The 54,643-nt window shown below is 72.3% G+C and carries 53 protein-coding genes and 1 pseudogene (2 of these 54 running past the window's edge); 27 read left to right on the top strand and 27 right to left on the bottom strand.

Features of this window, described 5'->3' with window-relative positions:
- The 3 genes from AB0J46_RS20295 to AB0J46_RS20305 all read left to right on the top strand — a co-directional run.
- Positions 1-382 carry the 3' portion of a sensor histidine kinase gene (locus tag AB0J46_RS20295; protein ID WP_364333837.1) on the top strand. Its footprint begins 1,079 nt before the window's first position, so the window shows 382 of its 1,461 coding nt (coding positions 1,080-1,461); its start codon lies off the left edge, out of view; its stop codon occupies positions 380-382.
- On the top strand, positions 379-1,035 hold the full coding sequence (locus AB0J46_RS20300; RefSeq protein ID WP_358293127.1) for a response regulator transcription factor: 657 nt from the start codon (positions 379-381) through the stop codon (positions 1,033-1,035). Before AB0J46_RS20295 ends, AB0J46_RS20300 begins: the two co-directional genes overlap by 4 nt.
- A 1,217-nt stretch (positions 1,036-2,252) precedes the next feature.
- Positions 2,253-3,614, top strand: coding sequence for a phenylacetate--CoA ligase family protein (locus AB0J46_RS20305; RefSeq protein ID WP_364333841.1), 1,362 nt, complete (start codon positions 2,253-2,255; stop codon positions 3,612-3,614).
- 25 nt (positions 3,615-3,639) lie between these two features.
- On the opposite strand, the gene AB0J46_RS20310 is transcribed toward AB0J46_RS20305, so the two are convergent.
- The 6 genes from AB0J46_RS20310 to AB0J46_RS20335 are packed head-to-tail and all read right to left on the bottom strand — an operon-like array spanning position 3,640 to position 9,473.
- Positions 3,640-5,229, bottom strand: coding sequence for a fused response regulator/phosphatase (locus AB0J46_RS20310; protein ID WP_364333844.1), 1,590 nt, complete (start codon positions 5,227-5,229; stop codon positions 3,640-3,642).
- A complete protein-coding gene (locus tag AB0J46_RS20315; protein WP_364333847.1) occupies positions 5,222-6,904 on the bottom strand; it encodes an ATP-binding protein in 1,683 nt (560 codons plus the stop codon). Before AB0J46_RS20315 ends, AB0J46_RS20310 begins: the two co-directional genes overlap by 8 nt.
- Positions 6,891-7,892, bottom strand: a complete 1,002-nt coding sequence (locus AB0J46_RS20320) for an ATP-binding SpoIIE family protein phosphatase (RefSeq protein ID WP_364333850.1) — start codon at positions 7,890-7,892, stop codon at positions 6,891-6,893. Before AB0J46_RS20320 ends, AB0J46_RS20315 begins: the two co-directional genes overlap by 14 nt.
- Positions 7,880-8,263, bottom strand: coding sequence for an anti-sigma regulatory factor (locus tag AB0J46_RS20325; protein ID WP_364334673.1), 384 nt, complete (start codon positions 8,261-8,263; stop codon positions 7,880-7,882). The genes AB0J46_RS20320 and AB0J46_RS20325 overlap by 13 nt, the downstream gene beginning before the upstream one ends.
- Before the next feature lie 8 nt (positions 8,264-8,271).
- Positions 8,272-8,637, bottom strand: a complete 366-nt coding sequence (locus AB0J46_RS20330; RefSeq protein WP_221762408.1) for an STAS domain-containing protein — start codon at positions 8,635-8,637, stop codon at positions 8,272-8,274.
- Positions 8,637-9,473 (bottom strand): STAS domain-containing protein, encoded by an 837-nt coding sequence (locus AB0J46_RS20335; RefSeq protein ID WP_364333853.1) that lies wholly within the window; start codon positions 9,471-9,473, stop codon positions 8,637-8,639. Before AB0J46_RS20335 ends, AB0J46_RS20330 begins: the two co-directional genes overlap by 1 nt.
- A gap of 255 nt (positions 9,474-9,728) precedes the next feature.
- Here AB0J46_RS20335 and AB0J46_RS20340 point away from each other — a divergent pair, with 255 nt between their 5' ends.
- Positions 9,729-10,379, top strand: coding sequence for a biliverdin-producing heme oxygenase (locus AB0J46_RS20340; protein ID WP_352354231.1), 651 nt, complete (start codon positions 9,729-9,731; stop codon positions 10,377-10,379).
- On the opposite strand, the gene AB0J46_RS20345 is transcribed toward AB0J46_RS20340, so the two are convergent.
- From AB0J46_RS20345 to AB0J46_RS20360, 4 genes are read right to left on the bottom strand one after another with little or no spacing between them, the layout of a single operon-like run.
- Positions 10,363-12,372, bottom strand: coding sequence for an APC family permease (locus AB0J46_RS20345; protein WP_364333856.1), 2,010 nt, complete (start codon positions 12,370-12,372; stop codon positions 10,363-10,365). The two genes, AB0J46_RS20340 and AB0J46_RS20345, sit on opposite strands and share 17 nt — an antisense overlap.
- 22 nt (positions 12,373-12,394) lie before the next feature.
- Entirely contained in the window at positions 12,395-12,772 is a 378-nt protein-coding gene (gene crcB, locus AB0J46_RS20350; RefSeq protein WP_364333859.1) for a fluoride efflux transporter CrcB, read from the bottom strand.
- A complete protein-coding gene (crcB, locus tag AB0J46_RS20355; RefSeq protein ID WP_364333862.1) occupies positions 12,769-13,161 on the bottom strand; it encodes a fluoride efflux transporter CrcB in 393 nt (130 codons plus the stop codon). The genes crcB (AB0J46_RS20350) and crcB (AB0J46_RS20355) overlap by 4 nt, the downstream gene beginning before the upstream one ends.
- Positions 13,161-14,378 carry an ammonium transporter gene (locus AB0J46_RS20360; protein WP_364333865.1) on the bottom strand — a complete coding sequence of 406 codons (1,218 nt, stop codon included), beginning with the start codon at positions 14,376-14,378 and terminating at the stop codon, positions 13,161-13,163. Before AB0J46_RS20360 ends, crcB (AB0J46_RS20355) begins: the two co-directional genes overlap by 1 nt.
- A 225-nt stretch (positions 14,379-14,603) precedes the next feature.
- On the opposite strand from AB0J46_RS20360, the gene AB0J46_RS20365 reads away from it, so the two are divergent.
- The 9 genes and pseudogenes from AB0J46_RS20365 to AB0J46_RS20405 all read left to right on the top strand — a co-directional run bounded on the left by AB0J46_RS20365 (position 14,604) and on the right by AB0J46_RS20405 (position 22,551).
- On the top strand, positions 14,604-15,536 hold the full coding sequence (locus AB0J46_RS20365; protein WP_364333868.1) for an urea transporter: 933 nt from the start codon (positions 14,604-14,606) through the stop codon (positions 15,534-15,536).
- 9 nt (positions 15,537-15,545) lie between these two features.
- Positions 15,546-15,851: an urease subunit gamma gene (locus tag AB0J46_RS20370; protein WP_352330244.1), complete on the top strand. Its 306-nt coding sequence runs from the start codon at positions 15,546-15,548 to the stop codon at positions 15,849-15,851.
- A 31-nt stretch (positions 15,852-15,882) separates the two neighbouring features.
- Positions 15,883-16,188, top strand: a pseudogene (locus AB0J46_RS20375) (urease subunit beta); the annotation flags it as partial.
- Positions 16,189-16,396: 208 nt separating this feature from the next.
- The gene (gene ureC, locus AB0J46_RS20380; RefSeq protein WP_364333871.1) at positions 16,397-18,121 is read left to right on the top strand and encodes an urease subunit alpha; all 1,725 of its coding nucleotides are present in this window, start codon (positions 16,397-16,399) and stop codon (positions 18,119-18,121) included.
- Positions 18,118-18,789: an urease accessory UreF family protein gene (locus tag AB0J46_RS20385; protein ID WP_364333874.1), complete on the top strand. Its 672-nt coding sequence runs from the start codon at positions 18,118-18,120 to the stop codon at positions 18,787-18,789. The genes ureC and AB0J46_RS20385 overlap by 4 nt, the downstream gene beginning before the upstream one ends.
- Before the next feature lie 16 nt (positions 18,790-18,805).
- Positions 18,806-19,489, top strand: coding sequence for an urease accessory protein UreG (gene ureG / locus AB0J46_RS20390; protein WP_364333876.1), 684 nt, complete (start codon positions 18,806-18,808; stop codon positions 19,487-19,489).
- Positions 19,471-20,412 carry an urease accessory protein UreD gene (locus tag AB0J46_RS20395; protein ID WP_364333878.1) on the top strand — a complete coding sequence of 314 codons (942 nt, stop codon included), beginning with the start codon at positions 19,471-19,473 and terminating at the stop codon, positions 20,410-20,412. Before ureG ends, AB0J46_RS20395 begins: the two co-directional genes overlap by 19 nt.
- 76 nt (positions 20,413-20,488) lie before the next feature.
- Positions 20,489-21,088, top strand: a complete 600-nt coding sequence (locus AB0J46_RS20400; RefSeq protein ID WP_352330623.1) for a TetR/AcrR family transcriptional regulator — start codon at positions 20,489-20,491, stop codon at positions 21,086-21,088.
- 56 nt (positions 21,089-21,144) lie between these two features.
- Positions 21,145-22,551 carry an MFS transporter gene (locus AB0J46_RS20405; RefSeq protein WP_364333880.1) on the top strand — a complete coding sequence of 469 codons (1,407 nt, stop codon included), beginning with the start codon at positions 21,145-21,147 and terminating at the stop codon, positions 22,549-22,551.
- Here the strand turns inward: AB0J46_RS20405 and AB0J46_RS20410 are convergent.
- On the bottom strand, positions 22,541-23,770 hold the full coding sequence (locus tag AB0J46_RS20410; RefSeq protein ID WP_364333883.1) for a cytochrome P450: 1,230 nt from the start codon (positions 23,768-23,770) through the stop codon (positions 22,541-22,543). The genes AB0J46_RS20405 and AB0J46_RS20410 overlap by 11 nt on opposite strands.
- A 136-nt stretch (positions 23,771-23,906) precedes the next feature.
- Here AB0J46_RS20410 and AB0J46_RS20415 point away from each other — a divergent pair, with 136 nt between their 5' ends.
- Complete coding sequence (locus tag AB0J46_RS20415; RefSeq protein WP_364333886.1) at positions 23,907-25,286, top strand: FG-GAP and VCBS repeat-containing protein; 1,380 nt, start codon at positions 23,907-23,909, stop codon at positions 25,284-25,286.
- Here AB0J46_RS20415 and AB0J46_RS20420 read toward each other — a convergent pair.
- The 6 genes from AB0J46_RS20420 to AB0J46_RS20445 are packed head-to-tail and all read right to left on the bottom strand — an operon-like array spanning position 25,271 to position 31,095.
- Positions 25,271-26,749 carry a HAMP domain-containing sensor histidine kinase gene (locus tag AB0J46_RS20420; RefSeq protein WP_364333889.1) on the bottom strand — a complete coding sequence of 493 codons (1,479 nt, stop codon included), beginning with the start codon at positions 26,747-26,749 and terminating at the stop codon, positions 25,271-25,273. The genes AB0J46_RS20415 and AB0J46_RS20420 overlap by 16 nt on opposite strands.
- Complete coding sequence (locus tag AB0J46_RS20425; protein WP_358293176.1) at positions 26,746-27,438, bottom strand: response regulator transcription factor; 693 nt, start codon at positions 27,436-27,438, stop codon at positions 26,746-26,748. The genes AB0J46_RS20420 and AB0J46_RS20425 overlap by 4 nt, the downstream gene beginning before the upstream one ends.
- Complete coding sequence (locus AB0J46_RS20430; RefSeq protein WP_364333892.1) at positions 27,435-28,001, bottom strand: DUF5666 domain-containing protein; 567 nt, start codon at positions 27,999-28,001, stop codon at positions 27,435-27,437. Before AB0J46_RS20430 ends, AB0J46_RS20425 begins: the two co-directional genes overlap by 4 nt.
- Before the next feature lie 19 nt (positions 28,002-28,020).
- Positions 28,021-29,268 carry an ABC transporter permease gene (locus tag AB0J46_RS20435; protein WP_364333895.1) on the bottom strand — a complete coding sequence of 416 codons (1,248 nt, stop codon included), beginning with the start codon at positions 29,266-29,268 and terminating at the stop codon, positions 28,021-28,023.
- Positions 29,255-30,010, bottom strand: coding sequence for an ABC transporter ATP-binding protein (locus tag AB0J46_RS20440; RefSeq protein WP_364333898.1), 756 nt, complete (start codon positions 30,008-30,010; stop codon positions 29,255-29,257). The genes AB0J46_RS20435 and AB0J46_RS20440 overlap by 14 nt, the downstream gene beginning before the upstream one ends.
- Positions 30,007-31,095 carry a biotin/lipoyl-binding protein gene (locus AB0J46_RS20445; protein WP_364333901.1) on the bottom strand — a complete coding sequence of 363 codons (1,089 nt, stop codon included), beginning with the start codon at positions 31,093-31,095 and terminating at the stop codon, positions 30,007-30,009. The genes AB0J46_RS20440 and AB0J46_RS20445 overlap by 4 nt, the downstream gene beginning before the upstream one ends.
- A 176-nt stretch (positions 31,096-31,271) precedes the next feature.
- On the opposite strand from AB0J46_RS20445, the gene AB0J46_RS20450 reads away from it, so the two are divergent.
- The gene (locus AB0J46_RS20450) at positions 31,272-33,158 is read left to right on the top strand and encodes an efflux RND transporter periplasmic adaptor subunit (RefSeq protein WP_364333904.1); all 1,887 of its coding nucleotides are present in this window, start codon (positions 31,272-31,274) and stop codon (positions 33,156-33,158) included.
- Positions 33,159-33,241: 83 nt separating this feature from the next.
- Here AB0J46_RS20450 and AB0J46_RS20455 read toward each other — a convergent pair whose 3' ends face one another.
- The 3 genes from AB0J46_RS20455 to AB0J46_RS20465 all read right to left on the bottom strand — a co-directional run bounded on the left by AB0J46_RS20455 (position 33,242) and on the right by AB0J46_RS20465 (position 36,312).
- Positions 33,242-34,786, bottom strand: coding sequence for an alkaline phosphatase D family protein (locus AB0J46_RS20455; RefSeq protein ID WP_358293190.1), 1,545 nt, complete (start codon positions 34,784-34,786; stop codon positions 33,242-33,244).
- Between the two features lie 117 nt (positions 34,787-34,903).
- Positions 34,904-35,494 carry an HAD family phosphatase gene (locus tag AB0J46_RS20460; protein WP_364333907.1) on the bottom strand — a complete coding sequence of 197 codons (591 nt, stop codon included), beginning with the start codon at positions 35,492-35,494 and terminating at the stop codon, positions 34,904-34,906.
- Positions 35,491-36,312 carry a hypothetical protein gene (locus AB0J46_RS20465; protein ID WP_358293194.1) on the bottom strand — a complete coding sequence of 274 codons (822 nt, stop codon included), beginning with the start codon at positions 36,310-36,312 and terminating at the stop codon, positions 35,491-35,493. Before AB0J46_RS20465 ends, AB0J46_RS20460 begins: the two co-directional genes overlap by 4 nt.
- A gap of 155 nt (positions 36,313-36,467) precedes the next feature.
- Here AB0J46_RS20465 and AB0J46_RS20470 point away from each other — a divergent pair, with 155 nt between their 5' ends.
- Positions 36,468-36,734: a helix-turn-helix transcriptional regulator gene (locus AB0J46_RS20470; RefSeq protein ID WP_364333910.1), complete on the top strand. Its 267-nt coding sequence runs from the start codon at positions 36,468-36,470 to the stop codon at positions 36,732-36,734.
- Between the two features lie 20 nt (positions 36,735-36,754).
- Here the strand turns inward: AB0J46_RS20470 and AB0J46_RS20475 are convergent, their stop codons facing one another.
- Entirely contained in the window at positions 36,755-37,534 is a 780-nt protein-coding gene (locus tag AB0J46_RS20475; RefSeq protein WP_364333913.1) for a hypothetical protein, read from the bottom strand.
- Positions 37,535-37,679: 145 nt separating this feature from the next.
- Here AB0J46_RS20475 and arfB point away from each other — a divergent pair, with 145 nt between their 5' ends.
- Positions 37,680-38,090: an alternative ribosome rescue aminoacyl-tRNA hydrolase ArfB gene (gene arfB / locus AB0J46_RS20480; RefSeq protein ID WP_364333916.1), complete on the top strand. Its 411-nt coding sequence runs from the start codon at positions 37,680-37,682 to the stop codon at positions 38,088-38,090.
- 12 nt (positions 38,091-38,102) lie between these two features.
- On the opposite strand, the gene AB0J46_RS20485 is transcribed toward arfB, so the two are convergent.
- From AB0J46_RS20485 to AB0J46_RS20505, 5 genes are all read right to left on the bottom strand, one after another.
- Positions 38,103-38,636 (bottom strand): NAD(P)H-dependent oxidoreductase, encoded by a 534-nt coding sequence (locus AB0J46_RS20485; RefSeq protein ID WP_352327446.1) that lies wholly within the window; start codon positions 38,634-38,636, stop codon positions 38,103-38,105.
- 96 nt (positions 38,637-38,732) lie between these two features.
- Complete coding sequence (locus tag AB0J46_RS20490) at positions 38,733-40,700, bottom strand: AarF/UbiB family protein (protein ID WP_364333919.1); 1,968 nt, start codon at positions 40,698-40,700, stop codon at positions 38,733-38,735.
- A 53-nt stretch (positions 40,701-40,753) separates the two neighbouring features.
- Entirely contained in the window at positions 40,754-41,677 is a 924-nt protein-coding gene (locus AB0J46_RS20495; protein WP_364333922.1) for an acyl-ACP desaturase, read from the bottom strand.
- 85 nt (positions 41,678-41,762) lie between these two features.
- The gene (locus tag AB0J46_RS20500) at positions 41,763-41,945 is read right to left on the bottom strand and encodes a hypothetical protein (protein ID WP_364333925.1); all 183 of its coding nucleotides are present in this window, start codon (positions 41,943-41,945) and stop codon (positions 41,763-41,765) included.
- 163 nt (positions 41,946-42,108) lie between these two features.
- Positions 42,109-42,849 carry an HAD-IIA family hydrolase gene (locus tag AB0J46_RS20505; protein ID WP_364334674.1) on the bottom strand — a complete coding sequence of 247 codons (741 nt, stop codon included), beginning with the start codon at positions 42,847-42,849 and terminating at the stop codon, positions 42,109-42,111.
- A 100-nt stretch (positions 42,850-42,949) separates the two neighbouring features.
- On the opposite strand from AB0J46_RS20505, the gene AB0J46_RS20510 reads away from it, so the two are divergent.
- From AB0J46_RS20510 to AB0J46_RS20545, 8 genes are all read left to right on the top strand, one after another.
- Positions 42,950-44,143 carry a M20 family metallopeptidase gene (locus tag AB0J46_RS20510; RefSeq protein WP_364333928.1) on the top strand — a complete coding sequence of 398 codons (1,194 nt, stop codon included), beginning with the start codon at positions 42,950-42,952 and terminating at the stop codon, positions 44,141-44,143.
- A complete protein-coding gene (locus tag AB0J46_RS20515; RefSeq protein WP_364333931.1) occupies positions 44,143-45,108 on the top strand; it encodes a zinc-dependent alcohol dehydrogenase family protein in 966 nt (321 codons plus the stop codon). The genes AB0J46_RS20510 and AB0J46_RS20515 overlap by 1 nt, the downstream gene beginning before the upstream one ends.
- A gap of 170 nt (positions 45,109-45,278) precedes the next feature.
- A complete protein-coding gene (locus AB0J46_RS20520) occupies positions 45,279-47,111 on the top strand; it encodes an ABC transporter substrate-binding protein (RefSeq protein WP_364333934.1) in 1,833 nt (610 codons plus the stop codon).
- Between the two features lie 3 nt (positions 47,112-47,114).
- Positions 47,115-48,122, top strand: a complete 1,008-nt coding sequence (locus AB0J46_RS20525) for an ABC transporter permease (protein WP_364333937.1) — start codon at positions 47,115-47,117, stop codon at positions 48,120-48,122.
- Positions 48,119-49,024, top strand: coding sequence for an ABC transporter permease (locus AB0J46_RS20530; protein WP_364333940.1), 906 nt, complete (start codon positions 48,119-48,121; stop codon positions 49,022-49,024). The genes AB0J46_RS20525 and AB0J46_RS20530 overlap by 4 nt, the downstream gene beginning before the upstream one ends.
- 3 nt (positions 49,025-49,027) lie before the next feature.
- Positions 49,028-50,014, top strand: a complete 987-nt coding sequence (locus AB0J46_RS20535) for an ABC transporter ATP-binding protein (RefSeq protein WP_364333943.1) — start codon at positions 49,028-49,030, stop codon at positions 50,012-50,014.
- Positions 50,011-51,021, top strand: a complete 1,011-nt coding sequence (locus AB0J46_RS20540; protein WP_352354161.1) for an ABC transporter ATP-binding protein — start codon at positions 50,011-50,013, stop codon at positions 51,019-51,021. Before AB0J46_RS20535 ends, AB0J46_RS20540 begins: the two co-directional genes overlap by 4 nt.
- The gene (locus tag AB0J46_RS20545; protein ID WP_364333946.1) at positions 51,021-51,875 is read left to right on the top strand and encodes a GNAT family N-acetyltransferase; all 855 of its coding nucleotides are present in this window, start codon (positions 51,021-51,023) and stop codon (positions 51,873-51,875) included. The genes AB0J46_RS20540 and AB0J46_RS20545 overlap by 1 nt, the downstream gene beginning before the upstream one ends.
- Before the next feature lie 2 nt (positions 51,876-51,877).
- On the opposite strand, the gene AB0J46_RS20550 is transcribed toward AB0J46_RS20545, so the two are convergent.
- The gene (locus AB0J46_RS20550; RefSeq protein WP_364333949.1) at positions 51,878-52,990 is read right to left on the bottom strand and encodes a DUF1343 domain-containing protein; all 1,113 of its coding nucleotides are present in this window, start codon (positions 52,988-52,990) and stop codon (positions 51,878-51,880) included.
- Between the two features lie 57 nt (positions 52,991-53,047).
- On the opposite strand from AB0J46_RS20550, the gene murQ reads away from it, so the two are divergent.
- Positions 53,048-53,947 carry an N-acetylmuramic acid 6-phosphate etherase gene (gene murQ, locus AB0J46_RS20555; protein ID WP_364333952.1) on the top strand — a complete coding sequence of 300 codons (900 nt, stop codon included), beginning with the start codon at positions 53,048-53,050 and terminating at the stop codon, positions 53,945-53,947.
- 55 nt (positions 53,948-54,002) lie between these two features.
- Positions 54,003-54,643: the 5' portion of a serine hydrolase domain-containing protein gene (locus tag AB0J46_RS20560; RefSeq protein ID WP_364333955.1), read on the top strand. Its footprint extends 454 nt past the window's final position; only the first 641 of its 1,095 coding nucleotides appear in the window; the start codon lies at positions 54,003-54,005; its stop codon lies beyond the right edge, outside the window.

A 54,643-nucleotide genomic window follows, 5' to 3' on the forward strand; every position in this document is an offset into this window, starting at 1 on the left:
GGTCGACCGGCGGCGGCCGATCGGGCGGCTGTCGCCCGCGGTGGGGTTGTCGGCGTACCGGATCGTGCAGGAGTCGCTCAGCAACGCGATGCGGCACGCGCCGGGGTCGAGGGTCACCGTGGAGATCACCGCCGATGCCGGCACGCTGCGCCTGCGCGTCGCCAACGGTCCCGGCCGCTCCCCCGCGGCGGCGCCCGGCGCGGGCCAGGGGCTGGTGGGCATGCGGGAACGCGCGGCGCTGCTGGGCGGCACGCTCGACGCCGGGCCCACGCGCGGCGGCGGTTACCAGGTGAGCGCCGCGTTGCCGACGGAACCGCCGGTCGAGTCGTCAAGCGGGCCGGCCGTAGGGCTGCCGGTCGAGGAGAGGGAGGGCGCCGCGTGATCCGCGTGCTGATCGCCGACGACCAGGGGATGGTCCGCACGGGGTTCACCGTGTTCCTGAGCGGCCAGCCGGACATCGAGGTCGTGGGCGAGGCGGCCGACGGCCGTGAGGCCGTGACGCGGGCCGTCGCGCTGAGTCCCGACGTGGTGCTGATGGACGTGCGCATGCCGGTCATGAACGGGCTGGAGGCGACCCGGGAGGTGCTGGCGGCGTGCCCGGCGTCGAAGGTGCTCATCCTGACCACGTTCGACCTCGACGACTACGTCTACGAGGCGCTCCGGGCGGGGGCCAGCGGGTTCCTGCTCAAGGACGCCTCGGCGGCCCAGCTCGCCGAGGCCGTCCGCGTGGTCGCCGCCGGCGACGCGCTCATCGCGCCGGCCATCACCAAGCGGCTGATCCACGAGTTCGCCCGGCTGGGCGGGCCCCGTCCGCCGTCGGGGAGGCGTCCGGAGGAGCTGACCGAACGCGAGACGGAGGTGCTCATCCTGGTCGCCCAGGCCATGTCCAACCAGGAGATCGCCCAGAAGCTGTTCGTGGCCGAGCAGACGGTCAAGACCCATGTGGGCCGCGTGCTGACCAAACTGGGGCTGCGCGACCGCGCCCAGGCCATCGTCTTCGCCTACGAAACCGGCCTCGTCCGCCCCGGCGAGTAACCCGTCCCCCGAACACGGGGTACGGCGGCCCCCAGCGCTGGAACACGGCCGGACACGAGGCCGGGGCGGCACCGAGCGCCACAGCACGCCACCACAAGAGCCCAACGTACGGGGACGGCGCCGCCAAGAGCACGGCGAGCGGCGATACAGCGGCGACCCGGTCCGCAGGCGGAGGGAGACGGCGGGACGAGGGATACCCCCGGGGCTGACGCAGCCGAGAAGGCGGAGTGAGCCGGAGGGACCTGGCGACACCGCGCTCACGAGAACGGGCATACAACGGTAGGACGGCGACCGGGTCACCAGCCCCAGGGGACGGCGAGCGCAGCGGAGCGCGGGACGAGCGACGCCACGGGACGACGTAGCCGAGGGGCACAACCCCGGAAACGCCTGAACACCACACCCACGCACACAGGGCGTACGACGGCGCGGCAGCGACCAGGCAGGCGGCGAGGGACGGCAACCCGGGGACGGCATCGAGACGCCAGCAGAAGGGCACAGAGAGCCCGCAAGCACCTGGACGCCACGCTCACCTGGACGAAAAGGACGGCGGTGCGGCGGAGACCAGGTCGGCAGTCACGGCAAGCGCCCATGGGTACGGCGCCCACGGGAACAGCAGGCGTAAGGGACCGCAGGCGTTGGAAACGGCAGGCGTCGGGCGACAGACGTTGGCGACCGCAGACGTTGGCGACCGCAGACGTTAGGGACCGCAGGCGTTGGGGCGGCAGGCGTTGGGGCGGCAGGCGTTGGAGACGGCGCGGCCAGCGGCTCAGCGGGGTCAGGGACGCCAGCGGGTGGGGCAGGTCTACGGGCCACCAGGGCGTCCGCACGAGACACCAGGCAGTCCGCACGAGACACCAGGCAGTCCGCACGAGACACCAGGCAGTCCACACGGGACACCAGGCAGTCCACGGGACAACAGCGGGACTGGGAACACCAGCGGGGCAGGGATGTCAGCAGGACAGGAGCGTCAGCGGTGGTGCGGGTAGGGCGCGGTGGGACGGAGCGTTTGGTGCGCTCATGAGACGGGGCAGTTCGTGCATGAGACGGGGCGTTTTGTTGGGCGTTGGTGGGGTGCGTGGAGGTGGGCTGCGTGGGGAGGGGTGGCGGGGGTGGGGGTGGTGTCACCATGGGGGCTGGAGACGATCGATTCTTGGAGGGAGGAGGCGTGGGGGCTGGTTGGGAGCCGAGGGTTCCGGGCGGTCGGCCGCGCGTGCCCCATGGATCCCCTTGAGCTCTTCCATCAGGTGGCCGCCACCGTGCCCGCCTACCGTTCGTTCCTGGCCGAGCACGGCGTCGAGCCGGCGAGTGTCACCAGTCTGGAGCGCTTCAGCCGGCTGCCGATGACGTCCAAGGACACCTACATCCGCCGTCACCCGCTCCCCGACCTCTGCCGGGACGGCGTGATCGGGGACATGATCGCCGTGTCCTCGGGCTCGACGGGGACGCCGTCGTTCTGGCCGCGCTCGGTGGCGGACGAGCGGGTGATCGCCGCCCGCTTCGAGGAGGTCTTCCGGGACGCCTTCGGGGCCCGCGAACGCCGTACGCTGGCCGTGGTCTGTTTCGCTTTGGGCACCTGGGTGGGCGGCCTGTTCACCATCGAGTGCTGTCGTCACCTGGCCGAACGCGGCTACCCGATCACCGTCGTCGCGCCGGGCACCGACCGCAGGGAGATCGCGCGGGTGCTGCCGGAGCTGGCGCCGCACTTCGACCAGGTGGTCCTGCTGGGCTATCCGCCGTTCCTGAAGAACGTCATCGACACCGAGCCGCTCCCCTGGGCCGACTGGAACGTCAAGCTGGTCACGGCGGGCGAGGTGTTCAGCGAGGAGTGGCGCACGCTGGTGGCCGAGCGGGCCGGGATCGCCGACCCGGTGCGCGGGATCGCCTCGCTGTACGGCACCGCGGACGCCGGGGTGCTCGGCAACGAGACGCCGCTATCGGTCGAGCTGCGCCGGTTCCTGTCCGGCCGCCCGGACACGGCCAGGGAGCTGTTCGGGGAGTCCCGGCTGCCGACCCTGGTGCAGTACGACCCGCGGGTGCGCTTCTTCGAGGAGCACGAGGGCACGCTGCTGTTCTCCGGCGACAACGGCGTGCCGCTGATCCGGTACCACATCGCCGACGAGGGCGGCGTGATCCCGTACGAGCGCATGCTGGAGTTCGCCGGGCGGCACGGCTTCCGGTCGGACGTCGCCGGCCCGCGGCATCCGTTCGTCTACGTGTTCGGCCGCAGCCATTTCACGCTGTCGTACTACGGCGCGAACGTCTACCCGGAGAACATCGCGGTGGGGCTGGAGCAGCCGGAGGTCAGCGGGTCGGTGACGGGCAAGTTCGTGATGGAGGCGGCCGAGGACGCCGACCACGACCGGCACCTGACGGTCACGGTGGAGCTGATGCCCGGTGAGAAGCCCGCCGACGAGGTCGCCCAGGCGGTGGGCGCCTCGATCCTGGCCCAGCTCCTGCGGCTGAACAGCGAGTTCGCGAACTATGTGCCGGTGGCGCAGCAGATGCCGTTCATCCGGTTGCGCGAGGCCGGGGACCCGGAGTACTTCCCGCCCGGAGCCAAGCACCGGTACACCCGCTGAGGGGTTCAGGCCCAAGTACGGCCGTTCAGGCGCCGGCGGAGTCCGCGTCGAGGGTGCGGCGGACGACGACGAGCGCCACGTCGTCCTCGCGCGCCCCGAACGCCGCCAGCATGCGCTCGGCGAACTCCTCCAGGTCGTCCTCGACGGTCTCGGCGAGCTGCCTGGCCTTCTCCATGCTGTCGTCGAGCAGGATGTGCCGGTCCTCCAGCAGGCCGTCGGTGAACAGCATCATCGTGCCGCCGGGCGGCAGCTTGAGCCGGTCCACCTGGTACCGCTCGGGCACCGCGCCGAGCAGCAGGTTGCCCAGCGTGTGGTACGAGCTGCCGGGCCCGGCGAACAGCGGCGGCATGTGCCCGGCGTTGGCCAGCTCGATCTCGCCGGTGGCCGGGTCGATGAGCATCAGGCACACGGTGGCGGTCAGGCCCCGGTGGTAGCGCCGCATCATCTGGTTGAGCAGGTCGAGGGAGGCGCTCAGGTCGACCTGGGCGATGAGCGAGGCGCGCAGGGCGTGGCGCACCTCGGCCATGACGGTCGCGGCGTGCAGGGAGTGGCCCTCCACGTCGCCGACGGCGACCAGCACGCGTCCGTCGACCTGCAGCACCTCGTAGAAGTCGCCGCCGACCTCGACGTTGTCCACGGCGGGCTGGTAGCGCAGCGCGACCTGCAGGCCCGGCACCTCGGGGATGCGGCTGGGCAGCAGGCTGCGCTGCAGGGTCAGCGCGATGTCGTGCTCCTCGGTGTAGGCGCGCAGCGCGCCCAGCGCCAGGGCCAGCTCCTGGCCGAGCTGGCGCAGCAGGTTCACCTCGTCGGCGTCGAGCGGCGAGACGGCCTCGACGCCCAGGTAGACCGGCGACGGCGAGTTCTTGGTGCGGCAGAGCACGCCGGTGGTGGAGTCCTCGGCGCGCACGTCGGGCAGCAGGCCCTCCCACTCGCTGGTGGCCAGGGTGAACACCCGGGCCCTGGTGGCGTCCTTCAGCGTCCGCTCGGACAGGCGTTCCAGCACGTCGGGGGCGGCGGGCTGGACACTGGCCGGCTCGCCGGGACGGGCGCGGAAGCGCCGGACCCGCCCGTCGGGCAGCATGGCGAGCGTGCCGCTGTAGCGGCCGAGCACCTCGGCGGTGCCCTCGACGGCCACGGTCAGCAGCTCGTCGAACGTCTCGGCCTCGTTCATCCGCAACGTCACCTCGGCGAGCTTGGCCAGGCGCTCGGCCATCAGCTCGGCCCGCCAGCGTGCCCGGTAGTAGCGCAGCATGGCCTCGACGGTCGCGGCGAACTCGGTGGGCTCGATGGGCTCGCTCAGGTAGGCGTCGGCGCCGCGTTCCAGCCCCTCGGTGCGGTCGGCTGGGGTGATCGCGTTGGCCGACACCTGGATGACGGGGATGGAGGCGGTGGCCGGGTTGGCCTTGATCAGCTCGCAGACCTCGTAGCCGCCGATGTCGGGCAGTCGGACGTCGAGGACGACCAGGTCGACCTGGTTGGCGGCGAGCAGGCCGAGGGCCTCCTCGCCGCCCCTGGCCTCCAGCACCTGGTGGCCCGACCGTCGTAGCCAGCTCGACAGGATGTAGCGCTTGGTGGGGGTGTCGTCCACCACCAGCACGCGTGCGGACTCAGGCATTCTGGTCCTCTCCAGCACCGCCGTTCTCGCCCTGGCGGGCGCTGCGGATGGCCTGCAGGAGTTGTTCCCTGCGCAGCCCGTGCTTGGACAGTACCGGCCGGTTGCCGGGAGCGTGTTGCGGAGCGATGGTCACGATGACGACCGGGATGTCGCTCAGCCGCTCGTCCTCGGCCATCTGGTGCAGCAGCACGTGGCCGTCCACGCGGGGCATGAGCAGGTCGACCAGGATGACGTCGGGCGGGGAGGCGGCCATGACCTCCAGCGCGGCGGCGCCGTCGGCGGCCTCGTCCACGTGCACGGTGAAGCCGTAGAGCATGCGGCGGGCGCTGGCGCGGAAGACCTCGTCGTCGTCGGCGATCAGCACGCGCTGGACCTCGGGCGTGCCGCTCTGGTGCGGCAGCCGCAGGGTGGCGGTGGTGCCCTCGCCCGGCGTGCTGGTGAGATCCAGCGTGCCGCCCAGGGCCTCGGTGAGCCTGCGCGCGTACGGCAGGCCGAGGCCGGTGCCCCTGGCCCTGACCTGCAGCGAGCCGGGAACCTGGTAGAAGTCCTCGAACACGCGCCTCAAGTGTTCCTCCGAGATGCCGATGCCGGTGTCCGTGACCGTGATGACGATCTCGCTCTTGGCTTCGTCGGCATGCGCGGCCAGCACTACCTGCCCGCTTTGAGTGAATTTGAGCGCGTTCGAGAGCAAATTGCGCAGAATTCTGATCAGCATGCTCTCGTCGGCGTACAGCTCGGTGGCCTCCGGCGTGATCTCGTGGCTCAGCGTCACGCCGGCGCGCTCGCTGGTCGGCCGCATCGTGACGTGCAGCTGCCCGGCCATCCGCGCCAGGTTGACCAGCGTGGGCTGCGGGTCCAGGCGGCCGGACTCGGCCTTGGCCATGTCGAGCAGCTCGCTGACGAGTTCGAGCAGCGTCTGCGCCGAGTCGCCGATCAGCCCGATCTGGTGGGCCTGCTCCTCGGTCAGCGGCTCGCCGCCCTGGCCGGTCAGCAGCCGGACCAGGCCGATGACGGAGTTCAGCGGGGTGCGCAGCTCGTGGCTGACGGTGGCCCAGAACCGGTTGCGCGCGTCGATGGTCTCGCGGAGCTGGGCGGACTTCTCGTCCAGCTCGGCGTACAGGGCGACGACTCCCCTGTTGGTCTCCTCCAGCTCGGCCGAGAGCTGGTTGTACATGGCCAGCACGCCGGTGTTGGTCTCCTGCAGCTCGGAGTTGAGCCGCAGCACGTCCTCCAGGGTCTCGGCCAGCTCCCTGTTCTGCTCGCGCAGCTCCTCCAGCGCGCTGATCGGCGCCAGCTTGGCGAGGTCGGCGCGGATGGCCTCCAGCGGGAGGGCGGTCGCCCGTGGCCGCAGCCGCTTGGTGAGCGTGACGTGGCCGTCGCCGAGGGCGATGTCGTCGACGAGCCGGCCGGCCAGCGTCACGCCTTCGGAGCGGTCCAAACCGGATGGCCTGGTGTGACGGATGGTGATCGCGAGCACGTCGCGGCCGAGGGTGATCATGGCGGCGGCGCCCTTGCCGAAGGCCTCCCTGCCCACCTCGCTGAGGGCGGTGGCGACCCGGATCTGGTCCTGGGACTCCAGCCCGACCAGCTCGGCCGCGGCCCGGCCGAGGCGGCGCAGGACGAAGACGTCCTGGTCGGTCTCGAGCCTGACCCTGACGAGCTCAGTCGCCGCCATTGCCGGGCCTCACCGTCACCACGCAGGCGTCGTCACGCCTGCTGCCCGCCTCGCGCAGCAGGCCCGCGGCGATGACCGCGGGGGTGCGCGCGAACAGCCCCGGCACGTTCCCGGGGTCCCATCGGTCGGTCAGGCCGTCGGAGTGCATCACGACGGTGGCGTACGGGGGGATCTTGTACTCGTACTGGCGGAGCGTGCGTCCCTGGTGACCGGCGATGCCGGGCAGCGAGATCATGCCCTGCCGGCCGCCGGCGTCGGCGACCCAGCCGGAGACGTTGCCCAGCCCGGCGTAGGTGACGGTGTCCCGGCCGACCCGGGCGACCGCGACGGCGCCGCCGCGGGTCCCGCTCAGCCCGCGGTGCAGGTGTTCCAGGATCGACAGCGGCTCCTGGTCCTGGACCTGCGCGAACAGCTCGACGGCGGTCTGCGCGGCGATGGCGGCGATGTGGCCGTGGCCGAGGCCGTCGCACAGCAGCACCGTGGTGCTCTCGCCGTTCTCGGCGATGGCGTAGCCGTCACCGCAGCTCACCTCGTCGCCGATCGGCCGGGTCAGGCCGCTGGCGCGCAGCGGAGGGCCGGGCGTGCCCTCGGCGGTGAAATGCATGACGAGCACAGTGCCCATGCCGGGCACCGAGTGAACGTCGTATCCGGTGGCGATGCGGGCTATGGCCCCCATGCCGATGCCGAGCGTGCCGGAGGTGGAGTAGCCGTCGCGCAGGGCGCGGGCCACGTCGGCCATGCCGGGGCCCTTGTCCACCGCGACGAGTTCCACGCCGGCCGGGGCCTCGGGGTGCGGCCGTACCAGGACGACGCCCTCCACGGCGTGCTTGACCAGGTTGGAGACGGCCTCGCTGACGGCCACGGCCGTCTGCCCGGTGCGGGTGGTGTCGAAGCCGGCCGCCTCGGCCAGCTCGACCGCCCGCCGCCGGACGGCGCCGACGGCACTCGGGTCCTCGGCGCGCACCCAGGCCGGGTTCACCTCGCCCACTTGGTCACCGTCACGGTCGTGCCCTTCCCGGGGGCGGAGATCAGGTCGAACTCGTCGACCAGCCGGCGGGAGCCGCCGAGGCCGAGGCCCATGCCGCCACCGGTGGTGAACCCGTCGGTGAGCGCCTTGTCCAGGTCGGGGATGCCGGGGCCCTCGTCGCTGAAGACCAGCTTCAGGCCCCGTTTCCTGCCGTTGTCGACGAGGTCGATGCGCACGTCACCGCCGCCGGCGTAGACGAGCGCGTTGCGGGCCAGCTCACTGGCCGCCGTGACGATCTTGGTCTGGTCCACGAGGGATAGCCCGGCCTCGATCGCGAGGGTCCGCACGATCTGCCGGACCATCACGACGTCCGCGCTGCCCGCGATCGTCATCGTCTCGGTCACGTGGCGGCGCCCCTGACGTGGTCGAGGAGCGCCACTCCCTTCTCCAGGTTCAGTGCCGTGCGCACGCCGCCCAGCGACAGGCCGAGCTCGACCAGGGTGATCGCCACCGCGGGACGCATGCCGACGACCACGGTCTGGGCGTCCAGCATGCGGCACATGGTGGCGATGGTGGCCAGCATGCGGCCGATGAAGGAGTCCACGATCTCGACCGCGGTGATGTCGATGATCACGCCTCTGGCCCCGGTGGCGACGACCCGCTCGGCCAGGTCCTCCTGGAGGGCCAGCACGCTCTGGTCCTCCAGGTCGATCTGGATGGAGACGATCAGGATGTCGCCGAGCTTGAGTACGGGCACCCGGTCCATCAGGCGCCCTCCGCCCGGACGGCGATGCGGGCGTGCTTCGACTGCGTCACCTGCACGCCGCTGCGCTTGAAGGCGTGGGCGAGGGCGTCGGCCAGCGACGCCTTGGTGACGATGTCGCCGAACTCGATGCCGAGCGTGACGATGGTGTGCGCGATCTGCGGGCGGATGCCGGAGATGACGCATTCGGCGCCCATCAGCCTGGCGGCCACCACGGTCTTGAGGAGGTGCTGGGCCACCTGGGTGTCCACGGCAGGCACGCCGGTGATGTCGATCACAGCGTGCTCGGCGCCGGTGTCGACCAGGGTCTGCAGCAGCTTCTCCATCACGACCTGGGTCCTGGCGGAGTCGAGGGTGCCGATCAGCGGCACGGCGACGATGCCCTCCCAGAGCTTGACCACCGGGGTGGACAGTTCGAGCAGCTGCTCGGCCTGGTCCAGGATGATCTTCTCGCGGGCGTCGGAGAAGGTCTCGAAGGTGAGCAGGCCGAGGTCGTCGATGAGCCGGGAGAACCAGATGAAGCCGCGCAGGGCCTCGGGCTCGCCGTCGGACTCGACGACCTCGTACAGGGCCTCCTTGAGACCGAAGACGGCGCGGGCGGTGTCGGCGGGCGCGTGGCCCGCGCGGGCGCGGGTGCGGGAGAGCTCGGCGAGCAGGCCCCGGACGTCGGCGAGGTCTCCCATCCCCTGATCGAGCGCGGACCGCAGGGCCCGGTAAATGTCGAGGAGCTCTCCCGACGGGGCCTTGGCGAGCTGCACCCAGCGGGTGAGGATCTGCTCCTCGTGCTCACGGAGCAGCTCTTCGATGCGTCGCCTGGCGACGTCGGCTTGGACGGTCAAGGATCACTCCTGGGTTGGCTAGCGAGTGACGGTGTCACCGTATGTTAGAGCGATTTTTCCAGGTAGCGGACCGTTTGACGCCCGCCACTGTGCGCGATGGGCGGCTCCGCCAGGCATGCCCCCTTGAGCCCCGCCTTCCTGGGTAGATGAACGGCGGAGGCGAGTTTTGCTGACATGCTGTCGCCATCACCTTGACGGAGCCTCCGAGGGTTGTGACACTGTGTCAGAAACATTTGCGCGAGTTGGGGAAGTGCTGTGACGACGTCGTTCTCCGAGACCTTGAGGGCCGCCACCTGGGGCGACCACGAGTCGGCCGAGTCCGAGGGCTACCTCGCCGAGCTGATGAGCGGCCGGTTGACCGAGCACGAGTACGGCGAGATGGTCGCCCAGCACTACTTCGCCTACCTCGCCCTCGACGGCGTCTCCAAGGAGCTGGCCGCCCACCCGGTCGCCGGCCGCTTCGTCTTCCCCGAGCTGTACCGCGAGCCCGCCCTGGAACGCGACCTGGCCACCATCTACGGCCCCGCCTGGCGCGAGCGCGTGGCCCCCTCCAAGGCCACCCGGACCCTCCAGGCCCGCATCCACCAGATGACCGACTGGCCAGGCGGCTACGTCGCCCATCACTACACCCGCTACCTCGGCGACCTGTCGGGCGGCCAGTTCATCCGCATGGAACTGCAGAAGATCTTCGGCTACCGGGCCGGCGGCGGCGTCGACTTCTACATCTTCGACGAGGTGGGCAGCCTGCCGCGGTTCAAGACCGAGTACCGGGCCCGGCTCGACGCCCTCGGCGCGGAGCTCGACGAGCGCGAGCGGCAGCGGATCATCGGCGAGGTGCGGCTGGCCTACCAGCTCAACACCGAGGTCCTGGCCGAGCTCATGCACGTCGTCAGGGCCGCGGCGTAGCCGCCTGCGCGGGGTCGTCGCCGCCGTCCGGCGCCTGGGCCAGGACGGCCAGGCGCGTGGGCAGCCGCGGCGGGCGCTCGGCCCGGCCCTCGCCCGAGGCCAGCCGGTAGGGCACCAGGGTGACCATGACCCCGGGGAGCAGCAGCAGCCGGTCCCGCAGCCGGGCGGTCAGCCGGTTGTGCAGGGCCGGCTCCCACCAGCGGCCGGTGACGTAGTCGACGATGTAGACGGTCACGATCTGGTCGGGGTGCAGGGCCAGCCAGTCGCGTACGTGCCGCAGGATCGGGCCCACGGCGGTCCGGTAGGGCGCCTCGATCATCCTCAGCGGCACGGAGGAGGGCGCGTAGTGCTCCCACCCCTCGCGCAGCTCGCGGGTCGCCTCCTCGTCGGTGCACACGTGCACGGCCTCCAGCCCGGCCGGGCGGGTGGCCGCGGCGTAGGCGACCGCCTGGAGCGCGGGGCTGCCCAGCCGGGAGACCAGCACCATGGCGTGGGCGCCGCCCGGCAGCTCGACGGGCGTGTCCGGCGTGGTGGCCGCCCGTACCTGGTCGTAGTGCCGCCTGATGCCCTTCATGAGCGCGAACAGCCCCGGGATGGCCAGGCAGACCAGCCAGGCGCCGTTCGCGAACTTGGTGACCAGCACGATCACCAGGACGGCGGCGGTCACCGTCGCGCCGGTCGCGTTGACGGCCTGGCGCCGCCGCACGCCGGGCGAGCGCGGGCCGGTCCGCTGCCAGTGCCGCACCATGCCGGCCTGGCTCAGCGTGAAGGAGATGAAGACGCCGATGATGTAGAGCTGGATGAGCCGGGAGCTGTTGGCGTCGAAGACGACGAGCAGCACGGCCGCGGCCGTCGCAAGCAGCAGGATGCCGTTGCTGAAGACCAGCCGGTCGCCGCGCTTGTGCAGCTGGTTGGACAGGTAGGAGTCGGCGGACAGGATCGAGGCCAGCATGGGGAAGCCGTTGTAGGCGGTGTTGGCCGCCATGATCAGGATCGCCGCGGTGCTGGCCTGGAGGAAGGCGTACAGGACGCCGCGGCCGAGTACGGCGTCGCCGATCTGGGCCAGGGCGGTGGGCTCGACGTACCCGGCGGGCATCCCGGCGAGCCGGCCGGGGTGGTCGGGGTCGGTCATCCGGACGTGGGTGAGCAGGGCCAGCACGGTGATGCCGGAGAACATGGTGACCGACAGCACGCCCATGATCGCCAGGGTGTTCGCCGCGTTCCTGCTCTTGGGCCGGCGGAAGGCGGGCACGCCGTTGCTGACCGCCTCCACCCCGGTCAGCGCCGTGCAGCCGGAGGCGAACGCGCGCAGCACCAGGAAGACGGCGACGAAGCCGACGGGCTGGTAGAGCGGCTCGATGGTGAAGCCGCTGCTGACCGCCCGGGGATGCTCGCCGGTCAGCAGCCGCCAGGCGGCGACCAGGAACATCAGGTAGACCGCGGCGATGAAGGCGTAGGTGGGCACCGCGAACCCGCGGCCGGACTCGCGGGTGCCGCGCAGGTTGACCAGGGTGAGCAGCGCGACGCAGGCCACGCTCAGCGGCGCCGACCAGCGGTCCAGGCCGGGCGCGTAGGAGGTGATGGCGTCCACCCCGGCGGCGACGGAGACGGCGACGGTCAGCACGTAGTCGACCAGCAGCGCGCTGGCGGCGACCAGGCTGGCGTTGACGCCCAGGTTCTCCCGGCTGACGACGTACGCGCCGCCGCCGCCCGGGTAGGCGTAGCAGGTCTGCCGGTAGGACACGATGATGATCACCAGCATGGCCACGATGGCCAGGGCGATCCAGCCGGTCACGTGCAGCAGGGCGAGGCCGCCCAGGGTGAGGGCCATGATGATCTGCTCGGTCGCGTACGCCACCGACGAGATCGGGTCGCTGCAGAAGACCGGCAGCGCCAGCCGCTTGGGCAGGAGCTGACGTTCCAGGTGCTTGGTGCGCAGCGGCCGGCCGACCAGGGCCCGCTTGGCCCGCTCCCACGGGGAGGCGGTGGTCATGGGCGTTCCCGCCTCCTTCCGGTCAGCCGGCGATCGCCCTGCCGAGCAGGTAGCCGAGGCTGACGACGGCCAGGCCGAGCACCAGGTTCATGGCGATGTTGGCCAGCGCCCGGCCGGTGGACCCGGCGGCCAGCATCTTCCAGGTGTCGGCGCTGAAGGTGCTGAACGTGGTGAGCGCGCCGCAGAACCCGGTGCCGACCAGCGACAACACGGCCGGCGGCAGGGCGCCGCGGGAGGCGACGCCCATCAGGACGCCGAGCACGGCCGAGCCGATGACGTTGACGGCCAGCGTGCCCCAGGGCATCGCCTTGCCGGCCGCCCGGGTGACGCCGGCGTCCACGAGGTAGCGGGCCGGCGCGCCGATCAGGCCGCCGACGAAGACGACCAGGGCGAGGATCATCGACGGCCGCCCAGCCGCAGGCCCGCCCACACGGCCAGCAGGCCCAGGACGACGCTGAGCACGAGGTAGAGCACCGCCCAGCCGGCCGCGCCGCCGACGGTGAGCTCGCGGACGCCGTCCACCAGGTGCGAGAAGGTGGTGAAGCCGCCCAGGAAGCCGGTGCCGAGCAGCGCCTTGACCGGCATGCGGTGCAGCGGGTGGCGGGTCAGCTCGCCGGTGAGCAGGCCCAGCAGCAGGCAGCCGAGGACGTTGACCACCAGCGTGGGCCAGGGCAGCGGGTGGTCGGCGCCCATCAGAGTCTGGGTGAGCAGGTGACGGGCGACCGCGCCGACGCCGCCGCCCACCCCGATCAGGACGAGCGCGCGGGCCGGATGGCGGGTGGCGGCCATCAGTCCTCCGTCCCGAGCTGGGCGTCGGTGCCGGCGAGCTGCTCGGCCTCGGTCTCGCGCATCCGGCAGAGCCGGTCCACGACGCGGCCGATGAGGTAGGTGACGACGAAGGAGTAGAGGCCGACGACGATGATCGCGGCGAGCTGCTTGAGCAGCACCTCGATCGGGCCGCCGTACAGCAGGCCCTTGGTCCTGGTGGCGCTGACGCCGGTCGCGAGCAGGCCGATGAGGGCCGTGCCGACGATGCCGCCCGCGCCGTGCACGCCGACGACGTCGAGGGTGTCGTCGTAGCCGAGGACGAGCTTCCAGGTGACCGCGTACGACACCACGACGGCGGCCACGATGCCGATGACCAGGGCGCCCTCGGCGTTGACGAAGGCGCAGGCGGGCGTGATGGCCACCAGCCCGGCCAGCGCGCCGGTGGCCGAGCCGAGCCGGGTGAAGTGCCGGTACCGCGACCACTCCAGGACGAGCCAGGTCAGCATCCCGGCGGCCCCGGCGATCATGGTGGTCAGGAAGGCGTTGACCGCGATGCCGCCGTCGGCCATGGCCGAGCCGGCGTTGAAGCCGAACCAGCCGAACCACAGCAGGCCCAGGCCGAGCATGACGAACGGGATGTTGCTCGGCCGGGGCGGCTCCTTCCTGCGGAAACGCACGCCGGGGCCGAGCGCGAGGGCCAGGGCCAGGCCGGCCATGCCGGAGTTCAGCTCGACCACCAGGCCGCCGGCGAAGTCGAGCACGCCCCACCGGCTGATCCAGCCCTGCCGGTCGAACACCCAGTGCGCGATCGGGAAGTACACCAGCGTCACCCAGACGACGGAGAACACGATCCACGGCCCGAGCCGGGTCCGGCCGGCGACCGAGCCGCTGATCAGGGCCACCGTGATGATGGCGAAGGTGAGCTGGAACAGCGCGAAGGCGTAGGTGGGGACGCGGCCGTGCAGCATCGTGGGCGTGATGTCGGCGAAGCGCAGGTCGCCGAAGCCGATCACGCCGGCGCCGCCGACGTCGGGGCCGAAGACCAGCCCGTAGCCGTAGCCGAACCACAGGATCGTGACCAGGGCGATCGAGACGAAGCTCATGAACAGCATGCTGAGCACGTTCTGGGCGCGGACCATGCCGCCGTAGAAGAAGGCCAGTCCGGGCGTCATGAGCAGCACCATGGCGGCGCTCACGAGCACCCAGGCCGAATCGCCGGTGTTGAGCCCTGGCGGCATCGTTCGGCCTCCCTTCCTGTCCCCAGACAGAGATGATCGGGGGAACCGGAGGCAAAACTCCCTGGTAAAGCGCCTTTGCCGGGCATGTGCATTGTTGAGGCGCTCTTAGTCCTCGACGGCTTTCGCAAAGAATGTCCATCCGACCGCCGCCGCCGCGTGGCCCGCCGCCCGCAGGGGAATGTTGCCGCTCGTCGACCCCGGTACCGGCGAGAGAGGCAGGCGGACATGCGCGCCGAGATGCCCGACCTGCCGCTCGCCACGCTCCGCGGCGTCAGCCAGGTGGACCTGCAGAACAACCTGGGGACCGCGATCTGCTTCGTCGTCGCGCTGCTCGCCGCCGGCTGGCGCTTCGCGCTGTTCGGCCTGGTCGGCGCCGCCGTGGGCACGCTCACGGCCTGGTTCCTCGGCGCGGCCAGGGAGAGCGTGACCGCGGGGCTCGAAGGGTTCAACGGCACGCTGATCGGCGTCGCGCTGGTGCTGTACTTCCAGGCCCGGTGGATCACGCTGCTGCTGGTCGTCGTCGGCGCGATCATGGGCAGCGTCCTGACGTCGGCGCTCAGGACGCTGCTCGGGCCGCACGACCTGCCGGGGCTCACGGCGCCGTTCTGCGCGGTGGCCACGATCATGGTGGTCGGCGGCCCGGCCTACGAGCGGGTCTGGCGCCGGCACGTCCTGGCGGCGCCGCCGTCGGCGACGTCCCCGGGGACCACGGTGACGTTCTCCGAACTGTGGCAGGGGCTGCTGAACGGCGTCGGCCAGGTGTTCTTCCAGGGCAAGTGGTACGTCGGCCTGATCTTCCTGATCGGCCTGGCGTTCGCCGGGTGGCGGGTGGCGGGGGCGGCGCTGGCCGCCAGCGCCGTCGGGATCCTGGTGGCCGTGCTGCTCGGCGCGCCCGCGGCCGACATCGGCGCCGGCCTGTACGGCTACAACGCGGTGCTCACCGGCATCGCGCTGTGCTGCGCGTTCGTCGTGCCGACCGTCCTCGGCCTGCTGTACGCCCTGGCCGGCGTGGTGTCGGCGACCGTGCTGACGGCGTTCGTCGGCCACCTGTTCGCGCCGGTCGGCGGGCACACCCTGACCTGGCCGTTCGTCCTGGTCACCTGGACCTTCCTGGCGGCGGTCCCGGCGTTCTCCGGCGTCCGGCGCGCTTCCACCTAAGGAGAGCTCATGAACCTCGCACCGCGCGAGATCGACAAGCTGCTGATCTATGTCGTCGCCGACCTGGCCGCCAAGCGCCGCGAGCGCGGCGTGAAGCTGAACTACAGCGAGGCGGTGGCGCTGATCAGCGTCGCGGTCCTGGAGGCCGCCAGGGACGGCAGGACGGTGGCCGAGTGCATGGAGCTCGGCAAGCAGGTGCTCGGCGCCGGGGACGTCATGCCCGGGGTGCGCGAAATGCTCAAGCTGATGCAGGTCGAGGCGTCGTTCAAGGACGGCTCCAAGCTCGTTTCCTGCCACGACCCCATCGGCGGCTGACACCGCCGCGACCAGAAAGGAGCGGTTCGCCATGACGGACACGGACCGGATCATGTACGGGGACGAGCCGATCGAGATCAACGCCGGTCGCGCCACGGTCACCCTGACCGTGCGCAACACCGGCGACCGGGCCATCCAGGTCGGCTCGCACTTCCACTTCTTCGAGGCGAACCGGGCGCTCAGCTTCGACCGCGAGAAGGCGTACGGCATGCATCTCGACATCCCGGCCGGCACCGCCGTACGCATCGAGCCGGGCGACACCCACCAGGTCACCCTGGTCGAGTTCGCCGGCGGCATGCGCGTCGTCGGCTTCGCCGGCCTGGTGGACGGCGGCCTGCGGGCCAGGGACAGCCGCACCCGCGCCCTGCGCCGCCTGGCCGAGCTCGGGTACGCCGACCAGCCGGAGCCGGGGGCCACGGTCCGCGCGCCGGGCGAGGAGCCTCCGGCGCGCAAGGCGCCCGCCAAGAAGGCCGCCCCCAAGGAACCCGCCGCCAAGGAACCGGCGGCCAAGAAGCCGGCCGCCAGGAAGAAGAAGGCCTGAGCCGATGAGCACCATGAACCGCAAGCAGTACGTCGCCATGTTCGGCCCGACCGTGGGCGACCGGGTCCGGCTGGCCGACACCAACCTGGTGATCGAGATCGAGAAGGACCACACGGCCGGCTTCTACGGCGACGAGGCCGTCTACGGCGGCGGCAAGACCGCCCGCGACGGCATGGCGGCCGACCCCGGCTCCCAGAACGCCACGATCGCGCTCGACCTGGTGATCACCAACGCGGTCGTGCTGGACCCGGTGCTCGGCGTCGTCAAGGGCGACATCGGCATCAAGGACGGGCGGATCGTCGGGATCGGCAAGGCGGGCAACCCGCACACCCAGAACGGCGTGGACCGCCGGCTGGTGATCGGCGCCGGGACGGAGGTGCTGGCGGGCGAGAACATGATCGCCACGCCGGGGGCGATCGACCCGCACGTGCACCTGATCGCGCCGCAGCAGGCCGAGGCCGCGCTCACCAACGGCGTCACGACGCTGATCGGCGGCGGCACCGGCCCCACCGACGGCACCCGCGGCACCACCTGCACGCCCGGCCCGTGGAACATCGGCCGTATGTTGCAGGCCGTCGAGGCGCTGCCGGTCAACATCGGCATCATGGCCAAGGGCAACGCCAGCCTGCCGGCCGCGCTGGCCGAGCAGATCGAGGCCGGGGCGTGCGCGCTGAAGGTGCACGAGGACTGGGGCTCCACCCCGGCGGTGGTGGACTGCGCGCTGCGCATCGCCGACGAGTACGACGTCCAGGTGGCGCTGCACGCCGACAGCCTCAACGAGGCCGGCTACCTGGAGGACACGATCAGCGCCATCGACGGCCGGGCGATCCACACCTTCCACACCGAGGGCGCGGGCGGCGGTCACGCGCCGGACATGATCCGCATCGCCGGCGAGCCGAACGCGCTGCCGTCCTCGACGAACCCGACGCTGCCGTACACCATCAACTCGGCCGACGAACTGCTGGACATGGTGATGGTCTGCCACCACCTCAACCACGACATCCCCGAGGACGTCTCCTTCGCCGACAGCCGGGTGCGGGTGGAGACCATCGCGGCCGAGACCGTGCTGCAGGACATGGGCGTGATCAGCATGTTCTCCTCCGACTCCCAGGCGATGGGCCGGATCGGGGAGACCTTCACCCGCGCCTTCCAGACCGCCCACCACTGCAAGGACCAGCGCGGCCGGCTGCCGGAGGACTCCGAGCGCAACGACAACGCGCGGGTGCTGCGCTACCTGGCCAAGCTGACCATCAACCCGGCCCGGACGACCGGCATCGCCGAGCACGTCGGCTCGCTGGAGGACGGCAAGCTGGCCGACGTGGTGCTGTGGCCGTTCACGTCGTTCGCGGCCAAGCCGGCGCTGGTGGTCAAGGGCGGCCTGATCAACTGGTCGCAGATGGGCGACCCGAACGCGTCGCTGCCCACGCCGCAGCCGGTCTACTACCGGCCGATGTTCGGCGCGATGGGGATGGCGCAGCGCAAGAGCAACGTGACGTTCCTGCCGGACGCCGCCATCGCCGCCGGGGTGCCGGAGCGGCTCGGCCTGCAACGGCTGATCGCCAAGGTGCGCCACACCAGGACGGTGGACAAGCGGCACATGATCCGCAACAACGCGCTGCCGAGGATCACCGTGGACCCCGAGACGTACAAGGTCACGGTGGACGGCGAGCACGCGACCATCGCGCCGGCCCGCGAGCTGCCGCTGAACCACCTGTTCTTCCTGGCATGAGCCTGCTCGCCCAGCTCCAGCTCACCGACTCGGCCTTCCCGGGCGGCCTCTACACGCTCTCGCACGGGCTGGAGGCGTACGCGCAGGCCGGCCCGGTGGACGTCGCCGCGCTGCTGGAGGACCTGCTGCTGCACGCGGCAGGGCCGGGCGACGCCACCGCCCTGGTCCTGACCCACCGGGCGGTGACGGCCGGTGACTGGGACGCGGTGACCGAGGTGGACCGGCGGCTGCACGCCGTCAAGCTCGGCCGGGAGATCCGGGCCGCCGCCACCAGGACCGGCAACCAGGTCCTGCGCACGGCCGCCCTGGTCTTCGCGACGCCGGCGCTGGCCCGCCTGTCGGAGCTGGTGGAGGCCAGGGTCACGCCGGGCAACCACGCCGTCGTGCTGGGCACGGCCCACGCCGGGCTGGGCGTCCGGGAGGCCGACGCGGTGACCGGCGACCTGTACGCGTTCGCCGCGAGCTGGGTCAGCGCCGCCGTACGGCTGCGCCTGCTGGACTTCCGCCAGGCCCAGGCCACCCTGTACGGCGCGGCCGGCGCGATCGGGCGGGCCGCCGAACAGGCCCTGGCCGCCCGCGGCCCGCTGGACCTGCACGCCGCCACGCCGCTCGCGGACACGATGAGCGCCGCCCACGAACGGGCCGAGGCCCGGCTGTTCACCACCTGAGAAGGGAAGCGTCCCGATGCATCACCACCACCCGCACCCGCACCCCGCCGTGAACGTGCCCGCGGGCACCGCCATGGACCGCGTCTTCAAGATCGGCGTCGGCGGCCCGGTCGGCTCCGGCAAGACCGCCCTCATCGAGGCGTTGGTGCCCGTGCTGCTCGACCGGGGACGCAGCGTGGCCGTCGTCACCAACGACATCTACACCCAGGAGGACGCCCAGCACGTCCGGCGCACCCTGGACGGCGTGCTGGCCCCCGAGCGGGTCGTGGGCGTCGAGACCGGCTCCTGCCCGCACACCGCCGTGCGCGACGACCCGACGATGAACCTGGCCGCCGGGGCCGAGCTGCTGGAGCGCTTCCCCGACATCGACACGCTGCTGTTCGAGAGCGGCGGCGACAACCTGACCCTCACCTTCAGCCCCGTCCTGGCCGACGTCTACGTCTTCGTCCTGGACACCGGCGAGGGGGACAAGATGCCGCGCAAGCGGGGCCCCGGCATCACCGACTCCGACCTGCTGGTCATCAACAAGATCGACATCGCGCCGTACGTGCGGGCCGACCTGGAGGTCATGGCGCGCGACGCCGACCGGGTCCGCGACGGGCGGCCGGTCGTGCTCACCGACGCCCTGCGCGGCACCGGTGTGACCGAGGTGGCCGACTTCGTCCTCAGCGGGGCGCCGGCGTGCTCGCCGGCCCGGTAGACCGGCTGGCCGCCGGCCACTACACGATCGACTCGGTCCCGGCGGACGTGGCCCGGCACGCCGGCGTGCCCGACACCCTGCCGGTCGGCAGCCCCGGCAAGGTCGGCGTGCTGGAGCTGGCGTTCGAGCGGCGGGGCGGGCGCACCGAGCTGACCGGCCACTTCCAGAAGGCGCCGCTGCAGATCATGCGGCCGCACTACTACGACCCGGCCCGGCCCGACCTGCCGTACGTGATGGTGATGTCCACCGGCGGCGGCGTGCTCCAGGGCGACCGTCACCGGCTCGACGTCACCTGCGGGGCGGGCGCGTCCGTGCACGTCACCACGCAGGCGGCCACCAAGCTCTACCGGATGGAGCAGGACTACGCCACCCAGCTCGTCACGCTCACCGCCGGGCCGGACGGCTACCTGGAGTACCTGCCGGACCCGGTGATCCCCTTCGCCGGGTCCCGGTTCTACCAGCGCACCCTGGTGAGGGCGGGGCCCGGGGCCACGGTGATCCTCGGGGAGACCGTGCTGGCCGGGCGGCTGGCCCGCGGCGAGCGGCACGCCTACACCGCGTACTGCAACGACCTGGACGTCCGCGACGCCGGCGGCGGGCTGCTGTTCGCCGACCCGCTCAGGCTCGTGCCCGAGCGCGCCCCGGTCACCGGCCCGGCGATGTTCGGCGAGCACGGCGTGCTGTCCACCCTGTACGTGATCACCTCCGCGGTGCCCGCGGCCGAGCTGGCCGGCGCGCTGCACGAGGTGGCGGCGGGCAGCGGGCTGCCCGGCGGGGCCAGCACGCTGCCGAACGGGGCGGGCGCGTGGGCCAGGCTGCTCGGGCCGGAGTCGCCGCCCGTCCTCGCCGCCCTGGAACGCCTGTGGGACCTCGCCCGGCGCGCCGTCACCGGCCATCCGGCCCCGGACCGGCGCAAACCCTGAGCCCGGCGCGCGCCGGCGCGGGGATCCCGGGAGCGGTCAGGGGTGCGCCGGCGGCGATCCGGCCTACCATGGGCCTATGCCCCGCATCTCGGCCGCCACGATCGGCGAGCATCGCGCCCAGACGCGCGACCGCATCCTGCAGGCCGTCTCGCGGCTGTCCAGGGCCCAGGGCATCGACGCCATCTCCCTGACGGACGTGGCCCACGAGGCCGGCATCACCCGCACGGTCCTGTACAACTACTTCCCCGACAAGGCCGCGCTGCTGCTGGCCTTCACCGAGCGCGTCACCAGCTACTTCATCGAGAGCTACGAGCGGGAGCTGCCCGAGCACGCCTCGCCCGCCGACCGGTTGCGGGCCTTCGTCCGGCTGCAGCTCGCGGGGCTGCTCGCCCACCCCCACCCGGGCGCGGCCGACCTCGGCGCGGCGCTCGGGCCCGACGCCTACCAGCAGCTCGCCGAGCACGTCGCGCCCATGCAGCGGGTGCTGGTGGAGATCCTCGACGACGGCGTGCGGGCGGGCGACTTCCAGGTGCCCGAGGTGGGCGCGACGGCGCGGATGGTGCTGGCCGTCATCGGGGCCGAGCGGGTGCCGCTGATCAGCGGCGAGGTCACGGTCGAGACTGCCGAGCAGGCCGTGTCCGGTTTCGTGCTCCGTGCTCTCGGCGCACGCCCGTAGGGGCCGAACGCCGGGGTGGCCGCCGGAGGCCGCCGGCACGGTGACAAGATTGTCGGATGGGACAGAACGGTCACATCCAGGTGAAGTCGGCGCGCGGGCGGTGGATCCTCGGCGCGACCGTGCTCGGCTCCGGGCTGGCCCTGCTCGACAGCACCGTGGTCAACGTCGCGCTGCCGTTCCTCGGCAAGGAGCTGCACGCGGCCATGGACGGCCTGCAGTGGACCGTCAACGCCTACACCCTCACCCTGGCGGGCCTGATCCTGCTGGGCGGGTCGCTCGGTGACCGCTACGGGCGGCGCAAGATCTTCCTCATCGGGACGGTGTGGTTCGCCGTGGCCTCGGCGCTGTGCGGCCTGTCGCCGAACATCGAGTTCCTGGTGGGAGCGCGCGCGTTGCAGGGCGTCGGCGGCGCGCTGCTCACCCCGGGGTCGCTGGCCATCATCCAGGCGTCGTTCGTCAGGCAGGACCGGCCGCGGGCCGTCGGCGTCTGGTCCGGGCTCGGCGGCGTGGCCAGCGCGATCGGGCCGCTGCTGGGCGGCTGGCTGGTGCAGACGGCGGGCTGGCGGTGGGCGTTCCTGATCAACCTGCCGTTCGCGCTGGTCGTGGTGCTGGTGACGCTGCGACACGTGCCGGAGAGCCGCGACGAGCAGGCGGCCGGGCGGTTCGACGTCCTGGGCTCGCTGCTGGCCGCGCTGGCGCTGGCCGGGATCACGTACGGGCTGATCGAGAAGGGCGCGCCGGTGCCGCTGATCGTGGGGGCGCTGCTCGGGGCGGCGTTCGTGGTGACCGAGCGGCGCAGGTCGCCGCAGGCGCTGGTGCCGGTCGCCATCTTCAGGAACCACGTCTTCACGGCGGTCAACGTCGTCACGCTCATCATGTACGCCGCCATGGGCGTGGTGTTCTTCCTGCTGGTGATCCAGCTCCAGGTGGTCTCCGGGTTCTCGCCGATCGCGGCCGGGCTGTCGATGTTGCCGACCACGATCCTGATGATGCTGCTGTCGTCGCGGGCCGGGGAGACGGCCCGGCGGCTCGGGCCGCGCTGGCCGATGACGATCGGGATCCTGCTGGCGGGGGCCGGGTTCGTGCTGATGAGCATGATCGGCCCGCACGCCTCCTACCCGCTGCTGGTGCTGCCCGCGGTGACCGTCTTCGGGCTCGGCCTGTCGGCGGCCGTCGCGCCGCTGACCGCGACGGTGCTGGCCACGGCCGACGAGCGTTACGCCGGCACGGCCAGCGGCGTCAACAACGCCGTGGCCCGCACCGGGAGCCTGCTGGCGGTGGCCGCCGTGCCGCCGCTGGTCGGCCTGGTGGGCGACGCGTTCGAGAACCCGCCGGTGTTCGACGCCGGGTTCCGGGCGGCCATGCTGATCAGCGCCGCCATGATGGCGGTCGCCGCGGCCGTCACGTTCTTCACCATCAGGACGAACGTGCTGGCCGGGGAGCCGGAGACGGCTAGTACGTGAACGCCTGACTGCGCACGCTGTTGTCGAAGTTGGACAGCAGCAGGTCGGGCTCGCCCACCGAGCGCACGCCGGGCAGCCGGGTCAGCAGCTCCCGGAACATCGTGCGCATCTCCTGCCTGGCCAAATTGGCGCCGAGGCAGAAGTGCGGGCCGGGCCCGCCGAACCCGACGTGGGGCTTGGTGTCGCGGGTGATGTCGAAGGTGTCGGGGTCGGGGAAGACCGACTCGTCGCGGTTGGCCGAGCCGTAGAACAGCACGACCTTGTCGCCCTGCTTCAGCTCCAGCCCGCGCAGCGTGCAGTCCTCGGTGACCGTGCGGCGGAACTGCATGATGGGCGAGACGTAGCGGACCATCTCCTCGATCGCGCCGTTGATGTGGGCGTCGAAGTCGGAGGTCAGCAGCTCGCGCTGGGCCGGGTTCTCGGTGAGCAGCCGGATGCCGTGGGCCATGGTGTTGCGGGCGGTCTCGTTGCCCGCCACCAGCAGCAGCGAGAAGAACGAGCCCAGCTCCTTGTCGGTCAGCTTCTCGCCGTCGGGGTTGGCGTTGACCAGGAGCGAGACCAGGTCGCCCTTGGGCTCGGCGACGCGCTCGTGGCCGAGCTTGATGACCATGCGCTGCAGGGCCAGCAGGGCCAGCATGTTCTGGCCGGCCATCTGGACGCTGCGGGCCAGGCTGGGACGCACGCCGGTGTAGGCGGTGGAGATGTCGACGTGCTGGTGGACCTTGGCGCGCAGCTCCTGCGGGATGTCGAGCATGTCGCAGATGACGTGGATGGGAAGCTTGGCGGCCACCTGCGTGACGAAGTCGCGCGGGCCCTCCTTGACGACGTCGTCGACGATGCGGGCGCAGGCGGCCTCGATGTCGCCCTGGAGCCCCGCCAGCATCCTGGGGCTGAACGAGCGCGTCACGATGCGGCGCAGGCGGGCATGGCGGGGGTCGTCCATGTTCACCATGGACTCGCCGAACACCTGCTTGACCCAGCCCGGCGGCTCGGGGTTGGTCACGGCGGGCTCGCTGGAGAAGATCTTGGCGTTGCGGCTGGCCTCGACCACGTCCGCGTGCCGGACGAGGGCGTAGAAGCCCTTGCCGGAGCGGAGGAAGGGCACCTTCTTCTCCGGGAAGAACACCGGGTGCTCCAGTTGCCGGAGCCGGGCGAATGCCTCATTCCGCTCTTTGAGCGGTTTGCGCCAGAAGTCCAGATCAGCGAGGTCGATGTCCACCCGTCTATCCTGGCACGCTCCCACGCCCCGGCGGACGGGCCGAAAGTCCCTTCCGAAGCGGATGTGCATCGTGTCCTCCTGGGCCGTTCTCGTGGCGTTAAGTCCGGGTTCGACCTGGACGGAGATGACTGTCGGTATGAACGCGTTGCTCGCCGTCTGCCTGGTCGCTCCCCTCGTGTCCGGTGCCGCACCCGCCGCCACGCCCGGGTGCGGCGGGCATCCCCTCGACTTCGACGGCGACGGCCGCGCCGACATCGCCGTCGCCGCTCCCTACGACGACTCCAGGGCCGGTTCGGTGACCGTCATGTACGGCTCGGGGCGAACCGTCAAGCTCACCCAGCCCGGCGCGGAACCGGGGGACGCCTTCGGCTCGGCGCTGGCCGTCGGCGACTTCGACGGCGACCGCTGCGCCGACCTGGCGGTCGGGGTCTCGGAGGAGTTCGCCGGAAAGCGGCTCCCCGGCGCGGACGGCAACGGCGTCGTGCAGATCTTCGACGGCTCCCCCGCCGGGCTGGTCGCCGGCGAGGAGCTGGCCCCGGCCCGGCGGGGCAGCGACCGGTTCGGCGCGGCGCTGGCGGCCGGCGACTTCGACGGCGACGGCCGCGACGAGCTGGCCGTGGGCTCCCCGAGCCACGCCTCGGGCGGCGCGGTCACCGTCTACGGGATGAAGGGCCGCAAGGCGTACCAGATCACCCAGAAGACGTCGTGGGTTCGGCAGTCGGCGAACGTCACCGACCAGTGGGGCGCGGCGCTGGCGGCCGGCGACTTCGACGGCGACGGCCGCGACGAGCTGGCCGTCGGCGCGCCCGCCGACAGCGTGCTCCTGGACGGCCAGGGATCGGTGACCGTGCTCGACCCGCGCGCCCGCCGGGCCCGGCTGCTCACGCAGAACTCGCCGGGGATCGCCGGCGCGTCGGAGAAGTGGGACGCCTTCGGCGCGGCCCTGGCCACCGGCGACTTCAACGGCGACGGCCGCGACGACCTGGCGATCGGCGTCCCCGGCGAGGGCCTCAGCGCGAACCAGCGCGCCATGGACTACGGCGACGGCACCGTGGACGTCCTGTACGGCTCGCGCGCCGGCCTGCGCACCCACGGCAGCGAGGCGTGGTCGCAACGCTCGCTGAAGGGCGAGCCGCGCTACTACGACCGGTTCGGCGCGGCGCTGGCCGCCGGGGACTTCACCGGCGACGGCAGGGACGAGCTGGCCATCGGCGTGCCCGGCGAGCACGCCGTCCAGGTGCTCCAGGGACGCGCGTCGGGCGGCCTGACCCGGAAGGGGAACCTGCTGGTCAAGGGCAAGGGACGCGACTTCGGCGCCGCGCTGGCCGCGCTGCCCGGCGGGGGCGGCCGCTACCGCGCGCTGACCGCCGGCCGCCCCCTGGACGGGCTCCTGGTCGCCGCCCCCGACCAGGGCCTGGTCATGTACGCCCCCGGCGTCCGCGAGACGGGCCTGCGCCTGGGCCGCCTCCGCCAGGTCTCCCAGGGCGCCGGCCTGTACGGCTACACCTTCGGCTGACCCCGCCCCGGGCTCCCAGCGGGTGGCAGCAGCACGCGGAACAGGGCCCCCTTGCCCGGCTCCCCCTCGGCCATGATGACGCCGCCATGCGCCTCGACCAGCGTCGCCGCGATCGACAGGCCGAGCCCGGCCCCGCCCACCCCGCGCGCCGGATCGGCCCGGTAGAACCGCTCGAACACCCGCTCGGCCACCTCCGGCGGGAACCCCGGCCCCTCGTCGGCCACCTCCACCACGGCCCGCTCGCCGTCCACCCCGACGCGCACCTCGAACGGCGTCCCGGGCGGCGTGTGCTGCAGCGCGTTGCTCACCAGGTTCCCGACCACCTGGCCGAGCCGCGACTCGTCGCCGGTCACCAGCACCTCGCCCTCGCCGCCGTCCAGGCGGACCAGCTCGATCCGCCGGTCGGGGGCGAGCGTCTGGGCGTCGATCACGGCGGTCGCGGCCAGGCTGAGCAGGTCCACCGGCCGTCGTGCCAGCTCCCGCCGCTGGTCCAGCCTGGCCAGCAGCAGCATGTCCTCCACCAGCAGGCCCATGCGCGCGGCCTGCCCCTCGATCCGGCTCAGCAGCCGCACGGCCTCGGCCAGGTCCTTCTCCTTCCCCAGCCGGAACAGCTCGGCGAACCCCCTGATCGAGGTGAGCGGCGTGCGCAGCTCGTGCGAGGCGTCGGCCATGAACCGGCGCATGACCTCCTCCGAACGCCGCGCCGCCGTCGCCGACTCGCGCGCCGACTCGGCCGCCGCCTCCCGCTCGCGCACCGCCGACTCGATCTGGGCGAGCATGCCGTTGAGCGAGCGGCCCAGCTTGCCGACCTCGGTGGTGCCGGCCCACATCGGCACCCGGCGCGACAGGTCGCCGCCCGCGATGTCCTTGGCGGTGCGGCCGATCTCGCGCAGCGGGCGCAGGCTCCGCCGTACCAGCCAGTAGCAGGCGACGCCCAGGACGGCCAGCGTGCCGCCGCCGGCGAAGGCCACGATGAGGGCGAGCCTGGCCACCGTGCCCTCGACGTCGCCGAGGCTGATGGCGATCACCCGGCTGTCGCCGTCGCGGGCCGGGACGGCGACCACCCGCCAGTCGGGCCCGCCGGACGCGCGGGACTCGACGGTGAACGGCCGCCCGCCGCGCGCGGCGACGTCCGCGCCGGTCAGGCGGGGCAGCTTGGGCGTGTGCTCCTCCGTGGACTCGCTCATCACCCGTACGGTGGCGCCGCCCGCGTCCACCAGCACCGAGTGGAACAGCCCGAAGAACCGCTGCGGCTGCCGCCCGGCCGGCCGCGCCTCGGGCGGCGGCGGCAGGTCGCGCGGCGCGGCGGCCGCCACCAGTTGCCGGTCCACCCGCTCGACCAGGTATCCGCGCAGCAGCCGCACGGCGAACAGGCCGGTCACCGTGATGGCGAGGGTGACCAGCAGCAGCGTGGCCGAGACCAGGCGCAGCCAGAGCGGGGCGCGGGCGAGGTGCTTCCTCATATGCGCGGCGGGCGCAGGATGTAGCCGACCCCGCGCAGCGTGTGCAGGTACTTCCGGTCGCCGGTGTCGATCTTGCGCCGCAGGTACGACACGTACGACTCGACCAGGCCCACGTCGGTGCGCCAGTCGCCGTTCCAGACGTGGTCGAGGATCTGCGTCTTGGACAGCACCCGGCCGACGTTCAGCATGAAGTAGCGCAGCAGCCGGAACTCCGTCGGCGACAGCCGCACCGGGACGCCGTCGCGCCACACCTCGTGGCTCTCCTCGTCCAGCTCCAGGTCGGCGACGCTCAGCCGGTGGGGCGGCGGCGCGCCCCTGCGGGTCCTGCGCAGCACCGCCCGGATCCGCGCGATGACCTCCTCCAGGCTGAACGGCTTGGTCACGTAGTCCTCGCCGAGGCCGAGACCGGTGATCCGGTCCTCCGGCGTGTCCTTGGCGGTCACGAACAGCACCGGGACCCGGCGGCCGCGGGACCGCAGCCTTCCCGCGACCGCCAGGCCGTCGATGTCGGGCAGCATCACGTCGAGCATCACCAGGTCGGGCGTGCTCTCCTCGGCCACCCGCAGCGCCTCCCGCCCGTCGGCGGCGGTCAGCACCTCGAACCCGGCCATGCGCAGGCTGGCCGAGAACAGCTCCCTGATGTTGGGCTCGTCGTCGACCACCAGCAGCCTGGCCTCGGGCTGGTTCATCGCGGGCCCCCTCCCGGCGTGCCCTGGGCGCCCTGGGTGCCCTGGGTGATGGCGGTCGCGGTGACCGAGCCGTCGCCGGACTGCTGCCCGCGCACCACGACGGTGGTGCCGGCGGCCAGGTCGGCGACCTTGCCGGGCCTGGAGATCTGGACCGTGGTCTGGTCGCTGGTGGTGACCGTCACCGTGGCGCCGTCCATGGTCCTGACGTAGATCTTGTCGCCGTCGACCTTCTCGACGGTGCCGGCCGTGCCGCCGCCCATGCGCTGCCCGAACCCGCCGTTCTGGGTGCCGTTCTGGGTGCCGTTGCCGCGCTGGCCGTAGCCGCCGCCGGGGGACTGGCCGTCCGTACGCCGGAGCTGCGCGGCGGCCGGCGCGGCGTCGGACGTGCCGGACAGCTTGCCCGCCTGGATCCCGATGAGCACGCCCGCCACCAGCACCACCCCGGCGGCCAGCCCGAGCGTCAGCTTCGAGACGCCGCCGCGCGGCCGGACGGCGAGCTCCTCCCCCAGGTCGTCGGGGAAGGGCGAGGAGTCGAGCCGGTCCATGTCTTTCTCCTTACTCATGCCGCCTACTCGTGCCGCCTCACTCATGCCGCAGGGCCTGGATCGGCCGGAGCTTGGCCGCCCTGTTGGCGGGATAACTGCCGAAGAACAGCCCGATCCCCACCGACACGCCCAGCGCCAGCGCGACGGACGACGGCACGAGGACCGGCTCGATGCCGGCCACGGTGAACCGGGTGCCGACGAAGGCCACCAGCACCCCGAGCAGCCCGCCGACCAGGCTGAGCAGGGTGGCCTCCATCAGGAACTGGCCCAGGATCGCGCCGCGCGGCGCGCCGATCGCCTTGCGGATGCCGATCTCCCGGGTCCGCTCGGTCACGGTGACCAGCATGATGTTGGTGATGCCGATCCCGCCCACCAGCAGCGAGATCGCCGCCACCGCCCCGAGCAGCACGGTGAACGTGCCGGTGGCCTCGCTCACCGTCTCCTGCAGGGTGGCCTGGTTGAGTATCCGGTAGTCGGGGTTGCCGTCGGTGATGCCGTGCCGCTGGTTGAGGACGGCGCTCACCTCCGACTGCGCCGCCGTGGTGGCCTCGGCCCCGGTGGCCTGCACGACGATCGAGTCCAGCGAGCCGAACCCGCTCAGGCTCTGCTGCACGGCGGGCAGCGGCGCCACGGCCACGTCGTCGGCGTCCTGCATGCCGGTGGAGCCGCTCTCCTTGAGCACCCCCACCACCGTGAACGGCACCCCGGACACGCTGACCTGCCGGCCGATCGGGTCCACCGCGCCGAACAGCTCCGCCACCACCGTCCGGCCGAGCACCACGACCTTCCTGGCGGCCAGCACGTCGTCGTTGAAGAAGTACGTGCCCTTGGCCACCGGCTTGTTCATGGCCTCGAAGTAGCTGGGGTAGGTGCCGACGAACTGCGCGATCGTGTGGCTGGCGGCGCCGTACGCGGCGGTGGCGGAGTTGGCGCCGACCACCGGCGAGACGGACCTGACCGACGGCGCGAGCGTCCGGTCGGTGAGCGCCCTGGCGTCGGCCAGGCTGAGCTGCCTGGCCTGCGTGCGCGGCCCGATGTTGCCGCCGCCGCCCGCCGCGCGCCCGCCGAAACCGCCCCCGCCCGAGAAGGACGGGGAGATCGTCAGCGTGTTCGCGCCGAGGCGCTGGATGTTCTTCTGGATGCTCTGCGAGGAGCCCTCGCCGACCGCCACCAGCAGGATGACCGCGGCGACGCCGATGAGGATGCCCAGTGTGGTCAGGGCGCTGCGCATCTTGTTGGCCAGCAGGCCGCGCAGCGCGAAGCGGAGGATCTCAAGCTGGTTCACTGGCCGCCGTCCTCGGGGGTGGTCCGTCGACCGGCGCCTGGCGGCGGTCCTCCACGATCTCGCCGTCCACCAGCCGGATCACCCGTTTGGCGTGCGCGGCCACGTCGTCCTCGTGGGTGATGAGCACGATCGTGCGTCCGGACGCGCTGAGCCGGTCGAGGATCCGCAGCACGTCGCGGGTGGAGGCGGTGTCCAGGTTGCCGGTGGGCTCGTCGGCCAGCAGCAGCGCGGGCGCGGTGACCAGCGCCCTGGCCACGGCCACGCGCTGCTGCTGACCGCCGGAGAGCTGGTTCGGCTCGTGCCGCACGCGGTCGGTCAGCCCGACCTGCTCCAGCGCGGCCAGGGCGCGCGAGCGCCGCTCGGCCGGGCCGACGCCGCCGTACACCAGCGGCAGCTCGACGTTGGCCAGCGCGCTCATGCGCGGGATCAGGTTGAAGGACTGGAAGACGAACCCCACCCTGCGGTTGCGCAGGATCGCGAGCTGGTGCTCGGCCAGCCGTCCCACGTCCGCGCCGTCGATCTGGTACGTGCCGGAGGTGGGCACGTCGAGGCAGCCGAGGATGTTCATCAGGGTGGACTTGCCGGAGCCGGAGGCGCCCATGACGGCGACGTAGTCGCCGCGCTCGACGTCCAGGCTGACGCCGCGCAGGGCGTGGACCTTGGCGTCGCCCTCGCCGTACTCCTTGACCAGGTCCTTCACCCGCAGGACCGGGGCCGCCGTCGCGGTGGCGGGGGCCGTCATCGCCCGCCGCCCGGCATGCCGCCGCCGCCCGGGAACCCGCCGCCGAACCCGCCGCGCTGGCTGGTGCTCTGCGTGCCGATCACGGGCGGCACGAGCTGGTCGCCCTCGGACACCCCGGACTTGATCTCGGTGAGCGCCGTGCCCCGGACGCCGACCTCGACCGGGGTCCGGACCTGGCGGCCGTCCCTGAGCAGGGTGACCGTGGTCTGGCCGCCGCTGGTGGAGACCGCGGTGGAGGGGACGGTGACGACGTTCTCCGCCCTGCCGACGACGACCTCGACGGTGGCGGTCTGGCCCAGCCTGACCTTCGCGGGGACCTTGGTGAAGGTGACCGTGACCGGGTACTGGACGACGTTGTTGCTGGTGGAGGCGACCGGCTGGATCTGCGTGACCTTGCCGTCGGCGGTCACCCCCGGCAGGGCGTCGAAGGTGACGGTGGCGTTCTGTCCCTGTTCGAGCTTGCCGACGTCGGACTCGGTGAAGGTGCCCACGAGCTGGAGCCGTCCGGTGTCGGCCAGGTCGACGAACCCGCCCGTCCCTGTGCTGTTCCCACTGCCGCTGCTCTGCGACTGGCCCTGGGACTGGCTCTGGCTTCCGCCCGAGCCGGAGGCGGTGCCGCCGACGGATCCGTTGACCGCCGTGACCGTGCCCTTGAACGGGGCCCGCAGGACGGTGGCCGCGACCGTGCGCTCGGCCTCGCGGTAGGCGTTGCGCGCCTTGACGTAGGAGGCGTAGAGCGCGGCCGTGCCGGTGCCGTCGTCGGCCGCGCTCTGGTACGTGGCCTTGGCCGCCGACAGGCTCTCCTGCGCGGCGGAGTCGTCAAGCCTGGCCAGGATGTCGCCCTTGTCGACCTTGTCCCCCGCCTTGACGTAGATCCGCTCGACCGTGCCGCCCGTGCCGAACGACAGGGACCTGGTCCTGGCGCTGGCCACCGCGCCCGACGCGGACACCGACGCGGACACCGAGCCGCGGCTCGCGGTCACCGTGCGCACGGCCGTCTCGCCGGCCGCGCGGTCCGTGCCGAGCTGGACGTAGGCGAGCGTGGCCCCGCCCAGCAGGAGCACGCCCAGCGCTCCGTTGGTCATCAGCGCTCTGCGCCTTGTCGACACCTTCACAGCCGGTGACCCTTGCACACCAGCCTGCGCCACAGCCGTGACGGAGCTGAACGTTCGCTGACAACCCGGGCCTGGGCGGGGTCACACAGCGAACTCTCAGGCTGCTCGCAGGCTGCCGTGAAGCTGGTCGGCCAGGATGGGCGGCCATGAGACCGACTTTCGCGCTGGGCGGGCTCGCCCTGGCCGTGCTCGTCGCCGGGTCGGGCCTGGCGCTGGCACTCCGCGACGACGACCCGCCCGCCGTCCGGGCACGGCTCGCCGCCGCCCAGCGGGGCCCGGTCACGGCCCTGGTCAGCGCCGCCGGCAACACCGTGGACGGTGCCCGCCGGGACCTGGCGTTCGGCTCGTCCGGCCCGGTGACCAAGGTGTACGTCAAGGTCGGGACCAAGGTGACCAAGGGCCAGGTGCTGGCCAGGATCGACGGGCGAGGGGCCCGCGAGGCGTACGCAGCCGCCAAGGCCGACCTCTCCGCCGCCCAACAATCCCTCACCACCACCGAAACCAGCTCCACCGGGACCACCGGCCCCGCCGGAACAACCGGCACCGGCTCCACCGGGAGCACCGGTTCGCCGCTCTCCGCCGGGTCGCCGAACGCCGCCAACTGCCCCACCCCGTCGGCCTCCTCGAAGCCCACGCCGCCGGTCACTTCGAACCCCACCCCGACCACCGGTGGCACCGGCCCCGCCACCTCCCCCGCCCCGCACACCGGCGCCGCTGCCACTCCCGACAGCGCCGCCACCCCTGGGGGCGCAGCTGTCCCGGGGGCGACGGGCGGCCCTGGCACGGCCAGCGGCGGAGGTTCGGCGGGCGAGGGCGTCTTCGGCCCGACCACCCCGCCCACGTCCACCCCGCCCACCACCGCCCCGCCTGCCGACGTCCCACCTGCGGACGTCCCCGCCACCAAGGCGAGCAAGACCGCCACGCCCTCCTCCACGCGGACCTCCGGTGCGTCCCCGGCTCACAGCCGACCCGCAACCGCGACCCCCACGCCCACCCCCACCAGGACGCCCACCCCCACTCACGAGCCCTCCGAGCCCCAGCCCACGGTGACGGTCACCGCGACCGCCACGGTGACGGCGACGGTGACCGTGACGGCAGCCCCGCCCGGAGGCGGCACCCCCGGAGGTGGCCACACCTCCACCCCCGGCACACCGTCCAACCCCGGCGAACCGTCCACGCCGGGCGGCCCATCCACCGCCGAACCCACCGCCACGGCCAGGCCCTCGACCACCGCGCCCCCGCCCGCGACCGCCAGGCCCACCTCCAAGCCGCACGCGACGACATCCGCCCGTCCCACCGGCTCCTGCTCCCCCGGCACGACCTCCCGAGGCACCACCACCAGGACCGCCACCACCCCCAAGGACGGCACCGCCAGGGGCGGGATCACCGAGGGCCAGGCCGCCGCGAACGTCGACCGCGCCGAAGCCGCCCTTGAGGAGGCCGCCGACGCCGTGCGCGCCACCCGCATCGTGGCCCCCACCTCGGGGACCGTCCTGTCGGTGGCGGGCCGGGTCGGCGACACGGCCGGCATCGGCACCTTCATCAGCCTCGGCAACCTGAACGAGCTCCAGGTCCAGGCCATGGTCACCGAGTCCGACGTCAACCGGCTCAAGCTCGGCCAGCAGGCCGCCATCACCCTCGCCACCCGTCCCGGCGAGCGCCACGGCGGCACGGTCACCGCGATCGCCCCGACCGCCACCGTCGAAGACCGGCTGGTCCGCTACTCCGTCACCCTGGCCTTCGACGAGCCGCCCGGCGGGCTCATGCTCGGCCAGACCGCCACGGTGTCGGTGACCACCGCCGAGGCCAAGGACGCGATCTACGTCCCGGCCGCCGCCGTCCGCAGCCGTTCCGACGGCGCCCAGGTGGTCACCGTGCGCTCGGGCGGGCACGACGCCGCGAAGGTGGTCGCCACCGGCGTCCGCGGCGACCAGTACGTCCAGATCACCTCAGGTCTGGACGAACGGGACCAGGTCGTCATGTCCGGCACCACCACCGGTGAGTTCCCCGACGCGACCTGGCCGGGCGCCTGACCACCCGCCCCGGCTCCCAGCCGCCCCTCAGCCCGCTCCCAGCGAACCTTCAGCCGACGAAGACCACAGTCCCCGCCGGGCCCTCAGCCATGGCGGGGTGCGGCCCGGCCGGCGGCTGAGCGGGGCGGTTCGGCCGGGATCGTGAGGCGGTGGGCGGTGCGGGCCCGCGCGCCGCGGCGGGAGATGTAGTCGAGCGTGCGGAAGTCCACCGACAGCTCGTCCCGGGTCAGCCGGGCCATGAGGTAGCCGCGCCGCTGGTCGATGTAGGAGATGTGCGGGTTCTCCTGCAGGGCCTCGGCGATCCACGTGCGGTCCCGGTAGCCGTCGCCGTCGCTGGCGATCGACGACGTCACCAGCTCCCTGGCCACCACCGGCGAGTCCGGGTCGTCGAAGTCGGTCTTGAGGTCGGCCAGGTGGTGCATGTGCGCGTCCCCGGTCAGGACGACGGGGTTCGAGGTGCCCGACAGCGACCCGAGCAGGCGGGTGCGCTCGGCGGCGTAGCCGTCCCAGGAGTCGAGGTTCACCTCGCGGCCCGGCCCGATCCTGTAGTCGCGCTGGGCCATCAGGATCTGCTGGCCCAGCAGGTTCCACCGGGCTCCGGACCCGCTCAGCCCCTCCTCCAGCCACCGCCACTGGGCGGACCCGAGCAGCGTGCGCCCGTCGGACAGCCGTTCGTCGCAGCCGGCCCGCACCCCGTCCAGGCACGCCTGGTCGTCGCGGAACTGGCGGGTGTCCAGCAGGTGGAAGCGGGCCAGCGTCCCCCAGGAGACGCGCCGGTTGATGCGCAGCACCGCTCCCTGGAGGCTGGCGCGGCGCAGCGGCATGTTCTCGTAGTACGCGCGGAAGGCGTCGGCGCGGCGGCGGGCGAAGCCGGGCGCGCCGGTGCTGGAGACGGGGCCGGCCCAGTTGTTCTCCACCTCGTGGTCGTCGAAGGCCACCAGCCAGGGCGCGACCGCGTGCGCGGCCTGCAGGTCGTGGTCGCTCTTGTACTGGGCGTGCCGCAGCCGGTAGTCGGCGAGGGTGGCGCACTTGCCCGGCGTGTGCGTGCGCACCCGTCCGGCCAGGGCGGTGTAGCCGCTGGGGCCGTACTCGTACATGTAGTCGCCGAGGAAGACGACGAGGTCGGGCTCCTGCTCGGCCAGGCGGCGGTAGGCGGTGTAGTAGCCGTGCTCGTAGTGCGCGCAGGCGGCCACGGCGAAGGTGAGCGGGCTCTCCCCGGCGGGCGTCGTCCGGGTGCGGGCGGCGGGCGAGAGCCTGCCCTGGCTCCTGAACCGGTAGAAGTAGTCGCGGCCGGGCTCCAGCCCGTCCAGCTCGACGTGCACGCTGTGGGCGTCGCGCGGCCGGGCGGTCGCGGTGCCCGACCGCACGACCGAGGAGAACCGTTCGTCGGTGGCGACCTGCCAGTCGACCTCGACGTCGCGGGCGGGCATGCCGCCGCGGCCGTCGCCGCCGAGCGGGTCGACGGCCAGCCTGGTCCACAGGACGAAGCCGTCGGCGGAGGGGTCGCCGGAGGCCACGCCGAGCGTGAACGGGTCGGATCTGAGTGTCGTGGCGGAGGCGGGCGAGGTGACGGCGCGGGGCGCGACGAGGCCGGCTGCCGCCGCTGTCAGGAACGTTCTGCGGTCCACGCTCCAGGTATGTCCGCCCGCGCTGACCCCGTCGTGGCCCCGTCATGACAGCGGAGTCAAGCGTGGGTGAACAGCGCCGGTCGCCCGGCGGGTGGCCGGCGCAGAGCCGGCGGGAGGTCAGCGGGGCAGCTCGCGCAGGGACTTGCGGAGCGCGGCGGCGCTGGTGAACAGCACGCCGGTCATGCCCGCACGCTCGGCGCCCTCGACGTTCTCGGCCCGGTCGTCGATGAAGACGATCTCGGACGGGTCGGCGCCCAGCTCGCGGGCGACCTCGTCGAAGATCTCCCGGTCGGGTTTGACCAGGCCCATCCTGCCGCTGTAGAAGCGGTGGCCGATGGCCGCGATCCAGGGCAGCTCGTCGAGGCCGTCGGCGATGCAGACGGGCGCGTTGGACAGCAGCGCCACGCCGTCGCCCGCGTCGAGGATCTCACCGAGGACGGCGACCGTGCCCTCGTCGGGGTAGGCCCAGCTCGCGACGTCCATGGCCACCAGGCGGGCGACCTCGGACGGGGTGGCGGCCCGGCCCAGCACGGCCGACCAGTAGCCGACGGGGCTCAGGCTCGCCCGGTCGAACTCCAGGCGGTGCTCCCAGTAGCGGCGCAGGAACGCCTCGGGCTCCGCGCCGACGGCCCGCGCCATGGCCTCGGCGTCGGCCGCGGGCTGCGGCAGGGACAGGACGTTGCCGTAGTCGAACACAATCCACGTCATGCAAGGAATGGTCGCAGATGCGGGTCGAGCGCCGGGCAGCCCAGGTATTTCTCGGCCGTGTGGAAGTCGATCCAGTCGAGGTTGACCAGTTCCTCGACGTCCACGCCGGTGAAGCTGGCGCGCAGGGCGGGCGGGATGGCGGCGATGTCGTCCTTGTCGGCGATGTTCACCCAGCGGGCGACGTTCTTGGGGCGTTCGCCGAGGCCGTTGACGGGAGCGGGCAGGAGACGTTCGAAGACGACGTTGCGCATGCCGAGCGGGCTGCCGAGCGTCAGCAGCAGGTCGACGGGCAGGTCGGGGTTGGCCCACAGGGCCTCGTAGGCCACGACGCTGCCGAGCGAGTGGGCGATCACCACCCGCGGGCGGTTCCTGCGGATGGCGTCGGCCACGGCCAGCCGGCACCTCTCGCGCCGCTCCTGGTCGGTGAGGTAGACCGCGACCTCGGGCGCGAACAGCTTGGCGAACGCCGCCGACCTGCTGTCGAGCTTGCCGAGCAGCCATCCGGTGAACGACTTGAGCGCGCCCGTGACGTGCTCGCCGAGCCCGAGGTCCTTGGCCCATTCGACGAGCACCTGCTGGGTGGCGGCCTCGACGCGGGCCGCCGCCTGCGGGGAGCTCTCTCCGGGCTTGGGGTCGCGCAGCAGGTGGGAGAAGTAGGCGACCTCGCTGAAGTAGGCGGCCGTCTCACCGCCGAGCGCCGCGTGCAGGTAGCGGTCCCACTTGAGCCGCATGGCCGCGGCGGCCCCGGTGGCCGACCCGCCGGCCTCCAGGTAGTAGTTGTACTTGCCGATCCCGTGCACGCCCACGATGGCCGTCACAGCGCCTCCCCCTGACCGCTCGATCTTTCCGCGGATATTGGCATACGCCGCCCGCCCCCGCCCGTCAAGAGCCGTCCGGGTTTAGCCTTGCCTAAAGGTTTAGGTAGAGCTAAAGTGGAGTCACGAGGACGGACAGCGTCGAGAGCGAGACCGACATGGCCTTTCGCCGGAACCCCCGTGACGAGGTGGGCGGTCTCGCCCAGGAGGTCGTCGACGAGATCACGTGGTACATGCGGGAGCACAAGATCACCCGCGCTGATCTGGCCACGTCGCTGGGCGTCTCGCCCGGCCGGGTGAGCCAGATACTCTCCGGCGACGAGAACCTGACGCTGCGCACGCTCGGCGCGGTCGTCGACGCGCTCGGCGCCCGCCTGGAGCTCACGCTCGGCGACGCCGAGGACTCCCCCGCCGCCCTGACCTGAGCGCCGGCCGCCACGCCCGGTCAGCGGGCGCGGGCGATGCGCTCGCCGCCGCGGGCCCGTGACGGCGGCACGTATCCCGGCAGCGAGCGGTAGCCGGCCCGGTAGGCCGCGGCCAGCAGGCGCAGCACGTCGTTCTCCGCGTCGTGCCGCAGCACGCCGTGCAGCCGGTCGAGGTTGCCGAGGTAGCGCTCGTACCTGGGGGTCCTGGTGTGGCGGGAGAGGGTGAGCGCGGTGGCCACCTTCGAGCGGGCGGCGCCGTCCTCGATCAGCGCGGCCACGTCCAGCCTGCGTTCGACGGCGTCCAGGCGGGCGTGCACCCGTTCGCGCCGCCGGTCGTCGGCCGTCAGGCGGTCGCGGATGCGCTCGTGGTAGCGGGCCGCGGCCAGGCTCAGCTCGTAGACGTTCCAGGACGGGTCCACCCGCTTCTCGCACCACACGCGCTCGTCCTCGGCCATCGCCTGGTCGAGCCGGGCCAGCAGCGACACCAGCCAGAACGTGGCCGCCTCCCGGGCCAGCGAGCGCCGCTCGTCCTGCCTGGCGCGCATCTGGCCGAGCCACAGGCCGCTCGGCGCGGCCGCGCCCAGGACGGTGGCCAGCGAGTCGCTCAGCAGCGCGTGCCCGGCCAGCGCGACGCCGGCGGACAGACCACCGGTGAGCAGGCTGATGGCGACCGCGAGCCGCCGCCCGGCGGGCCCGAAGGGCCGCCCTTTCCCCTGGCACCTCAGCAGCAGGAAGACGACGGCGGAGACCACGGCGAGCCCAACGGTCAGCGCCGCCTGCGCGACCCACTTCGGGTCCATGGAATGAGCCCTTCCCGCGAAATGTTCTCTCCATATTCGCAGCGAGGACAGCGATTGAAAATGCCGTTGCGGACGGCATATGTCGCTCATATACGGTGACACTCATCTGAGCAAGGCGCATTCATCCGGAACAGGAGCCACCACCATGCCCGGCCCGCTGGTCGTCAACGACTCGATCGTCATCCCCGACGCCGAGCTCGTCTGGCGTTTCTCCCGTTCCTCAGGTCCGGGCGGCCAGGGCGTCAACACCACCGACAGCCGGGTGGAGCTGATCTTCGACGTGGCCGCGAGCACCGCGATCCCGCCCGCGCTCAAGGCCCGCGCGCTCGACCGTCTGGGCGCCGGCACGATCACCGTCGTGGCCTCGGAGTACCGGTCCCAGCTGCGCAACAGGGAGGCCGCCGGTCACCGGCTGGCCCAGCGCGTCCGGGAGGCCGTCGCGCCGCCGCCCAAGCGCCGCCGCCCGACCAAGCCCAGCCGCGGGGCCGTCGAGCGCCGCATCGCGGGCAAGAAGCACCGTTCCGACGTCAAGCGCCTGCGCCGCGACCCCCACTGAGCCCGCACAGGATCAGAGCGAGAACGCCGGCTCCCTGACCCCCGCCGGGCAGAGCTGCCCGATCACCGCGCGCACCTGGCCGCGCAGCACGGGGTCGGTGAGGTGGCCGTCGTCGTCGAAGTGCGGGCAGGCCGGCGAGATGACCAGCTCGGCGCCCATCACGACCGCGTCCGCGCCCTGGAGCTGCTTGTAGAGCTCCGCCTGCGCCCACATCGCGCCGCACGCCCGTGCGCTGGCGCTCATCACCGCCACGTGCTTGCCGGACAGCACGTCACCGGCCGAGAGCCACTCCAGCGTGTACGTCAGCTCCGGCGGCAGCAGGCTGTGCTCGGGAGCCGTCAGCAGCACCGCGTCCGCCCCGGCTACCAGCCCGAGCAGCTCCCGGGCCGCCACCGGCACCTTGCCCGGCTGGTACGGCGGGACGTCGCCCATCCCCGTCCAGATCTCGAACCGTACGCCTTCCGGCAGTTCGCCGCCCGCTGCGTCCAGCAATCTGTTGATGAAAGACCCCGCGTGGAGACTGGCGGCGATCCCGATGATTTTCACCTACTGCTCCCCAGGCGTTCCGGTGTCACCTGGAAACTTCCCGATGCCTCGGATGTCCAAGACCAGCCCGAGGTCAAAAGCAGCTCAGTCTTCACCTCAGCGCCGGTGACGCTCCTGGTCAGGCGGGCGTCGGAAGATCAGCGCGAGCACCCGCAGCACCATGATCGAGGCGATCACCAGCAGGTTGTAGCCGAGGAGCTGGTACAGGCTCGTGGTGCCGACCACGACGGGGCCGCCCTCGATGCCGAGCAGCAGCACCGCCATGAGCCCGGCCGTGGCGCCGAGCACGGCGAGCAGCACCTGGTGGACCAGCCCGGTGACGTAGCGGCGGTCGCGGTCGTCGGCCAGCAGCCGGACGTTCAGGCTGAACCTGCCGTGCTCGGCGGCGCTGGCGATGCGCTCGACCCGCCGCGGCAGGCGGCGCAGCATCGGCAGCAGCGCGGCCAGCTCCTGGCCCACGGCCTCCTTGACGGACTCCGGCCCGGCCCGCTCGGCCAGGTAACGCCCGGCGAACGCGCGGGCCTCGCCGATCAGGTTGAAGCCGGGCGACAGGCGCACGAGCGTGCCCTCCAGCGTGGCCAGGGCCCGGAAGACGGCGGCCACCTCGGGCGGGATGGACAGCCCGTACTCCGAGACGATCTTGAACAGGTCGGTGAACATCTGCACGCTGTCCATGCCGGGCCCGAGGTGCCTGGCCATGAACTGGCCGAGCGCCCGCTCCAGCGCCGCCTCGTCGATCTCCTCCGGCCGCGGGACGACCTCCAGCAGCGCGTCGGTGACGCCGAGCGGGTCCTGCCGGTTCATCGCGAGCAGGAAACGCTGCAGGGCCGAGCGGACGGAGCCGTCCAGGCGGCCGACCGAGCCGAAGTCGAGCAGGCCGAGCGTGCCGTCGTCGAGCAGCATGAGGTTGCCCGGGTGGGGGTCGGCGTGGAAGACGCCCTCGACGAGGATCTGCCTGAGCAGGCAGTCGAGCAGGTCGCGGGCCAGCGCGGGCCCCTGGCCGGGGGCGGCCGCGGTGACCGGCCCGCCCGACAGGCGCCGCATGACCAGCACCTGCTCGGTGCAGAGGGCGGGGAACGGCTCGGGGTAGGTGACGCCGCCGCTGCCGGAGGCGGCCACGGCGGCCATGTTGGCGGCCTCGACGCGGAAGTCCAGCTCCTCGCGGATGGCGACGGCGAACCCCTCGGCCAGGTCGCGCAGCCCCAGCGAACGCCCCCACCGGGTTCTGGACTCCAGCGTGGCGGCCAGCCGGCGGACGATGTCGAGGTCCTGGGCCACCACGCCCTCGATGCCCGGCCTGCGCACCTTGACCACGACGTCCTCGCCGGTGTGCAGGCGGGCGGTGTGGGCCTGGCCGATGGAGGCGGCGGCCAGCGGCGTCCGGTCGAAGGCGGCGAACACCTCCTCGACCGGCCCGCCCAGCTCGGCGGCGAGCACCGGCTCGATGCGCTCCCACGGCGCGGGGGCGACGTGGTCCTGCAGACGGCCCAGCTCGTCGATGAACTCGGCCGGCAGCAGGTCGCGCCGGGTGGACAGCACCTGGCCGAGCTTGACGAAGGTGACGCCGCCGTCGTCGAGCGCCTGGCGCAGCGACCTGGCCAGGCGCACCTTGCCCGACCTGTCCTCCAGGCTCTCGCCACGGCCCCGCAGGTAGGGGCCGAGGCCGTGCCGGAAGGCGATCCTGGTGATCTGCGAGTAGCGCCGGGCCCGGCGGATCCGGCCGCGCAGCGAGCGCAGCACCTCCAGCGGCCCCGGCACCGAGCCCGGCGGGACCAGCGCCTCGGCGAGCACCAGGATCACCATGGGGATGAGCACCATGCACATGGCGATCAGGAGCAGCAGCCCGAGCGCGCCCGCGTCGGGCGTGGTCTCCGGGTTGACCGGCCCGAAGGAGGCGATCACCGGCGTCAGCATCGGCTGGGCCAGGCCCCAGGCCACCATCGCGGCCAGGAAGGTGCGTAACGCGCCGAACCTGACCCCGAGCAGGCGTTGGGCCGCCGTCGCCAGCAGCAGGATCATCACCAGGATGGCGAGCGAGACGAACAGCGTGCCCAGGAACTCCATGAGGAGGGATCATGCCACGGCCGCGCGGGCGGCGGCCCGGCGGCGGCCCGGCGTCAGCCCTTGGCGGCGGCGCGGGCGCGGCGCTCGTCGCGGCGCTCGACGAACCTGGCGGCCGTGACCTCGGTCCTGGCCAGGAACGCCGACAGCTCCTCGCGGGCCCGCTCGCCCTCGGCGTCGAGCCCGGTCTTGTCGAAGACCGCCCACTGGCGCAGCACCGGCATGAGCACGTCGTCAAGGTGCAGGCGCAGGTCGTAGATGCCCTCGTGGGCGATGATCATGGCCTTGCGGGCGAAGCCCTCCATGCCCGTGCCGGGCATCTGGAAGGTGGTGACGACGTCGGTCACCGCGCGCATGGTCTGGTTGGGGTCGAGCTCGAAGGCCGCCTTGAGCAGGTTGCGGTAGAAGAGCATGTGCAGGTTCTCGTCGGCGGCGATGCGGGCGAGCAGGCGCTCGCAGCCCTCGTCGCCGGAGGCCCTGCCGGTGTTGCGGTGGGAGATGCGGGTGGCCAGCTCCTGGAAGGAGACGTAGGCGAGCTGCTGGAGCATGGTGTTGTACTCGGTGACGAAGCCCTGCTCCATGTGGTGCATGCGGGCCCGCTCCAGCGCGACCGGGTCGACCGCGCGGGTGACGGTGAGGTAGTCGCGCAGGGCCGTGCCGTGGCGGTCCTCCTCGGCGGTCCAGCGGTGGACCCACGTGCCCCACGCGCCGTCACGGCCGAACGTGGTGGCGATCTCGTGGTGGTAGCTGGGCAGGTTGTCCTCGGTGAGCAGGTTGACGATCAGCGAGATGCGGGCGGCCTCGGGGATCTTCGAGTCGCCCTCCTGCCACGCCTGGCCGCCGTAGATGCCGTCGAAGTCACGCCCTTCGCTCCACGGGATGTACTCGTGCGGGAACCACTCCTTGGCCGTCGCGTTGTGGCGATCGAGCTCCACGCCCACGACGGGTTCGAGCTCGTGCAGCAGTTCCGTCTGAGACATCGCCATAAAGATCTTCTCCTTCAGGTTACGGGACCGTAGGTTAGGCTACCCGAAGGCCATGTGATGCGGTGTCGACCTCGTTGTCCTAAATGCCGACGTGTTGCAGCAGCCGGTCCAGTTTGATGTTGAGGTCGAGGATCTCCGAGCGCAGGGAGTTGAACTCCTCGGCCATCGCCGTCCTGACGAACCGCAGCTCCTCGGTCACCTCGACGCGCAGCGTCGCCAGCTCCGCCTCCGCGCCCTGCTCCCCCGGCTCCTCAGGCCACACGGCCGCCTCCTCGCATTCGGTAAGTCACCTTCCGCCACCAAGGATCGCAGCCGGACGCGCGCCGCGCCGCCGGACGACGGCCGCCGGGAGTGGTTTTCTTCTTCCGGGCCACGATCCTTCGCGCCCCGGAAGAAGACTTGTCATCCCGGGCGAGCCGCCGCGCTCAGATCAGGTCGACGAGGTCGGCGACCGACTCGACGACCAGCGAGGGACGGTAGGGGAAGCGGTCGATCTGGTCGCGCTGGGTGACGCCGGTCAGCACCAGGATCGTGAACAGCCCCGCCTCCATGCCGGAGACGATGTCGGTGTCCATGCGGTCGCCGATCATGGCGGTGGTCTCGCTGTGGCCCTCGATGGCGTTGAGCGCGCTGCGCATCATGCGGGGGTTGGGCTTGCCCACGAAGTACGGCTCGACGCCGGTGGCCTTGGTGATCATCGCGGCCACCGCGCCGCAGGCCGGCAGCGAGCCCTCGGTGGAGGGGCCGATCGGGTCGGGGTTGGTGGCGATGAAGCGGGCGCCGGCCTCGATGAGCCGGATCGCCCGGGTGATCTGGGTGAAGCTGTAGGTGCGGGTCTCGCCGAGCACGACGTAGTCGGGGTCGAGGTCGGTCAGGATGTAGCCGACCTCGTGCAGGGCCGTGGTCAGGCCGGCCTCGCCGATCACGTACGCCGACCCGCCGGGGCGCTGGTCGTCGAGGAACTGGGCGGTGGCCAGTGCGGAGGTCCAGATGGACTCGGCGGGCACGTCGAGGCCGGCGCCGGCCAGGCGCACCGACAGGTCGCGCTGGGTGTAGATGGAGTTGTTGGTCAGGACCCGGAACTTCTTGTCGGACTCCTTGAGCCGTTTGATGAATTCGTCCGCACCGGGGATCGGCCGCCCCTCGTGGACGAGGACGCCGTCCATGTCGGACAACCAGGAGTCGATCCGCTTACGCTGAGTCACCCGTTCATGGTATCGAGCGTGCCTTGTCGACTTCTCGCCGCACACGTGAACAATGTTCATCATGTCGTTCACTGAATCCGCCCTGGACATGCGGGACGAACTCATCCAGCTCCGCCGCTCCCTGCACACCACCCCCGAGCTCGGCCTGCAACTGCCGAGGACGCAGGAGAAGGTGCTGGCCGCGCTCGACGGGCTCCCCCTGGAGATCACCACCGGCAAGACGCTCAGCTCGGTCACCGCGGTGCTGCGCGGCGGCCGGCCGGGCCCCGCGGTACTGCTGCGCGGCGACATGGACGCCCTGCCGGTGAACGAGCGCAACGACCTGCCCTACATCTCCCAGAACGCCGGCCAGATGCACGCCTGCGGCCACGACCTGCACACCGCCATGCTGGTCGGCGCGGCCCGGTTGCTCAGCGCGCGGCGCGCGGACGTCGCCGGTGACGTGATCTTCATGTTCCAGCCGGGCGAGGAGGGGCACGACGGCGCCAAGCACATGATCGGCGAGGGCGTGCTCGACGCGGCCGGCGCCCGGCCGGTGGCGGCGTACGGGATGCACGTGGTGTCGGCCATGCTGCCGCCGGGGCTGTTCGCCTCGCGGGGCGGCCCGATGATGGCCGCGGCCGACGTGTTCTGCGTGACGGTGAAGGGCACCGGCGGGCACGGGTCGAGCCCCCACCGCGCCAAGGATCCGATCGCGGCCGGCTGCGAGATGGTGACGGCGTTGCAGACGATGGTGACCCGCACGTTCGACGTGTTCGACCCCGTGGTGATCACCGTGGGCACCTTCCACGGCGGCTCGGCCGACAACGTGATCCCCGACGAGGCGCGCTTCGAGGCGACCGTGCGCACGTTCAGCAAGGAGCACCGGAGGCTGGTCAAGCGGCGCCTGGTGGAGGTGGTCGAGGGCATCGCGGCCGCGCACGGGCTCACGGTCGAGGCGTCGTTCGGCATGGGGTACCCGGTGACGGTCAACAACCAGGGCGAGGCCGGGTTCGTCTCGGCGACCGCCGACGAGCTGTTCGGGCCTGGCCGCTACTTCGTGGCGCCGCAGCCGGTCATGGGGTCGGAGGACTTCTCGTACGTGCTGGAGGAGGTACCGGGCGCGTTCGTCTTCCTGGGGGCCTGCCCGCCCGACCGCGACCCGGCCACGGCGCCCTACAACCACTCGCCGGACGCCGTCTTCGACGACTCCGTGCTGCCCGACGGCGCCGCGCTGTACGCCTCGCTGGCCTACGAGCGCCTGTCGAGGCCGTGATGCGCGCCTGGGTGGTGGACCGGCCGGGGCCGATGGCGACCGGCCCGCTCGTGCGGGTCGAGCGGGACGTCCCCGAGCCCGGCCCCGGCGAGGTGCTGGTCCGGGTCGAGGCGTGCGGCGTGTGCCGGACCGACCTGCACCTGGCCGAGGGCGACCTCGCGCCGCGGCGGCCGCGGACCACCCCCGGGCACCAGGTGGTGGGCCGGGTCGAGGGCTCCGGCGAGCGGGTGGGGGTGGCCTGGCTGCGCTCGACGTGCGGCCGGTGCCGCTACTGCCTGCGCGGCGCGGAGAACCTCTGCCCGGACTCGACCTACACCGGCTGGGACGCCGACGGCGGCTACGCCGAGTACGTCGTGGCCCCCGCGGGCTACGTCTACCCCCTGCCGGACGACGTGCCGGCCGAGCGGCTGGCGCCGCTGCTGTGCGCGGGCATCATCGGCTACCGGGCGCTGGCCCGCTGCGACCTGCCGCCGGGCGGCCGGCTCGGCATCTACGGCTTCGGCTCCTCGGCCCATCTCACCGCGCAGGCGGCCATCGCGCAGGGCGCCACGGTGCACGCCGTGACCAGGTCGGACGCCTCCAGGGAGCTGGCGCTGGAGCTGGGCGCGGCCTCGGCGGGCGACCGGCCGCCCGAGCCGCTGGACGCGGCGATCCTGTTCGCGCCGGTCGGCGACCTGGTGCCGCCCGCGCTGGAGGCGCTCGACCGCGGCGGGACGCTGGCGATCGCCGGCATCCACCTGACCGACGTGCCCACGCTGAACTACGAGCGGCACCTGTTCCAGGAGCGCACGCTGCGCAGCGTGACCGCCAACACCAGGGCCGACGGCCGGGCCTATCTGGAGCTGGCGCTGGCACATCCGCCGCGCGTGGCGACCACGCTCTACCCGCTGGAGGAGGCCGGCCGGGCGCTGGCGGATCTGGCCGCCGACCGCGTCAGCGGCGCCGCCGTGCTGGTCGTGGACTGAAGCCCCACTCCGTCGCACGATGGAGATTGGCGCCACGGCGGACCTCTATGAAGGAAAGTTACATTACACTCACAACATCTGGAGATTATTGACGCTGCCTGCTGGCGACCGTAGGGTCCGGTCAATTCCCTACAGATCCTCAACAGGTCCGACATCCCCCGGAGCGGCAGATGAAGCGACTGGCAGCGGTAGTGGCGTTGCTGGGCCTCGCCACCGCCACAGCGGCGTGCAGCGGTGGTACTAACAACAAGTCCGGCGGCTCGAGCGGTGGTGGTGGCGGGCTCTTCACCACGATCGACGTCAACAGGCCGGGCCTGGAGGCCACGGCCCCGGCCAACCCGTACAACCCGAAGGGCAACTCCTTCCCCGGCTACACGGCGATGAAGCTGGGCTGGGTCAAGAACCACCTGACCGACCCCAACCAGGCCCTCCCCGGCATCGCGGAGAGCTGGGAGATCGCGCCGGACAACTCGGCGATCACCCTCAAGCTCCAGCCGAACGCCAAGTGGTCCGACGGCAAGCCGGTCACCGCCGAGGACGTCAAGATGTCCATCGGCATCGCCTACACCCAGGGCAGCACGGCGTTCTCCATCACGCCGGGCGCCGCGGGCGCGGCGGCGGACGTGACCGTGGTCGACGACCACACCCTCAAGATCACCCAGGACATGGCGAACCCGAGCCCCAAGTTCGCCCGCGGCGTGCTCGACACGTTCGTCCTGCCCTCCCACGTGTGGAGCAGCGTGCTCCCCGCGGACTTCTGGGACCAGCTCAAGGCCTCCAGGGGCGAGGGCGCCGAGGCCGACAAGGCCCGCGAGACCATCACCGGCCTGGGCGAGAAGGTGCTCACCTTCGCCCCGCCGAAGGACACCTCGGCCGGCCCGTTCGTGCTGGAGCGGGTGAACCCGTCCGAGGCGCTGCTGGTCAAGAACAAGTACTTCTACAACGCCGCGAACGTGGCGCCTGCGCAGGTGAAGTTCCTCAACTACACCGGCAACGAGCAGATCTGGAACTACCTCACCGCGGGCAAGCTCGACCACGCCGGCTTCACCGCCGCCCCGTCCGACGTGATGAACCGGATCAAGGCGGCCGCCGGCAACGAGGTCATCAAGGGCTACTCGCCGGTCGCGGTGAGCATGGCCTTCAACCAGTCCAAGAAGCCGTACGACAACGTGCACGTGCGGCGCGGCCTGGCCTACCTGATCAACCGCGAGGAGGTCACCAAGGTGGCCTCGCCCGAGGGCGGCACGGCGGCGGTCACCACCAGCGGCATCCACCAGAAGGCCGCGCAGGCGTGGATCCCCGACGAGCTGCCCAAGCTGGAGCCGTACGCGCCCGACGTGGCCAAGGCCGAGGCCGAGTTCAAGGAGGCCGGCCTCACCAAGAAGGACGGCAAGTGGACGCTGGCCGACGGCTCGGCGTGGAAGGTCTCCATGCACGCGCCCGCCGGCTTCTCCGACTGGCTGTCGGCCCAGGAGAACATCAAGAGCCAGCTCGTCAAGGCCGGCGTCGACGCCGAGGTCGTCACGGCCAACGACTACCCCCTCTACCTGGAGGAGCTGGCGGCCGGCAAGTACGACGTGGGCTTCTGGCTGATGGCGCTCGGCCCCGCGCCGTACGACATCTACCAGCGCCTGTACGGCGCCTCCAACGGCTGGACGAACGTCGCGGGCAAGGTCAAGCACTCCGAGCCCGGCAAGGCCGGCAACTGGATGGGCGGCCCCGAGGAGATCGAGGTCGACGGCGCCAAGATCAACCCCGGTGAGCTGACCGGCAAGCTGAACTCGGCCACCGAGGAGCAGGCCAAGCCGATCATGGCCCAGCTCGCCAAGGCCGCCAACCAGGACCTCCCGGTCATCCAGCTCTGGGACTACGTCAACACCCAGTTCGTCAACAACAGCCGCTTCACCGGCTGGCCGCACGACGACGAGATCCTGCGCATGGGCGCCGGCGTCCTGCCCTCGGGCGTCTGGATCCAGCTCGGCATGATCAAGGCGAAGTCGTAGTTCATGGCGCTCATCGCACGACGACTCGCGGGCCACCTGGCCCGCGGGTTCGTCATGATCCTCGTAGTCGCGACGATCAGCTTCTTCATCATCAACAACATCCCCGGCGACCCGATGGCCGCCCGCTACGAGAAGCTGGTCGAGCAGGGCATGTCGCCCGAGGCCGCCGCGCAGGCCGTCAAGGTCCTGTACGGCTTCCTGCCCGACGGCACGCTGTGGCAGCAGTACACCGACTACATGACCGGCCTGCTCCACCTCGACCTCGGCATGTCGGTCAGCCGGCCCGGCACCTCCGTGGTCGACGTGCTCACCGACGCCGCCAAGTGGACCGTTCTACCGGTGCTGGCCGGCACGCTGCTGAGCTTCCTCGTCGGGATCCTGCTCGGCGTGTACGCCGCCATCAAGCGCACCGGCAAGCTGGGCGACGCCCTGGCCATCTCCGGCTCGCTGCTGCACGGCATCCCGCAGTACGTGCTGGCGATGCTGCTCGTGGTGATCTTCGCGACGCTGCTCCCGATCCTGCCGGCCGACGGCTCGGTGGACATCCTGTTCGAGCCCGGCTTCAACGCCGGCTACATCGGCTCGCTGGTCGAGCACGCGGTGCTGCCGGTGGCCACGTACGCGCTGTCGGCCTACGGCGGCTGGATCCTGGCGATGAAGTCGAGCGTGGTCACCGTGCTGGGCGACGACTTCATCCTGGCCGCCGAACTGCGCGGCATGAAGCGCTCGATCGTGTTCCGCTACATCGCGCGCAACGCGATCCTGCCGCTGTTCACCATGCTCGCCCTGTCGCTGGGCCTGCTGCTGGGCGGCGCGGTCTTCATCGAGAAGATCTTCAACTACCCGGGTCTCGGCTGGCTGCTGATCAGCGGCGTCCAGGACCGCGACTACGGCCTGATGGGCGGGGCGTTCCTGCTGATCACGGTCGGCACGATCATCGCCAACATCGTCGCGGACCTGTTCTACACGGTCATCGACCCGCGGGTGCGCAGCGGAGAGGAGGGCTCGTGAGCGCCACGCTCATCCCGGAGGCCGCGCCGGCCGCCTCGGCCATGCGCCGCAACTTCTGGAACGGCGTCTGGCGGGTGATGAAGCGCAAGCCCAGCCGCATGGCCGGGGTCGTCATCATCGCCGGTTTCATCGTCATGGCGGTGATCGGGCCGATGCTGCTGCCCGAGCACCTGCCGACCAACGCGAGCGCGATCACCCAGCCGCCGAGCTGGGACCACTGGTTCGGCACCGACCCGCAGGGCCGGGACGTGATCGCGCTGGTCATCAAGGGCTCGCGTTACGTCCTGCTCACCGCCCTGGTCACCGCGATCATCACGGTCGTCGCCGGCACCGCGATCGGCCTGTTCTCCGGCTTCAAGCGGGGGCGCTGGGACACCGTGCTCATGCGGCTGACCGACATGAAGCTCACCATCCCCGGCCTGCCGCTGCTGCTGGTGCTGGCGACCGTGTGGAAGTTCGGCAACCCCATCCAGATGGGCCTGGTACTGGGCCTGCTCGGCTGGGGCGGCGTGGCGCGGGCGGTGCGCTCGCAGACGCTGTCGCTGCGCGAGCGCGGGTTCATCGAGGCCGCCCGCGGGCTCGGGCTGTCCACCACGCACATCATCGGCAAGGAGCTGCTGCCGAGCATGGCGCCCTACATCGCGATGAACATGCTCATCGCGGTCACCGGCGCGGTCTACTCGCAGGTGGGCCTGTTCTTCCTGGGCGTGCTGCCGTACGAGTCGGACAACTGGGGTGTGATGCTCAACCTCGCCGTGTTCCAGGCGGGCGCGATGATCACGCCGAACGCGCTGGGCTACCTGCTGGCGCCACTGCTGGCGATCCTGCTGCTCACGCTCGGCATCGTGCTCGTGGTGGACGCCATGGACGAGATCTTCAACCCCCGGCTGCGCGAGGAGTAGCAAGTGGCCGAACAAGCGCCGGGAGTGCGCATCGACGGCCTGACGGTCGTCTACAAGACCCCCGCGGGCGAACTGCCCGCCGTCCGGGACGTCACGCTGACGCTGGAGCCCGGCACGATCACCGGCATCGTCGGCGAGTCCGGCTCGGGCAAGTCCACGCTGGCGCTGTCGCTGCTCAATGCGGTGCAGCCGCCGGGCAGGATCGCCGCGGGCAGCGTCGAGATCGACGGTCTCGGCGACGTGACCGGCTTCGCCGGCGAGGAGCTGCGCAAGGCCCGCGGCCGGCACATCGGGTACGTCTTCCAGGCCGCCCAGAACTCGCTCAACCCGCTCAAGACGGTCGGCAAGCAGCTCCTCGACCTGGGCCGCTCGCACGGCGTGGAGGACCTGCGCGGCCTGGTCCGCGAGGCCAAGGAGCTGCTGGGCCGGATGGGCCTGGACGGCGCGCGCGTGCTCGACTCGCACCAGCACGAGCTGTCCGGCGGCATGCGCCAGCGGGTCGGCATCATGCTGGCGCTGGTGCTCAACGCCCACCTGGTGGTGCTCGACGAGCCGACGACCGCCCTGGACATGATCACTCAGGCGAACATCCTGAAGATCGTCCGCGAGGTGCACGCCGAGCGCGGCCTGACCACGCTGGTCATCACGCACGACATCGGCGTCGTGGCCGAGGTCGCCGACCGCCTGGTCGTCATGTACGGCGGCCGCCTGGTCGAGCAGGGCCCCACCCGCGACGTGCTCGGCTCCCCCAGCCACCCCTACACCCGGGGCCTGATCAGCGCCATCCCCCGGCTCGTGGGCGACATCGCCGAGGCCCAGGCGCTGCCCGGCCGGCCGCCGACGCTGGCCACGGTGCCGAAGGAGGGCTGCGTGTTCAGGGAGCGCTGCGCGCTGCGCATGGACGTGTGCGACACCGTCGACCCGCAGGCCGTGGCGCATGGATCGAGGGTCGTGGCCTGCCACGCCGTGACCGTGAAGGAGCACGCGTGATCACCGGGACCGGCATCGTCAAGACGTACAAGCAGCGCGGCAACGTGCTGGCCGGGCGGGAGGTGCGGGCGCTGCGCGGGGTGGACTTCTCCATCCCCAAGGGCGGCGCGGCCTCCTTCATCGGCGAGTCCGGCTGCGGCAAGACCACGCTGGGCCGGATCATCGCCGGGCTGGAGACCTACGACGAGGGCGAGATCGTCATCGGCGACGTGTCCATGTCGGGGCTCAAGCAGAAGAGGCGCCAGCCGTACTTCCGCAAGATCCAGATGATCCACCAGGACCCGTACTCGGCGCTCAACCCGACCCGGACCATCCACCAGACGCTGTACGCGCCGCTCAGCCTGCGGGCCGGGCAGACCGGGCGGTCGAAGGAGTGGATCGAGGAGCGGGCCGCCGAGGTGCTGTCGATGGTGGGCCTCGACCCGGGCTCGGTGCTGGGGCGCTACCCGCACCAGCTCTCGGGCGGCATGCGGCAGCGGGTGGTCATCGCCCGCGCGCTGACCGTCGACCCGGAGATGCTGGTCGCCGACGAGGCCGTCTCGATGATCGACGTCTCGCTCCGGCTGGGCATCCTCGCGCTGCTGAAGGACCTGCGCGAGCGGCTGGGCGTGAGCGTGCTGTTCATCACCCACGACGTGGCCACCGCCCGCTACATCGGCGACGACGGCGAGCTCTACGTCATCTACCGCGGCCAGGTCGTCGAGCGCGGCCCGGTGGACACGGTCATCGCCGACCCGGTGCACCCGTACACGCAGTCGCTGCTGTCGGCCATCCCCGTGCTGCACGGCCTGGAGGAGCCCGGCGCGCAGCCGGTGACGCCGCTGGAGTCGCTGGACGAGAGCAAGGCCGACGAGGGCTGCCTCTTCGCCCGCCGCTGCCCCTTCCAAGGCGAGCGGTGCGCGGGCGAGCGGCCGCTGCTGCAGATCACCGAGGGCGTGCCGCAGCAGCACGCGTGCTTCTACCCCGAGCGGCGCGACGTGATCGCCCGCCCGATGAGCGAGGTGTGATGTCGCCCACCGTCCGCGGCGCGGACCTGGCCGAGGCCGCCCGGGTGGCCGCCGCCGCGCTGACGCTGGACGCGTCCGAGGCCCCCGGCCTGGTCCGGCGCCTGGCCGAGCCGCCCGCCGACCGCCGCTGGACGGCGCTGGCGACCGACGGCGGGGTGGTGATGACGTCGGTCTCGTCGAGGGATCCCGAGGTCGGGCACCTGGACCTGCTGGCCGTGCACCCCTCGGTCCAGGGCCGCGGGCACGGGCGGGCGCTGGTGGGGGCGGCCGAGGAGTGGCTGCGGGGGCACGGCGTGCGGCAGGCGCGCTTCGCCGGGAACCCGCCCTGCTACGCCTGGCCCGGCATCGACGTGCGGTACACCGCCGCCGCCTGCCTGGCCGAGAGCCTGGGCTACGAGCGTTACCACGTCGCCTGGAACATGACCGCCGACCTGCGGGCCGACCTGTCCGTCGAGGACGACCTGGCGCGGCTGGAGCAGGCGGGGGTCACGGTGCGGGCGGCGGGCGCCGACCGCTCGGCCGTGGCCGCGTTCGTCGAGGAGCACTGGAACGAGCGGTGGGCCTGGGAGGCGGCCAACGCGACCGGCCTGCACTACGCCGAGCGCGACGGGCGCGTCCTGGCCTTCGCCGCCTGGGGGGCGCGGCCGGCCTGGTTCGGCCCGATGGGCACCGCTCCGGACGCCCGCGGGCTCGGCCTCGGCGGGGTGCTGCTGCGCCGCTGCCTGGCCGAGCAGCGGGCCGCCGGTCAGGAGAGCGCCGAGATCGGATGGGTGGGGCCGTTGCGGTTCTACTCGCGCGCCGTGGGCGCGCGAGCCGAACGCGTCTTCTGGCTCTACCGGCGCGATCTGGCCTGATGTCAGCTGTAGAGCAGATGTCCTTCGGGACGGCCGGGCGGCGGGCACAGCTCGCGCGGGTCGTCCCCGGCCTCCAGGCAGCGCGTGAGCGTGTCGGAGCCCCAGAGCAGGTCGAGGAACAGCTCCTCGCCCTTCCAGACCAGGTCGTCCGGGTAGAGGACGCGGGCCGTGTGCAGCATCGACAACCCGGTCAGCACCGGCCGGAAGGCCCGCGGGTCGTGCACGTGCAGCTGCACCCCGCGGACGGGCAGGCCCGCGTGCTTGTGGAACGTCGGGGTGAACCAGGTGTCCCTGAACCGCACCCCCGGCAGCTCCAGCCCGTTCAGGGCGGCCGCGTAGCGCTCGTCCGCGTACGGCGCCCCGACCAGCTCGAACGGCCGGGTGGTGCCGCGGCCCTCGGAGAAGTTGGTGCCCTCGAACAGCCCGGTGCCCGGGTAGACCAGCGCGGTGTCGGGGGTCGGCATGTTGACCGAGGGCATCACCCAGGGCAGGCCGGTCTCCGCCCAGCTCATGTCCCGCCGCCAGCCCTCCATCGTGACCACCCGCAGGTCGGCGTCGAAGCCGAACAGCGCCGCCAGCTCCCCCGCGGTCCTGCCGTGGCGCACGGGCAGCGGGAAGCGGCCCACGAAGCTGGCGAACGCCGGGTCCAGCAGAGGGCCCTCCTCGACGGTCCCGCCCAGGGGGTTGGGCCGGTCCAGCACCACGAACCGCAGGCCCAGCCGCGCGGCCGAGGCCAGCAGGTCGTACATGGTCCACACGAAGGTGTAGAAGCGGGCGCCCACGTCGGCGATGTCGAAGACCAGCGTGTCCACGCCGGAGGCGGCGACCACGCGGTCGAGGTCGTCGCCCGACAGCTCGTGGGTGTCGAAGACCGGCAGTCCCGTCGCGGGGTCCACCGCGTCGCGCTCGCTCGATCCCGCCTGGGCCGTGCCGCGCAGGCCGTGCTCGGGGCCGAACAGCGCGGTCAGGGGCAGGCCCGCGGCCAGCAGGGCGTCGGTCGTGGGGGTCAGGTCGGGCAGGACGCCGGTGGGATTGGTGATCAGGCCGAGACGGTCGCCGCCGGCCAGCGCGGGGTCCGCGGCCAGCCGTTCGGCTCCGGTGCGTACGTGTGACATGGATCCATTCTCTGAAAGATATTTACAACTGAGAAGTAAAGGGTGGAAATTAGCGTCATGATTGATCCGCTGCCCGAGCTGTCCACCGAGCAGAGCGATCCCCGCTACAGCCAGATCGACCGGCTGCCGACGGAGCAGATCGCCCGACTGATGAACCAGGCCGACGCCGAGGTGCCCGTGGCCGTGGCCGCGGCCGTCCCGGCGATCTCGGCGGCCATCGACGCGATCGCCGCCCGGATGGCCGAGGGAGGCAGGCTGCTGTACGTCGGCGCCGGCACCTCGGGACGGCTGGCCGTGCTCGACGCCAGCGAGTGCCCTCCGACGTTCGGCACCGACCCCTCGCTGGTGCAGGGCGTCATCGCCGGCGGGCCGGAGGCGCTGACCCGGTCCATCGAGGGCGCGGAGGACGACGCCGAGGCGGGCGCGGCGGCCATGAAGGACCTGGAGGTGGGCGCGCTCGACTCGGTGGTGGGCGTGTCGGCCAGCGGTCGGGCCCCGTTCGTGCTGGGCGCGCTGGCCGAGGCCGCCGGCCGGGGGGCGCTGACCGCGGCGCTGTCGTGCAACACGGGCGCGCCGCTGTCGGCCGCCGCCGAGCACGGGATCGAGGTCGTGGTGGGGCCCGAGGTGGTGGCGGGCTCGACCAGGCTGAAGGCGGGCACGGCGCAGAAGCTCGTGCTCAACATGATCTCGACGATCTCCATGGTCCGGCTGGGCCGGACCTACGGGAACAAGATGATCGAGATGTCGGCCATGAACAGCAAGCTCGCCTCCCGCGCGCTGCGCATGGTGCGCGAGATCACCGGGGCCGACGCCGCCACGGCGGAGGCGGCGCTGGAGGCGGCCGGCGGGCAGGCGAAGACGGCCGTGGTGATGATCCAGCACGGCCTGGACCCCGACGCGGCCCGCGCGCTGCTGGAGTCGCACGGAGAGCGCCTCAGCGACGCGCTCAGCGGCTGACGTACCGGCGGGAGGCGCCGGGGCACCATCGGGGACTGACGAGGGGGGAACGGGGATGTCGGACCGGCTGGAGCGCCTGCTGGCCGCCGCGGTGCCGAAGGTGTGCCCGGCGGCGGTCGCGCTGATCGCCGCGCACGGCACGGTGACCGCCGCCGCGGCGGTGGGCGAGCTGGTCAGATACGCCGACGCCGTGCCGACCACCGGATCGGACGCCGTCCCGGGGGCCCCCGGGACGCTCGCCGCCGATCGGCCCCCCGCGCGCCGGGACTCGGTGTTCGACCTGGCCTCGGTCAGCAAGCTCTGCACCACCGCGGCGGTGCTCTCGCTCACCGAGGAGGGCCTGCTCGACCTGGACGAGCCGGTCCGGTCGTGGCTCCCCGGGGCCGACCCGCGGATCACGCTGCGCCGCCTGCTCACCCACACGGCGGGCCTGACGCCGACCCGCCGGATCGACCTGGAGCTTCCGCAGGCCGGGCCGGACGAGCGCATGGCCGCGATGCTCACCACGCCGGTCACCGGCCCGGTCGGCGGCCCCTACCTCTACAGCGACGTCGGCATGGTGATGGCCGGCCGGATCGCCGAGCTGGCCGCGTCCGCCCCGCTCGACGTCCTGGTCCGCGCCCGGATCACGGACGTGCTCGGCCTCGGCGGCACCGGCTACCGCCCGGTCGGCGGCGGTGGGCCGGCCGAGCGGGT

It is taken from the genome of Nonomuraea sp. NPDC049758 (genome assembly GCF_040674635.1).
GTDB lineage: Bacteria > Actinomycetota > Actinomycetes > Streptosporangiales > Streptosporangiaceae > Nonomuraea.

Excerpts from the sequence above, each read along its gene's own strand:
- crcB (WP_364333862.1), bottom strand. The coding sequence starts at position 13,161 with ATGGCCGCCACCCGCCATCCGGCCCGCGCGCTCGTCCTGATCGGGGTG.
- ureC (WP_364333871.1), top strand. The coding sequence starts at position 16,397 with ATGAGCACCATGAACCGCAAGCAGTACGTCGCCATGTTCGGCCCGACC.
- AB0J46_RS20450 (WP_364333904.1), top strand. The coding sequence starts at position 31,272 with ATGAGACCGACTTTCGCGCTGGGCGGGCTCGCCCTGGCCGTGCTCGTC.
- AB0J46_RS20325 (WP_364334673.1), bottom strand. The coding sequence starts at position 8,263 with ATGACGATCGCGGGCAGCGCGGACGTCGTGATGGTCCGGCAGATCGTG.
- AB0J46_RS20550 (WP_364333949.1), bottom strand. The coding sequence starts at position 52,990 with ATGTCACACGTACGCACCGGAGCCGAACGGCTGGCCGCGGACCCCGCG.
- AB0J46_RS20360 (WP_364333865.1), bottom strand. The coding sequence starts at position 14,378 with ATGCCGCCAGGGCTCAACACCGGCGATTCGGCCTGGGTGCTCGTGAGC.
- AB0J46_RS20520 (WP_364333934.1), top strand. The coding sequence starts at position 45,279 with ATGAAGCGACTGGCAGCGGTAGTGGCGTTGCTGGGCCTCGCCACCGCC.
- AB0J46_RS20415 (WP_364333886.1), top strand. The coding sequence starts at position 23,907 with ATGAACGCGTTGCTCGCCGTCTGCCTGGTCGCTCCCCTCGTGTCCGGT.
- AB0J46_RS20425 (WP_358293176.1), bottom strand. The coding sequence starts at position 27,438 with ATGAACCAGCCCGAGGCCAGGCTGCTGGTGGTCGACGACGAGCCCAAC.
- ureG (WP_364333876.1), top strand. The coding sequence starts at position 18,806 with ATGCATCACCACCACCCGCACCCGCACCCCGCCGTGAACGTGCCCGCG.
- arfB (WP_364333916.1), top strand. The coding sequence starts at position 37,680 with ATGCCCGGCCCGCTGGTCGTCAACGACTCGATCGTCATCCCCGACGCC.
- AB0J46_RS20430 (WP_364333892.1), bottom strand. The coding sequence starts at position 28,001 with ATGAGTAAGGAGAAAGACATGGACCGGCTCGACTCCTCGCCCTTCCCC.
- AB0J46_RS20470 (WP_364333910.1), top strand. The coding sequence starts at position 36,468 with ATGGCCTTTCGCCGGAACCCCCGTGACGAGGTGGGCGGTCTCGCCCAG.
- AB0J46_RS20545 (WP_364333946.1), top strand. The coding sequence starts at position 51,021 with ATGTCGCCCACCGTCCGCGGCGCGGACCTGGCCGAGGCCGCCCGGGTG.
- AB0J46_RS20400 (WP_352330623.1), top strand. The coding sequence starts at position 20,489 with ATGCCCCGCATCTCGGCCGCCACGATCGGCGAGCATCGCGCCCAGACG.
- AB0J46_RS20330 (WP_221762408.1), bottom strand. The coding sequence starts at position 8,637 with ATGGACCGGGTGCCCGTACTCAAGCTCGGCGACATCCTGATCGTCTCC.
- murQ (WP_364333952.1), top strand. The coding sequence starts at position 53,048 with ATGATTGATCCGCTGCCCGAGCTGTCCACCGAGCAGAGCGATCCCCGC.
- AB0J46_RS20515 (WP_364333931.1), top strand. The coding sequence starts at position 44,143 with ATGCGCGCCTGGGTGGTGGACCGGCCGGGGCCGATGGCGACCGGCCCG.
- AB0J46_RS20460 (WP_364333907.1), bottom strand. The coding sequence starts at position 35,494 with ATGACGTGGATTGTGTTCGACTACGGCAACGTCCTGTCCCTGCCGCAG.
- AB0J46_RS20385 (WP_364333874.1), top strand. The coding sequence starts at position 18,118 with ATGAGCCTGCTCGCCCAGCTCCAGCTCACCGACTCGGCCTTCCCGGGC.
- AB0J46_RS20495 (WP_364333922.1), bottom strand. The coding sequence starts at position 41,677 with ATGTCTCAGACGGAACTGCTGCACGAGCTCGAACCCGTCGTGGGCGTG.
- AB0J46_RS20365 (WP_364333868.1), top strand. The coding sequence starts at position 14,604 with ATGCGCGCCGAGATGCCCGACCTGCCGCTCGCCACGCTCCGCGGCGTC.
- crcB (WP_364333859.1), bottom strand. The coding sequence starts at position 12,772 with ATGATCCTCGCCCTGGTCGTCTTCGTCGGCGGCCTGATCGGCGCGCCG.
- AB0J46_RS20420 (WP_364333889.1), bottom strand. The coding sequence starts at position 26,749 with ATGAGGAAGCACCTCGCCCGCGCCCCGCTCTGGCTGCGCCTGGTCTCG.
- AB0J46_RS20310 (WP_364333844.1), bottom strand. The coding sequence starts at position 5,229 with ATGCCTGAGTCCGCACGCGTGCTGGTGGTGGACGACACCCCCACCAAG.
- AB0J46_RS20490 (WP_364333919.1), bottom strand. The coding sequence starts at position 40,700 with ATGGAGTTCCTGGGCACGCTGTTCGTCTCGCTCGCCATCCTGGTGATG.
- AB0J46_RS20305 (WP_364333841.1), top strand. The coding sequence starts at position 2,253 with ATGGATCCCCTTGAGCTCTTCCATCAGGTGGCCGCCACCGTGCCCGCC.
- AB0J46_RS20315 (WP_364333847.1), bottom strand. The coding sequence starts at position 6,904 with ATGGCGGCGACTGAGCTCGTCAGGGTCAGGCTCGAGACCGACCAGGAC.
- AB0J46_RS20345 (WP_364333856.1), bottom strand. The coding sequence starts at position 12,372 with ATGACCACCGCCTCCCCGTGGGAGCGGGCCAAGCGGGCCCTGGTCGGC.
- AB0J46_RS20505 (WP_364334674.1), bottom strand. The coding sequence starts at position 42,849 with ATGGACGGCGTCCTCGTCCACGAGGGGCGGCCGATCCCCGGTGCGGAC.
- AB0J46_RS20525 (WP_364333937.1), top strand. The coding sequence starts at position 47,115 with ATGGCGCTCATCGCACGACGACTCGCGGGCCACCTGGCCCGCGGGTTC.
- AB0J46_RS20405 (WP_364333880.1), top strand. The coding sequence starts at position 21,145 with ATGGGACAGAACGGTCACATCCAGGTGAAGTCGGCGCGCGGGCGGTGG.
- AB0J46_RS20510 (WP_364333928.1), top strand. The coding sequence starts at position 42,950 with ATGTCGTTCACTGAATCCGCCCTGGACATGCGGGACGAACTCATCCAG.
- AB0J46_RS20370 (WP_352330244.1), top strand. The coding sequence starts at position 15,546 with ATGAACCTCGCACCGCGCGAGATCGACAAGCTGCTGATCTATGTCGTC.
- AB0J46_RS20440 (WP_364333898.1), bottom strand. The coding sequence starts at position 30,010 with ATGACGGCCCCCGCCACCGCGACGGCGGCCCCGGTCCTGCGGGTGAAG.
- AB0J46_RS20475 (WP_364333913.1), bottom strand. The coding sequence starts at position 37,534 with ATGGACCCGAAGTGGGTCGCGCAGGCGGCGCTGACCGTTGGGCTCGCC.
- AB0J46_RS20445 (WP_364333901.1), bottom strand. The coding sequence starts at position 31,095 with ATGACCAACGGAGCGCTGGGCGTGCTCCTGCTGGGCGGGGCCACGCTC.